The sequence below is a fragment of the Lentzea sp. NPDC054927 genome (assembly GCF_053610285.1).
The window spans coordinates 1-55333 of record NZ_JBSGXZ010000029.1; the positions used below are offsets into that span (position 1 = coordinate 1).

Below are 55333 nucleotides of genomic sequence, written 5' to 3' on the forward strand. Positions count from 1 at the left end.
CCTGGCGCTCTGCGTGTGGGGGTGTGGCGCGCCCGGGGGGGGCCGGTACCGCCACCACCCCCCTCCCCCTAACCCCCAACACCCCCACCCCCCCCCCCCCACCCCCGCCCCCCCCGCCCCCCCCCCACGTCCGGGAAGTGCTCCTCCCACTGCGCGGAGGTCAGGGGCGCCGGGTTCCGCTCGCACAACCGGGCGATCGACCGCTCGGCGCCCACCTCCCACAGCCTGATCGTGGTGTCGTTGCTGCCGGACGCGAGGTAGCTGCCGTCCGGGCTGAACGCGAGCGACGGCACCGGGGCCTCGTGCCCGGAGTACGTCGTTTCCAGCCGTGGCCGCGCCGGGTCGGTCACGTCCCACAGCCGCACCTTGCCGTCACCGTGCGAGGTGGCGAGCCGGGTGCCGTGGAACGCCGCCGAGTAGGCGACGTCGGTGAACCCGCCGAGCCGGGCGACCTCGCGCGATGTCGAGGTGTCGATCAGGCGCACGGCCGAGTCGCCGATCGCGGTGACGAGCAGTCTGCCGTCGCCGCTGAACCCGCCCGCCATCGCGGCGTCGCCGCCGCCGGGGAACGGGATCTCTTTCAACGCGCGCCGATCGGTCGCGTCGAACAGCCGCGCTTCCCCGCGTCCGCCCGCGACGAGCCTGGTGCCGTCGGGGCTGAAGCCCACCGCCCACACGGACGCGTACCAGTCCGAACGGCGGAAGAGCTCCTGCGGTGCGGCGAGATCCGTGACGTCCCACACCGTGAGGGTGTGCGCCGAGCCGACCGCCAGGGCCCTGCCGTCCGGTGTGAACGCGAGCGAGACATTCGCCGTCTGGTGGTCGCGCGGCTGCAGTCTCACCGACAGCACGGGAGCGGCGGGGTTCATGACGTCGTACAGCCGGGTGTAGCCGTCGTCGCTCGCGACCGCGAGCCGCGTGCCGTCCGGGCTGAACGCTAGGAAGCGGACGAACGCGGTGGCGTCGCTGATCCGCGCGATCGGCTCCCGCGTGCGCCGCGCCGTCATCCGCCACAGGAACACCGTGCCGTCCCAGCTGCCGCTCGCGAGCACCTGGCCGCCGGGGTGGAACGCCACCGAGGAGACGATGTTCTCGTGGCCGATCAACGGCAGCTCCCGCATGTCCTGCAGGCGCAAGGTCTTGGGGGCGTCGTCGATCACCAGGGTCGTGCCGTCGCCGGTGAACTGGCCGGTGAAGACGCCGCCGGGGATCGTGCCGAGCAGGCGCGGGCTACCGCTCAGCGCGACCTCGGTGACGCTCCACAGCCGTGTGGTTTCGTCACCTGTGGTCACGAACGTCTTGCCGTCAGGCGAGAACGACACTCCCCACACGATCGCCTTGCTGCCGGTGAGCGTGGCACGGGACCGCGGCGCGGCCAGGTCGCTCACGTCCCACAGCCTCGCGACGTGGTCCCAGCCTCCGGTGCCGAGGGTCCTGCCGTCCGGGCTGAACGCCAGCGACTCGACCGGCTGCGTGTGGCCTGCCAGCTCGCCCTGCCGCGACGGGGTGCCGTCCAGCGACCACAGCGTCACGGTCGCGCCGGTCACGATCGCGACGGCGCGGCTGTCCGGGCGGAACACGGCCCGCGTCACCTGGGTGCCGTTCCCCGCCAGCGTCTGCGTCAGCGCGGGCTTGGCGGGGTCCGTGACGTCCCACAGCCGCGCGGCGCCGTCGTCGTGGGCGGTGAGCAGGAGTGTGCCGTCCTCGTTGAACACCGCCGACCTCAGCACGGTGGTGGAACCGAGTTGCCCGGCGAGCCGCGGGTTGCGCGGGTCGGTGGTGTCGAAGAACTTGACGGCGTTGCGCCCGGTGACAGCGAGCAGGTGGCTTTGCCGGCCGAGAGCGATGCCGCCCGGCTCGTAGTCGAACTCGACGGTGCTCAGGTGCGCGGGCCGGTGGTTGTCCGTGATGTCCCACAGCTTCGCGGTCCGGTCCACGCTGACGGTCGCGAGCGTGGTGCCGTGGATCGCGACGGCCGGGATGTCCGACGAGTGCGCGGCGAGCCGGGTGAAGTAGGGGCCTGAGGGCGTGCTCGCCAGGTTGTCGCTGGTCTCGGTGTTGTCGGCGAGCTGGTGGGCGGACAGGCTGAGCTGGGCCGAGAGCTGGGAGTCGAGTGGTTGCACCGCCTTCGCGTCGGTCACCGCCTTGCGCGCGATGGCGATGTTGCGCTGGGTCGTGGCGTCGCCGGAAGCCCGGATCGCGTACCCGACGGCTGTGACGGCGAGGACGAGCAGCACGGTGAGCAGCGCGACGAGCTGCCGCAACCGGCGGGTGCCGCGCCGGGCGGTCTCCTGTTCGGCCTCCTCTGCCTCGATGCTGGCGTCGAGGAACCGGCGTTCGCGCGCGGACATCTCGTCGGCGTCGCCCGTCGCCCACTCACGGGCCAGTGCGAGCCGTACGCCCCGATAGAGCGCGCCGGAGTCGCGGTTCAGCGACTCCCAGGTCGCGGTCGCCTCGGTGATCTCGTGGTGGACGCGCAGACCGTCGCGGTTCGCCGTGAGCCAGCCGGACAACCGCGGCCACGACCGGATCACCGCCTCGTGCGTGAGGTCGACGCAGGTGTCGTCGAGCGTGATGAGCCGTGCGCGCGCGAGATGGTCCAGTACGAACAACGTGTCGTCGTCGTTGTCGAGGCTCTCGCGGTTCACGCGACGCTTGGTGTCCTCAGTGCCCTCGCCCAGTGCCGTCAGTCGCAGGAAGATCTTGCGCGCGATCGCCTGCTGCTCGGCGTCCAACGCCAGATACGCGGCCTCGGCGCTCTGGGCCAGCGCGTGCCGGACGCCGCCCGTCTCCTCGTAGCCCGCCACGGTCAGACGCGTGCCACGACGACGACGCCACGTCTCCAGCAATGCGTGCGAGACCAGTGGCAACGGCGCGTGTTCGGCCTCCAGCACCGACACCAGCGCGCCCTCGACGGTGTAGCCGGCCCGCAACGCCGGTTCGGTGATCGCCCGCCGCAGCTCCTGCGGGCTCATCGCGCCGACCAGGATCTGCGCGTCGTGCAACGCGTCGACCAGCGCAGGATGGCGGCCGCAGTGGCCGTAGAAGTCGGAACGGACGCCGATGACGACCTTCCGGCCGGCCGCAGCGGTGTTCGCAGTGGTGTTCGCGGTGGTGATCGCGTCGATGAACGCGACCCGCTCGTCCTCGTCGCGGCAGAGGGTGAAGACCTCCTCGAACTGGTCGATCACCACGAGCTCGGCGGTCGTGCCGCGCCACAGCGCCATCGGATGCGGACCGGGGGAGAACACATCAGCGGGCCGCGACGCGACCAGACCGGCGAGCAACAGCGACGACTTACCGGAACCGGAAGCCCCGAAAACGCCCACGAATGGACGGGCACTCACCTTTTCGAGTAGTTGTGCGACGAGCTTTTCCCGGCCGAAGAACCGGCGTGCGTCCTCTGCCTGGAAGGCGCCGAGGCCGAGGTAAGGCGGTTCCCGTTCCGGATCGGCGGGCTTCGCGCCCTCGGCCACCGCGTGCCATCTTCGCCTCCATTGTTCGACGTCACCGCCGCAGGCGTGCACGTATGCCGTGGTCACGGCCAGGCTGGGCAGTTTCCGCCCGCTCGCGGCCTCGGAGAGCACCGTCACCGAATAGTGCGCGGCCTTGCTGAGCTCGCGGTAGGTCGGCTTACCTGCTTTCTCGCGCAACAATCTCAAGTCCGCGGCGAACCTGAGCAGCTCGTCATCGTCGGAATCCAGCGGGCGCTCGGGTCTCGGCACTCGCCGGATTGTTCTCCTGTTGTTTGTTCGGCGTCCAGTCAGCGGAACCGAACAACGCGTTCGCCCTAGAAAGAACGCATGAACGGTGACATTCGCGACCTGCTGGCCGAGCCTCGCAAACCCGACAACCCGCCCCCGGACCCGAAAACCTAGCCGTCGACGTCGAGGTCCACTGGCTCGCCCCTGATCGCGGTGACGGAACCGCCGGTCTGCGCGGCGAGCCAGACTTCGAACGCCTCCGGGTCCTTCGTCAGAACGGTGAAGGTGACGTCACGCCCGTACTCGGCGTCTGCGACGTGGTACCCGGCCGCGCGCAACGCGTTCTCCAGCTTCCCCGCCTGATCGTGGTCCACGGCCAGAAGCACGGTCTCGTGCCGTTCACGGGTCAGCGTGCCGAGCGCGTCAATGGCCTCCGACACGGCCCGTCCGTACGCCCGGACCAGGCCACCGGCGCCCAGTTTGATGCCGCCGTAGTAGCGGGTGACGACGACAGCGGTGTCCACGAGATCCCGCCGTGTCAGCACTTCCAGCATCGGCACACCGGCGGTACCAGCGGGTTCGCCGTCGTCGGACGAGCGCTGGGTGTCAGCGGTGCGGAACGCCGTGCAGTTGTGAGAGGCCTGCCAGTGCTCTTTGCGGATCCGGGAGAAGAACTCGGAAGCTTCCTGGTCGGAGGCGACGCGGGCGACGTGGCACAGGAACCGCGACCGCTGGATCTCGATCTCGTGCGTGCCGTCCCGCTTGATCACCTTCACCGCTCGATTGTCCGCCGCCGCTCAGCTTCGCCGAACAGGGCGTCGAGTTCGGCCGGCGGCACCTCCTCCAGCTGTTCGAAAGTGCAGTCTTCAGCAGCTTTGTCGGAGCGGAACCGCACGAGCCGTGCGGTGTGCCGGAACCGTCCGCCCTGCACGTGCTCGTATCGCACCTCGGCCACACGCGACGGATCGAGCAACACGATCTGAAGCTGCTTCTCGGGGTTCCACCGACTGTTCATGCCAGGACCCTCGTACGTCGCCCACGCGCTCCACGGGTGTTCGGCGGGGTTGAGCAGCGGCTCGAGCTCCTCGACCAGCTCCCGCCGGCGGACCGCGGTGAAGCTGCTCGCCACGCCCACGTTGCGCAGTTCGCCGTCCTGGTAGAGCCCGAGCACCAGCGATCCGACGCTCTCGCCGTCCTTGTGCAGGCGATATCCCGCGACCACGCAGTCGGCCGTCCGCTCGTGCTTGACCTTGAACATCACCCGCTTGTCCGGCTCGTAGACGCCGTCCACGGCCTTGACCATCACCCCGTCGAAGCCCGCGCCCTCGAACCGCGTGAACCAGTCCTGCGCCACGTCCGGGTCCGTCGTGGACGGGGTCAGGTAGACGCCGGGGATCTCGGTGACGACCTCCTCCAGCTTCTTGCGCCGCTCACCCAGCGTCAACCCGGTGACGTCGGCGTCGCCGCACGCCAGCAGGTCGAACGCCACGAAGCTCGCCGGCGTCTCCACGGACAGCTTGCGCACGCGCGACGCCGCCGGGTGCAGGCGCAGCTGGAGCGTGTCGAAGCTCAGCCCGTCCGGCGTGACCAGCACGATCTCGCCGTCGACCACGCACCGCGGCGGCAGTGCCTCCTTGAGCAGCTCCACGACCTCGGGGAAGTACCGGGTGAGCGGCTTGTCGTTGCGCGAGCCCAGCTCGATCTCGTCGCCGTCGCGGAACACGATGCAGCGGAAGCCGTCCCACTTCGGCTCGTACGCGAGACCGTCCGCGCGCGGCAGGCCGGGCACGGACTTCGCGAGCATCGGCTTCACCGGCGGCATCACGGGCAGGTCCACACCCGGACCCTAGGCCGTGTCTGGCTCCTCCGTTCGATGAGAGTCACGTCTGAGCGGGTCTGTGACGGTGCCGCCGCGCCTTCCTCATACCGGGTTGTATTTGGGAGGCGCGGCGGTGCCGTCACAGACCCCCTCAGGCGCGACTATCGCGGACGAGAGGGGCCAGACACGGCCTGCTCAGCGCAACGACACCGCGAGCTTTTCGAGTTCGCGCACGTCAGCGTCCATCCCGTCGTCCTCGGGGATGGCCAGCGCGATCGGCCGCCGCAACGTCACCGAGCCCGTCCGCCGCGTCTCCAGCCCGGCGCGCAGCCGTTCGGCGAGAGGCAGTTCGTCCGGCGTCTCGGCGACGTACGGGCTGATCCGCACCAGCCCGTCCCGGCACTCGATCACCCGCCGGTAGTAGCGCCGGTGCACGCCCCGCAGCGAGAACGCGTCGCGCTTCGACGGCACCCGGTGCAGCGCGTCCTCCGGGAACGACTGGTTCAGCAACGTCCACAGCGGAGCGAGCCGGTGGTAGGTGCGCAGGTGCCGCAGCCACAGCCTCGTCGCCGCGAACCGCATGGCGGCGATCGGGTAGACGACCCCGACCACGATCAGCAGCACGCCGGGCAGCAGGAACCAGACGGCCGTGGTCAGCAGCCAGCGGGGGAGCGGTTCGCCGAAGTAGCGGGAGATGTTCGACGACACGAAGATCGCGTCGGCCGGCACCAGCAGCCCGAGGCCGGTCGAGGTGATCAGCAGGCCCCTGCGCAGCCGCGGGTCGGCGCCGCGGGCGTAGCGGCGGGCCCAGACGAACATCGCGGCGAACCCGTAGAGCAGGTAACCGTTGCCCAGCGCGTAGAAGACCGTGATCGCGAGGACGCCGGTCGGGCCGCCGCCCAGCGAGTTCGGCACGCGCGCCGCCGCCACCCGCAGGTCGTCCGGGATCGCCAGCACCGCCCACGTCATGACGGAGATGCAGAGCACGAGCGGCGCGAGCTGGAACAACGCGTGGCGCTGGGCTTTGGCGTCGTCGAGCGCGGAGAAGATGAAGAAGCAGATCAGGCCGTACACGCCGACCTGCAGCATCGCGTGCTGGATCAGCTGGCAGACCATCGGGTCGAGGCCGAGGAACCACCGCCCGTCGGCCGCCGCCCGCCCGAACGGGTACCCGAGCGCCCAGCCCGCGACGAGACCGGTGACGCTGCGCAGCCGGGGGTCGTGGGGCCGGCGCACCAGCAGGTAGAGCATGACGGCCAGGGCGGAGAACGCGACGATGCCCTGGGTTTCCTTGAGGTACTGCATCTACAGCCACCCGATCCGGTCGGCGAGCGAGGATGCCATCCGGCGGGCGGGGCCCTCGGCGTTGCGCGGCGCGACCTTGTCCAGCACCGATGCCCACTCGAGGATGATCGTCGCGACCGTCTCGGCCTCACGCTCGTGCGCGCTGTCGTAGGAGGTGCGCCTCAACGCCCGTCGCACGGCGTCCGGTTCCAGATCGGGGTACAGACCCGAAAGCAGGTCGTCGTCCTGCTCGTCACTGGTGTGACCAGCCAGAACGTGCCCGAGCTCGTGCAGGATGATGTGGTTCTGGTGCGCCTTCGACGTCTCCTGCTGGTACAGGATGTAGTCGGCCTTGGCGGTGGCGATCCACACGCCGTACGGGCCGGGCACCGGGATCGGGTGGGCGACCAGCCGGATCGGTTTGCCGCGCTGCTCACCGACCCTGCGGCAGAGCTCCTCCACGTCCAGCGGAGGGTGGATGTCCAGCTGGTTCAGCAGGCGGCGGCACCGCTTGCGCAACTCCCGTTCGGCCACGAGTCATCCTTCGCCGCGCTCGGCCTGTTCCTGTCGGTAGACGACGTCCAGCAGTTCCATGACGAGGCGGCGGCGGTCGGGGGACAACTCGCCCGCGCGCATCGCCATGAGTTGCGCGTCGCTGCCCGAAGCGATCTCGTTGAGTCTGCTCTGCTCGTCCTGCAACGACTTCAGCTGCTCGTCGACGCGGTCGGTGACCTCGTCGTCGAAGAAGTAGCTCACGGGCACACCGAAGAAGCCTGCCAGTGCCTGCAAGTGCTTGAAAGTCGGGTTGTCCTTCTTGGCCTTGCGCAACTGCCAGATGTAGCTCTGGGAGATGGTGACGCCGGTGTCCGCGATGGCGGCGGCGACCTGCTCGTTGCTGTACTCCTGGCCGGAACGGGCGGTGTGCCGGGCGAAGAGGTGGTTCAGCTTGTCAGCCAGGGACCGTTCCCCCGCCATCGCCGGCTCCCCCCGTTGCTCGCAGTGAGCGTCTCCACCCATGGAAAGGGCTATCTGGGTGACGGGATTTTCACCAGTTGAAAGCCCGTCAACCGCCAACATAGACTCATCTCCGTGCCTGTCTCAACTGCGGAGGGCGGGAGGAGGCGGCTGTCATGGCGCTTGCCGAACGACAGGGAACCTTTCACCGAACCGTGATCGACGTCGTCTACAAGACCATGGACCAGCTCGCGCAGACGGACTCGCCCAACGAGGTCTTCGAACTGCGTGAACAGCTGCGTGCCGCGCTGCCGTGGTGGCGAGGACTGCTGCGGATGCACGAGCCGAACGAGCGGCACCGGTGCAAGTCGTGCCGCGCCTGGTACGGGCGGCACCGTGCGTGGCCATGCCCCGTGTGGCGAGATGCGGTCTCGGCACTGCACCAGCTCAACGACATGTACGGCTTCCTGGCCTCGTCCCACCCGGTCTCCAGGGAGCGGAGACCGGGGGAACGAGTCACCGTGACCGGGCCTCAGCTCAGCCGGAACGCCTGAGCGGCCGAGCCGTTGCAGGTCGCCTGGATCAGCTGCACACCATCAGCGGTGGTGGCCGGCGCGCTCAGGCACTTGCCGGAGTGGCGGGCGGTCAGCGTCGAGTAGCCGTCGGCGCCGGTGGTGACGCGCCACTGCTGGTTGGTGCCGCCGCCGTAGGTCCAGAGGTGGACGCCCGCGCCGTCCGCGGTGGACACGTTGCTCACGTCCAGCGCCTTCGACGGGTCGTTGCGGTACTCGAGACGGGAGTAGCCGTCGCTGGTCGCCACCGCGCGGAAGTTCTGCGCCGTGGTCGAGTTGCACGCGTACTGCTGGATGACGGTGCCGTTGTCGAGGCCCGCGGCGCGCGCGTCGGTGCACTTGCCGTTGCCCTTGTTGACGACCGTCTTCCAGTCGGGCTGCGGCTGGGGAGTGCCGCCGCCGCCCAGCCAGAGCAGGCTGTCGATGAGGAAGTTGTTCTGCGTGGGCGACGCGAACGTGGACGAGGTCGGGCGGTTGTTCGGGTAGTCCATCGCGTTGTGGCCGAAGTTCGCGTAGACCATCTTGAAGTTCTTGTTCGACCACATGATCGGGTAGTAGCCGCTGCGCCACTGCTGGTTCGGGTCGGTGCCGAGCGGGAAGCTCGACGGGTCCACGCTCGCCAGGATCTGGATGTCCGGGTTCGTGCGCAGGTCACGCGACCAGCTGTACCACTCGCTGACCGCCGAGGTGAACTTCTCCGGCAGACGCACGGTCGACGGGTGCGTGCGGGTCTCGACCTTCAGCACCGCGGTGGTCGGGCCCCAGGTGTTGCTGACGAAGTTCCCCTTGCCCAGGAACGTGTTGTGGTACCAGGACCACTCGTTGGCGTTCTGCGTGAAAGCGCTGACGTGGAAGCCGAAGAAGCCGCCGCCGGCCTCCATGTAGCGCTGGAACCCGGCTCGTGCGGAGGCTCCGGTGGGCGCGTCGTCGAGGAAGACGACGACCTGCGCCTGGGCGGGGGTCAGGTTGTTGAGGCGGTTCCAGTCCTTGGTCGCCTCGTAGGTGAAGCCGTTCTCCTGACCCGTGCGGGTCAGCCACGGGTTCGCCTCGTTGACGAACGCGATGTGGGCGGCGTCCCAGGTGCCGTTGTAGAACGCCAGCACCTTGAACGGGGCGGCCTGGGCCGGTGCCGTGACGGTGACCGGGAACAGTGTCGCGGCGAGAATCGCCAGCAACGCCAGCAGTTTTCGAGCCATGCGGGCACACACCTTCATCTCGCAGGGTTGCGCGCCCGAAGATCATCGTAAAGAAGGTCTAGACCTGTTGGGGACCGGGACGTTCACAGAATTCTTTTGCGCCACAACATGATCCCGCCGAGCACGGCCAGGCCGCCCAGCGCCGCTACCACGGCCGATATGCCGAACCTCGTTGCGCTGGAAGGAGGTTGTTCGGCGCTCGACGCAACGGGAACGGGCCGCGGCGTGCTCGACTGCGTCGCGGAAGGCTTGGCCGAACTGGACGGAACGGACGGCGCGGCCGGTGCGGCCTGCGCCTGCGGTGCCGGTTTTTGTTGCGGTGCAACCGTTGCGGGTGCCCGTGCGGGAGCGGCCGGTGCGATCTCGACGTCCGTGCACGAGTAGTACGTGTCCGGCGTGTCGGTGTTCTGCCAGACCGTGTAGATGAGGTGCCGCCCGGTCCGGTTCGCCGGCAGCTGGACCTTGAACGCGTAGGAGCCGTTCACCAGCGGGGGAGAGGGCACGTTCAGGAACTGGTCCAGGTCCGCCCATCGCAGCGGGCGTGTCGGCGAGTAGCCGTCGCGGGTCACGTAGAACCGGAACGAGCCCTGGTGCGGGATCGTCGCCCGGTAGGTGAAGCCGGTGCTCTTGAGCTTCGTCGCCGGCCACTCCGCGGACGGCAGGTCGAGCCCGGCGTACTTCGCGAGCCCCGCGCTGCACAGCTTTCCGTCAGGGACCTTCGACTCGTCCTGCCCCCGCACGTCCGGCAGCCGGATGTTGTCCCAGTCCTTGGACGGCAACCCCGCCTGAATCGCGCTGCGGCACGGCGAGGATGATGCTGTCTGCTGACCTGGTGAGCACAGAAAAGCCCTGCTCGCGGGGTCAGTGGGCGCGCCATGGGCGTGCGCGGGAACCGCGGAGAGCATCATGAGCAGCGTCAGTACGCCCACAAGGCGAAACACGAGCACCTCCCCTGTCTTTCTAGGGGTACGCGTGCCAGACCCGAGTCGTTCACGGAAGATGTAATGTCATGTCCTTCGCTGATGAGGTGTCCGCGGCCGCAGCCCGGCTCGGTGGAGTCGCGCGCACGACGCCGCTAGAGGTGAACCAGCGGCTGTCGGAGCGCACCGGGGCGCGCGTGTGGTTCAAGCGCGAGGACCTCCAGGTCGGCCGCTCCTACAAGCTGCGCGGCGCCTTCAACCTGCTGTGCCAGACCGAGTTCGCGTTCGGTGGCGCGGTCTGCGCGTCGGCCGGCAACCACGGCCAGGGCATGGCGTACGCGTGCCGCCGCCTCGGCATCGAGGGCCGCGTGCACGTCCCCCGCACCACGCCGCGGCAGAAGCGCGATCGCATCTCCGCCCTCGGCCAGGGCATGGTGCAGCTGATCGTCGACGGCGACACCTACGACGACGCGGCCGCCCTCGCCAAGGAGTACGCGCAGACCACCGGCGCGACCCTGGTCCCGGCCTTCGACGACCGCCGCACGGTCGCCGGTCAGGGCACCGTCGGCCTGGAGATCGTCCAGCAGCTCGGCGGCGCGCCCGACGTGGTCGTGGTGCCGGTCGGCGGCGGCGGGCTGCTGTCCGGTGTCGGCACGTGGTTCAAGGAGCGTTTCCCGCGCACCCGCATCATCGGCGTCGAACCGGCGGGCGCGGCGAGCATGATCGCCGCCATGCAGGCGGGCGGCCCCGTCACGCTGCCCGAGGTCGACTCGTTCGTCGACGGCGCCGCGGTCCGCCGCGCCGGTGAGGTGACGTTCCCGATGGTGCGCGACAGCGGCGCCGAGCTGCTCAGCGTGTCCGAGGGCGCGGTCTGCACGGAGATGCTGGAGCTGTACCAGATCGACGGCATCATTGCGGAACCCGCGGGCGCGCTGGCCTCGGCCGCGCTGCTGGAGGAGATCTCCGTGGCACCGGACTCGACGGTCGTGTGCCTGCTCTCCGGCGGCAACAACGACGTCTCGCGCTACGCCGAGATCGTCGAGCGGTCGATGATCCACCGCGGCCTCAAGCACTACTTCCTGGTCGAGTTCCCGCAGGAGCCGGGCGCGCTGCGGCGGTTCCTCGACGAGGTGCTGGGCAAGGACGACGACATCGTGCTGTTCGAGTACATCAAGCGCGACAACCGGGAGACCGGCGCCGCGCTGGTGTGCATCGAGCTCGGCCGCCGCGAGGACTACGACCTGCTGTGGGGCCGGATGAAGGAGTCCCCGTTGAAGATCCAGCACGTGGCCCCTGGCTCGACCGCGTACCGCTTCCTCATCTGATCCGTTGTCCGGACGGGGAGATACCGGGCACCCCTGTTCGGGGTGCCCGGCACCGGGTGGGGTGTTACGGCTTCGGCGGGCAGACCTTCCAGGCGAAGTGGTAGGTCGTCTCGATGGACCCGTCGGTGGAGTCCATCGCGATGAAGCTGGTGACCTTCTTCGGGTCCGAGGTGCCCTTGTCCACGCGCAACTCGGTGTTGATGTTGAAGTTCCTCTTCTCGCCACACGGGTGGTAGACGATCGAGGCCACGTCGGTCGTGTCGGTCGCCTGCCAGTCGTCGCTGAACGGGCCGCGGTAGTTGTGCTGCCGGAACTCCGTCTGCGACATGCCCTGGAAGTAGTAGTTGGCCTTCTCCAGGGCCGTGGCGCCGCGCTCGAGGTGCGCGAAGCCGCGGTAGTCGGTGGACGCGATGCCGTAGGTGAAGCCGGACGGCACGTTGACGCGGAGGTTCAGCTGGCAGTTCTTGCGGAAGTCGGTCGGCTTCGCCTCCGGCCCGACCTGCGCCATGAACTCGCTGTAGGTGACGGTGAACGCCTTGTTGTCCGGGCTGACGGCGACCGCGGCCGTTCCCGCTTTGCAGCCCGACCCGTTGATGGTCACGACGTCGATGGTGATGATCTCCGGCGGAGGCGTGTCGCCGGGGGCGCCTCCTGGCGGGATGATGATGGTCGACAACGCGAGCGCGGCTGCGGCCACTGTGTTGAGCATGGGGCACCTTTCCGACTGGGGATCAACGATGAACAGGCGGCGGCATGTGGTGCCGGGTGTGTCAGCAGCGCTTCCAGGAGAACTGGTACTTCGTGCTGACACTGCTGTCCGTCGAATCCATCGTCATGAAGCTGTTCGCTTTGGACGACGAACCCGCGTTGACGCGCAGCTCGGTGTTGATGTTCAGGTGCCGGACTTCCCCGCACGGTGCGTAGATGATTTCCGACACCGTGGCGCGGTCGGTGGCCTGCCAGTTGTCGCTCTTCGGGCCGTAGAAGTTGTGGGTGCGGCTCGAGCTCTGCGACATGCCCTGGAAGTAGTAGTTGCCCTTTTCCGTACCCGTCGCCCCTGACTGCAGATTGGCGAATCCGCGGTAGTCCGCCTGGGCGATGCCGAACGTGAAGCCCTGCGGATAGCTCACTCTGATGTTGAGCTGGCAGTTCTTGCGGAAGTCGGTCGGCGACGAGCCCTGGCCGGCCTGGGCGAGGTACTGGCTGTACGTGACCGTGAACGCCGTGCGGTCGTCCGCGGCGGCGACCGCGGCGGTGCCGGCTGGGCAGCCGGATCCGTTCACGGTGACCACGTCGATCGTGACGAAATCAGGAACATCGGAAACCGCGTTCGCCGGCGCGGTGAGGACCGCGGTCAGCGCGAGGGCGGTAGCCGCCACCGATTTCAGCATGGCCAGCCTTTCTTTCCAGAAGTGTGGTACCGGCGGCGGAAGTCAAACGATATCGGAAACCCTGTGTTGCGAAGGGCCACCGAATGGGTGACTGAATTGCTCGGCAATACTTGTGGAAATGCAGGACTAATTGCATGCCCCGAAATTCCGGAGCATGCGCGAACCATGCTCACCCACGGTGAGGCGAATTAACCTGACGATTGCCTGACGATCGTCACGCACTGGTCCGTCCGAGTGATGCAGGCTGACAGGAAACAAACTTTACAGTAGGAACTTCAGGTGTCCGCCGCCCCGGACAAAAGGGATCACATGCACAGGACTGGGCGCACACTCACCATCTCGGCCGCCTTGCTCGCGGGCCTCCTGCTACCGGCGGTGGCATCGGAGGCGCAGGCCGGATGGGCGCATCAACGCAAGATCACCATCGACACCACGGCCGCGGGAGCGAACGTGCCGGGCGACGTCAAGGGCTTCCCGGTGCCGGTGAAGCTCGACGCGTCGAACTTCGACTTCGGCCAGGCCAAGCCGGGCGGCGCGGACGTCAGGTTCGACGACCCGGCGGGCAGGCCGCTGCCGTACGAGATCGAGAAGTGGGACGCGGCCGCCAAGCAGGCCGCGATCTGGGTCCGCACCGACGTCAAGGGCAACGCCACCCAGGCCATCACGCTGAAGTGGGGCAACCCGGAGGCGTCGTCGGAGAGCGACGGCACCAAGGTCTTCCCGAAGGCCGACGGCTGGGTCACCACCCACCACCTCGCCGAGAAGGGCGCGGCGAACGGTTACCGCGACTCCGCCGGCAACCTCAACGGCAAGGGCGTCAACATCACCGGTGACGCGACCGGCACCGGCGTGGTCGGCAACGCGCTGTCGTTGACCAGGGCGAAGAGCGAGTACGTGCTGCTGCCCGGCAGCGAGACGAGCGGCCTGTTCAACCCGTTGCCCTCCAAGGGCACGTTCTCGATCTGGTCGAACGCGAAGACGCACCCGGCCGCGTACATCGCGATGTTCGCCAAGGGCGAGACGGGCTTCCGCATCCACTACTTCGGCGAGGGCGACCAGACCGAGCCGTGCATCGACGTCGCGAACTACGACTGGTGCCCGCTGCCCTCCGGCGCCTACACGAAGGTCAAGAACAACACCTGGTACCACTTCGTCTTCGTCATCGACAAGCCGAACGCCTACTACTACATCAACGGCAAGCTCGAAGTCGGCAAGACCGACACCAACGCCTGGAAGACCACCGGCACCGAGCCGGTGACCATCGGCAACAACGAGAAGACACCGGGCAGCAACAGCCGCAAGCGCTCGTTCGACGGACTGCTCGACGAGGCCAGGATCCTGTCCGTGCCGAAGGACAAGAACTGGGCGAAGCTCGACTTCGAGTCCCAGAAGCCGGGCTCGAAACTGGTCAAGCACCAGAAGTGAGCCATCGCCCGTGATCTGGACCGCCCTGGGAAGAAGCACTCCTCATCGGATGTTGATACTGATGACTTCGTCCAACCCCGATGAGGAGTGCGCCTGATGGCTCCCGACCAGCTGACCGTCTACTCGACCTCGTGGTGCGGCTACTGCCGGATCCTGAAGAGCTCGCTCGACCGCGAAGGCATCGAGTACGCGGAGATCAACATCGAGGAGACGCCCGGCGCGGCCGATTTCGTGATGAGCGTGAACGGCGGCAACCGCACGGTGCCGACCGTCCACTTCCCGAACGGCAAGGCGCTCACCAACCCGTCGCTCGCGCAGGTGAAGGAACAGCTCGCCGTCAACTGAATCCTGGGGCAACTGAACCCTGCGTCAACTGAACAGCTGATCGGTCGTCGACGCACCGTCCAGCGCCTCGCGGATGATGTCCGCGTGCCCGGAGTGCTGTGCGGTCTCGCGCAACACGTGCAGCACGATCCGCCGGACCGACCAGGGTTCGGGATTCGGGTCCCATGGCGCGGAAGGCATCGCGATCAACGCGTCCAGCGAAGCGGCGCGCACGGCCTCGTCGGTCGTGCGCGCCGCTTCGGCGTAGGAGGAGAGCAGTTCCTCGAAGGAACCGCCTTCCCAGACGTACTGATCGGTGTCGAGCATGCCGTCCGGCGTGCCGGGCCGGCCGGTGATGATGTGCGTGTAGGCGCGCTCACCCTGGACGAGGTGCTTGAGCAATCCGCCCAGGGTGAGCTCGCTGACCGTCGTGCGCTTCCGGGCATCGGCCTCGGACAGGTCGCGCATCGCGATGCGGAAGACCCTGCGCTGGTCGTCCAGCATCTGCAGCAGTTCGTCGTGCTCCGTCGTCATGCGGCCAAGCTACGACCGAACTAGGACGGATCGAGTCCTAGTTAGCAGTAGAGGTTCGCACCGGCGGGAACGCCGAGGATCCCGACGAACTGCTGGTACTTCGAGACGCGGCTCTGCACCTGTCCCGGGTTGCCGCCGTTGCACTCGAGCGAACCGTTGATGCTGCGGATCGTCTCGCCGAACCCGTTGCCGTTGACCATGGCGTTGTGCCCGGTGATGGTGCCCGGCCCGGTCTGCGTGTTCCAGTACCAGAGGCCCGTCTTCCACGCGATCGGTGCCTGCTGCTCCACCAGCCACGGGTTGTTCAGCAGGTCGATGCCGAGTGCGTCGCCCGCAATCTTGTAGTTGAAGTTCCACGACAGCTGGATCGGGCCGCGGCCGTAGTAGTTGCCCGCACCGGCGGGACATCCGTACGGACGGCTCCAGTCGCAGTACGTTCCCGGCGAGATCTCCCTGATGTAGACGAGACCGCCGGTCTCGTGCGAGACGTTCGCGAGGAACGCCGCCGCTTCCTGCTTCGACACCGTGTCGCCGCCGGTCTTCGCGAAGGCGGGGTACGCGCTCATGGCCTCGACGAGGCCGCTGTAGGTGTAGAAGCTGTTGCGGGACGGGAACATCTGGTTGAACTGGGCTTCGCTGACGACGAAGTTGCCGCCACCACCACCGCCGCAGTTGTACGGCTCCCAGAACCACGTGGAGATCGTCGGGTCGTAGCCGGGGTTGTCGTGCTCGGCGATGTAGTAGGAACCGTTGTACCGCACGATGTTGCCGGTGACGTACGCCCTGCCCGCGACCCAGTCCGTGGCGGTGGCGCAGGTGCCGCCGCCGCCACCTCCACCGCCGTCACAGCTCGTCGGCTCCCAGAACCAGGTGGAAACCGTTGGGCTGTAACCGGGATTGTCGTGCTCGGCGATGTAGAAGTTGCCTTCGAACTTGACGATGTTGCCGGTGTAGTACTGCCGGCCCTGCACCCAGTCGGTGTACGTGCAGGCCTGTGCGGACACTTCTGCCTGCGCGGATACTTCCGCCTGTGAAGACGCGGTCGGTGCGATGACGGCCATTGCCGCCATCACACCAGCCGCGATAGACGCCAAGATGCGTTTTCTCAGCAAGGTCACCCACTCCTGGAGTCTGTGCGCCCGGAGAATCACGGATGTGAACAACGCTGAGATTGGCACCAGTGGTCCAGACCAGTCAAGGGTCTAGACCTGTCATGTCACATTGGTCAGCAATACAGATTGGCGCCCTGTGCCACGCCGATGATCCCGGTGAACTGGCGGTACTTCGACACGCGGCTCTCGACGGCGCCGGGGTTGCGGCCGCCGCACTCCAGGGATCCGTTGATGCTGCGGATCGTCTGGCCGAAACCGCGCGAGTTGACCATGGCGTTGTGCGGGGTCATGGTGCCGGGACCGTTCTGCGTCATCCAGTACCAGATCGCGGTCCGCCACGAGATGGTCGCGTTGGACGACACCAGGTTCGGGTTGCCCAGCAGGTTCTGGCCGAGGTAGTCGCCGGCCGCCTTGTAGTTGAAGTTCCACGAGAGCTGGATCGGGCCGCGGCCGTAGTACATCTTCGGGCCGGCCGGGCATCCGTAGGGCTGGCTCTCGTCGCAGTAGTCGCCGTTCTGGTTGATCTCCTTGATGTACACGAGCCCACCGGTCTCGTGGGAGACGTTCGCCAGGAACGCCGCCAGCTCCTGCTTCTTCACCGTGTCGTTGCCCTGGTTCGCGAACGAGCCGAACGTGGCCATCGCGGACTTCAGGCCGCTGTAGGTGTAGAAGCTGTTGCGGGACGGGAACATGCTCTTGAACTGCGCTTCACTGATGATGAACTGCGCTGCCGTCGCCGGCTGAACGAACGTGAAGACGCCGATCAGCGCGACGAACAGGGCGGCGGCGCGTGTCCTGAACATGGGACCAACTCCTCGGAGTGTCAGGGCGCCCACTGTGTGTTACCGCTCTCACGGTGGCAGGCGGGGCACTCCGAGCACAAGAGGTGGTCTATACCTTTTAGATACGTGAACCGATTGTCAGGTCAGGACCCGGAACCGTACGGGCGGGTGATGATCTCCAGCGCGTGGCCGTCCGGGTCGTCCCAGTAGACGCCGCGCCCGCCGTCGTTGCGGTTGATCTGCTGGGGCTGGGAGTGGTACGGGTCGGCCCAGTAGTCGAGGCCCTGCTCCTGGATCCGGCCGAAGATCTGGTCGAACTCCTCCTCGGTCACCAGGAACGCGTAGTGCTGGGTGGTGATCGGGCCCTGGCTGGTCAGGTAGTCGAGCGAGACGCCGTTCGCGACCTCCACGACGAGGAACGGGCCGAAGCGGACCGCCTCCGGCAGGCCGAGGAGGTCGGTGAGGAAGCGCGCCGAGCGGGCTTGGTCGGAGGCGTGGACGATGGTGTGGTTGAGCTGTACGGGCATGATTCCTGCTTACCCCCGTGTCAGTGAGTTGTCAGCGCGAATGGTGACGATCACCCGTATGAAGAGAGCGATCATCACCGTCGCGCTGGTGTTGCTGGGTTTCGTCTTCCCCGGTGTCGCCAACGCGGAGACGCCGCCCGGTTGCGGCAGCGCCGCGCAGATCGGCTCGACCGCGTACGTCAAGTGGCAGGGCAACAACATCGCGTCGGTGAAGCAGTTCGCCGGCTGCGGGAAGAACTACGCGTACGTCTACATCTGGGAGAGCTTCCGCGCGACCGGCCGGGACTGGAGCACCCAGACGTCGGTCGCCGTGTACAGCAGCGAGAGCGACCGCACACCGGACCACAAGGGGTGGAACAGCGACCAGTTCGCTCCGGTGGAGCTGTGGAGCAAGGGCACCGACACCCTGACCAAGTGCACGGCCGCTTATGGCCTCGTCAGCGTTCAGCAAGCCGACAACTACACCGCCTACTCCAGCAAGCGCTGCTAGTTCCGGATCGAGAACACCGGCCACTTGCCCGTGTGGTTGGTCTTGCGGGTCTCGTAGTCGATGGTGTTGGCGATCAGGTCACTCGGCCGGTTCTCCACGAAGTTCGCGTAGAACGTCGTGTCCGCTCCGGCCGAGTACGGCACCGCCAGGTCGTGCTTCGACGTCACCGGACCGCCCGGCGTCCACGACTTCACCAGGAGCCGCTTGCGGTCCGCGCTGGCGTAGGAGAAGTCGACGCCGTCGCCGGTCGCGACGAGGTCCTTGAACAACGACGTCGAGGTGTCCGCGGTCGTCGAAGTCCAAGTGCCACCGGCGAAGCGTGACAGCACGATCTTCGCGCTGGTCTTGGTGTGCACGCCGTAACCCAGTACCAGCGAGCCGTCGTTCAGTGGCACGGTCACCGGGTTCTCCTCCGGCAGGTCCTTGCCGGTGGGCAGGTCCAGCGGGTTCGTCGTGACGACACGGGTCTTGTCGAGGTCAGCCCCGTCGACGACGGTGGCGAGCGAGGTGCCGCCCACGGTGAACAGGTTGCCCGACACCGTGTCGAAGTAGGCGACGTAGATGTTCTTGCCGCCGCCGTTGTGGCCCTTCGGCCCGCCGTGCATCGACCAGGTCAGGTAGACGCGGCCGTTGCGTTGCGTCACGCCGAACGCGTAGACCTCGGCGTACCTGTCCGCGGTGCGGCCGGAGTCGATGATCATGCGGGGCGCGGACCAGGTTTTGCCGTTGTCCGTCGACTTGATCATCTTGAACGTGCGGTACGGGTGCGACAGGTCCGTGTTGTGGCTGTAGAACAGGTGGATCGTGTTCCCGATGACGACCGGCTCGGGGTAGGTGTTCTTGTCGGTGGAGATCGTGCGGGCGGTCCACGTGCCGGTGATCGAACGCGGCGCCGGCGCGGTGTAGAACTGCATGGAGCTCGTGTGGGTGGCGCGGAAGATCGCGAGCCTGCCGTCGCCGAGCTGCGTGAGCACCGGGTAGTCGTGGTAGGCGTTGTCGTGCGTCAGGTTCAGCGCGGCGACCCTGACCGCGGCGGACCACGTGTTCGCGGCGTGGTCGAACGCCTTGACGTAGATGTCGTGTTTCGTGCCCGAGTACGTCACGAACGTCTTGTTGGCCGTCGCGTCGTACACGCCGGCGCCGTTGGTGCGCAGGCATCCGTAGACCGACGTTGTCGTGACGGTGTCGAGAGTGGCTGCGGCGTGTGCCGGTTGACAAAATGCGACAGAAAGCAGCAACGCCACGGCTAATGCGTGCATCGCCGACCTCCGATGGGTGTCGGGGCGGCGACGTTCCGACAATACTGCCCCCTATGCGGACACTGGTTGTAGTCGGACTGTTACTGGGGTTAACAGTCCCTGCGCAAGCGGCTCGAGCGGACGAGGATCCTTCGTCACTGGTGAACCCCTTCGTGGGTACGCAGAACTTCGGCAACACCTTCCCCGGCGCCTCGGTGCCGTTCGGGATGGTGCAGGTCAGCCCTGATACGGGAGGACAGGGCGGGTACGACTACAAGGCCACCTCCATCTACGGCTTCTCGCAGACACACCTCTCGGGCGTGGGCTGCGGCGTCATGGGCGAACTGCCGGTGATGCCGACAGTCGGGTCCGTTGACAACGTTGACATCAACGCCTACAAGTCGGAGTTCAGCCATTCGGACGAGACCGCGCAACCCGGCTACTACCGGGTGGGGCTGTCCCGTTACGGGGTGAACGCCGAGGTCACGGCCACTCCGAGAACCGGTTGGCAGCGCTACACCTTCCCGTCGTCGGCCGCGGCCAACGTCCTGTTCAACACGGGACGGTCCAACCAGACGGTGCTCGACTCGGAGATCCACGTCGTCGGCGACCGGACCATCGAGGGCCGGGTGCGCAACGGCAGGTTCTGCGCGGGCAAGGACGAGCACACCGTCTACTTCACGGCGACGTTCGACCGGCCGTTCGCTTCCTTCGGCGCGTGGCGGGGGAGCGTTCCCACGGCGGGTGCCAGGGACGCGGCCGGAACCGGCGGGAACGGCGCGTGGGTCACGTTCGACGCGACCGCCGACCGTGATGTCGTGCTGAAGGTCGGCCTGTCCTACACCGGGATCGAGGGCGCGCGGAAGAACCTCGCGGCGGAGGCTCCCTCCCACGACTTCGACGCCGTGACGGCCGCGGCGAAGGACACCTGGCGCAAGCAGTTGGACGCCGTGAAGGTGTCCGGTGGGCCGCGGGACCGGCAGGTCGCCTTCTACACCGCGCTCTACCACTCGGTGCTGCACCCGAACCTCGCCGGTGACGTCGACGGCAAGTACATGGGCTTCGACGGGAAGGTGCGGACCGCTTCGGGCTACACGCCGTACCAGAACTTCTCGTTGTGGGACACGTACAGACCACAGAACCAGCTGTTGCAGATGCTCGAACCGAAGGTCGCCCGTGACGTCGCACTGTCCGTCGTGGCCAGTGGGCGTGACGGAGGATGGTTGCCGCGCTGGGCTTTGGCGTCGTCCGAGACCAACATCATGACCGGTGACCCGGTGACGCCGTTCCTGGTCGAGGCCTGGTCGAAGGGACTGCTGAAGGGCTTCGAGGAGGAGACGTACAAGCTGTTGCGCACCAACGCCTTGTCGCTCCCGCCCGCCGAGTCGCCGTACAACGGGCGTTCGGGCGTGCAGTACTACTCGGATCGCGGATACATCCCGTCCGGTCTGAAGCTCGGCACGGACTGCGCGCACAAGGGCGGCGACAACGACTGCGTGCACCCGGCTTCGGCCACGCTGGAGTACTCGGCGGCGGACGCCTCGCTCGCGTTGATGGCCAAGGGACTGGGCAAACGCGCCGACGCGCGGCTGTTCAGCGATCGCGGGCAGTGGTACCGCAACCTGTGGGACTCGTCGATCGGCCAGTTCCGGCCGCGCACGGTCGCCGGCACCTGGCTGACGCCGTACAACCCGGTGGACGCGTCGCACCAGTTCCACGAGGGCGGCGCCTACCAGTACCAGTGGCTCGTGCCGCAGGATCCGGCCGGCCTGGTGTCGCTGATGGGCGGGCGCAAGGAGACCGAGAAGCGCCTCGACTCGTTCTTCGCCTACGACAAGCTCCTGGTGGATCCCGCCGGCACTGCACGGCGGGACTGGATCACCGAACCGTATGACTACTACGGCAAACCGACCTACAACCCGAACAACGAGCCCGACCTGCTCGCGCCGTACATGTACCTGTGGACGGGCACGCCGTCGAAGGCCGCGACGGTCGTGCGGGCGGCCATGACGTTGTTCACGACCGGCCCCGACGGCATGACGGGCAACGACGACCTGGGCACGATGTCGGCCTGGTACGTCTTCTCGTCGCTGGGCATGTACCCGACGTTCAGCGGCGGCGACTTCCTCGCCCTGTCGTCACCGCAGTTCCCGTCCGCGACCGTCCGAATCGGACAGTACGGATCGCAGGGCGGCACGCTGACCGTGGCCGCGCCGAACGTCTCCGACTCGGTGCGGTACGTGCGCAGTGCCTCGTTGAACGGGCGTGACGTCCGCAAGACGTGGCTGGACTGGGATTCGGTGCGCCGTGGCGGCAAGCTCTCCTACGAGGTGTCCTCGAAGCCTTCTTCCTGGGGCACCGGTCGTTCGGACGAGCCGCCGTCGTTGAACGACGGCAACACCGACTCGCGCCGGGCGTTGTCCGCGTCGCTGCGCAACACCGAGATCGTCATGCCGACCTCGGATTCCGCGCAGTCGCTGACCTTGCAGCTCGACGTGCTGGCGCAGTCGCCGTCCGGCATGACCGTCCGGCCAGAGGTCACCGCACCGGCGGGCTGGAAGGTGAGCGGTGCCAAGCCGTTCGTCATCGTGTCGCGACATCTGCCGACGCAGAAGACCGTGCCGCTGACGGTGTCGGTACCCGCGGGGACGCCGGCGGGTTCCTACGAAGTCTCGGTGAAGGTCGAGTCCGTGACGGTGAAGGCCACGATCGAGGTGAAGCCGGCCGCGTTGTGCGCGTTCTCGACGTGTTCGGTGGACGTCGGTCCGGAGCGCAACCACGACGGCACCGCCACCGTGGCGGACTCCGCCGCGGGCAACTTCGACGGTGGTGGCTGGAGCTACGACGCCGCGCTGCTGCCGCCCGCCGGTCCCGTGACCTGGGGTGGCATCACCTACCAGGCACCGGATCCGTCCGGAACCGCGCCGAACTTCGTCGAGGCACGGGGTCAGGGCATGCTGCTGCCCACCGGCCAGTTCTCCTGGCTGCACGTCGTGGGGTCGTCGCACAACGGGCCGGTCTCGACCGCCTTCACCGTCTGGTACACCGACGGGACCTCGGCCGAGGTCGCCGCCACGGTGCCGGACTGGGCGGCGGGTGGCCCTGTCGTGCTGGAGATGCCGCACCGGATCAAGGCGGGTCAGGGCGTGGACGGGCCGCCAGTCCGGTTGTTCGGTCAGTCGCTGCGGCTGGACGCGGCCAAGACGGTCCGGTCGGTGACGCTGCCGAACGATCCGCGGGTGGAGCTGTACGCGCTCACACTCGCCTGAGGATGATCTCGGCGATCTCCTGTGCGCGCGGAATGTGCGGGCAGTGATCGCCGTCGATCTCGATCGCGGGGGTGCCGAGCCGCTCGAGGGCGGTTCGGCACATCCACTCCGGCCTGATGGTCCGGTCCTGCCGGGGCACGATCACGGTGCTGTCCGGCAGGTCGTCGTGCCGGTGCCGCTGGGTGAACGCGCCCTGCGGCTGGAAGAGCCGCAACGTGCTCAGCGCGAACTTCAGCTGTTCGAGGTCGCAGTCGTGGAACAGGAAGTAGGCGCTCACGGCCGGCTCGCTCAGCAGGTCGGCGCCCGACCACCCGAACCACTCCGGCGGGAACATCTCCTCGCCGTGGTCCTGCAGTTCCTCCATGACGCTCATGCCGCCGGTGAGGTCCGCGATCAGCGCGCCGACCCACACCAGGTGCCGCGCGCCGAGCCGCTTCGCCGTGGCGGGCAGCAGCAGGCCGCCGCCGGAGTGGCCGATCACGACCGGGTTCTCGGTGCCGGGGAACTGACGGGCGACCTCGTCCGCGTAGTCCTCGGCCAGCCAGTCCTCGCGGTCGGTGAGATCGGCCGCGAAGGTGCGGTGGCCGCGCTGCTCCAGCAGGGTTCGCAGCGGCTGCCAGCAGACCGGCGTCTGGGTGGTGCCGTGCAGCATGACGAAGTCCATGACACTGAATACTGGCAGGGTGGAGCTCCTCGGCAGCAGTCAGCGGTCCCACGTCTGGGCGGACGGCGACCGGATCATCAAGCAGGTCATCGGCGACCCCGTGGCGTTCGAGCGCGAGATCACCGCGCTGCGCCTGGCCGAGCACACGGGTGTCGTCCCGCGCATCCTCGACGTCGACCCGGACAACCGGACCGTGGTGCTGGAACGCCTGCGTTCCGAGCCGCCCGCCGAGGACTGGGTGGTCGACTACGCCCGCGGCCTGGCCAGGCTGCACGTCGCCACGGGACCTGAGCAGGCCGGGCTCCTGCCGCGTCAGCGGATCCCGGACCCTGAGCCTTTCCTGCGGTTCGTGCGGGCGCTGGACGTCGAGATCGGCGGCGCGGAGAGCGAGCTGGCGTTCGAGGACACCGGCAAGTTCGACCTGCTGCACGGCGACCCGTGTCCCGGCAACGACATGTACACCGAGGCGGGCGCGCGGTTCGTCGACCTCGAAGGTGCTGCGCTGGGCGACGGCGTGACCGAGCTCGTCTACCTCCGCATCGGGTTCCCGACCTGCGCGACCGTCACGGAGACGCCCCGGGAACTGCGCGAGGCCGCCGAGCGGGCCTACTTCGAGGAACGCGGCTTCAGCGGGGGCGTGGAGGACGCGTGCGTGCGGTGGCTCGTGGAGGGTGACGCGCTGGTGCAGCGGTTCGACCGGGACGGCACCGACCACCTCGCCAGGGTCGTCGACGAGGACTGGTTCTGGTACAGCACGACCGCGCGTGGCCGGCTGATGTTCCGGTCGCGGGTCGTGGCCGGGTTCACCGAGACGCATCCCGAGATGAGCGCGCTCGCCCGGCGGTTGCACGAGCGGATGAGCCGGATCTGGGAGCCGCAGCCGATCGGAACCGTCCGCACGCACGTCTCATGACCAGGCGGACAGCCTCAGCCCCGAGGTGAACGCATGGTCCCGGCCGGACACCGGATCCACAAAGGACAACGTGCGGGCCAGCAGCTGCAGTGGTGAGGAGAAGTCGTCCAGCGGACGCTCCCGCAGCACCGGGTAGAAGTCGTCGTTCACGATCGGCACGCCGAGACCGGACATGTGCAGGCGCAGCTGGTGAGTGCGGCCGGTCAGCGGCTTGAGGTGGTAGCGGCCCAGGCCGGCGCGATGCTCCACAAGGGACACGTGCGTCTCGGCGTTCGGTTCGCCGTCGACCTCGAACGCGGTGATGATGCCGCGCTCCTTCATGATCCGCGATCGCACGACCAGCGGCAGTTCCAGCGCGGGGTCGTAGCCGGCGATCGCCTCGTATTCCTTCTGCACCAACCGATCGCGGAACATCGTCTGGTACTTGCCGCGCAGGTCGCGGCGCACCACGAACAGCACGAGCCCGGCCGTGACGCGGTCCAGCCGGTGCGCGGGGGAGAGGTCGGGCAGGCCCAGCGAGTCGCGCAGCTTCACCAGCGCGGTCTGCATGATGTGCTGACCGCGCGGGATCGTGGCCAGGAAGTGCGGTTTGTCCGCCACCACGATGTTCTCGTCCTGGTAGACCACGCCCACCTCGAACGGCACGGGCACCTCGACGGGCAGGTCGCGGTGGAACCAGATGTAGCTGTCCGGGACGAACGGCGTGTCGATGCCCAACGGTCCGGCGACGCCCCAGATCCGTTCCTCGCGCAGCATCTCGTCGATGCGTTCGGAGGCGACCCGCGGCAGGCGTTCCACGAGGTGGTCGCGCAGCAGCGGCCACGAGCCTTCAGGCGGCAGCTTCAACCGCGCCGCGTCCAGGCCGTTGCGCTGGGGGAGAGGGGAGGAGGGTTTGCGTCTCATCGCACCGGTCAGTCTAAACGTTCGGGAAAACCGAACGATATCGCTCGAAAACATTCGCTGTACCGAAAGGACCTGCTCAACGAGGCTGTAGGCCATGGCGGTCTTCCTGGTCCTCGGTTCGGTCATCTCACTGCAGTTCGGCGCGGCCTTCGCCAGTCAGCTCTTCGGCCAGATCGGCGCGCCGGGAGCGACGGCGCTGCGGCTCGGCATCGCGGCGCTGATGCTGGCCGTCCTGGTGCGGCCGAAGTTCCGCCAGGAGGCGCTCGTGCTCGGGATGACCATGGCCGGCATGAACGGCACGTTCTACCTCGCGCTCGACCGGATCCCGCTCGGCGTGGCCGTCACGATCGAGTTCCTGGGGCCGCTGGGGCTCGCCGCGGCGCTGAGCAGGCGGGCCAGGGACTTCGTGTGGGTGGGGCTGGCGCTGGCCGGTGTCGTGATCTTGGGCGTGCGGGAGTACACCGGCGCGAAGCTCGACCTGATCGGCGTCGCGCTCGCGTTGCTCGCGGCCGTGTTCTGGGCCTGCTACGTGCTGGCGGGGCGGAAGCTCGCGACGGCAGGGCTCGGCACCGGCGGCCTCGCGGGGGCCAGCCTGATCGCGGCGGCGCTCACGTTGCCGTACGGGATCTCGACGGCCGGTGCCACGTTGTTCGAACCGAAGATCCTGCTGCTGGGCACGCTGGTGGCGCTGCTGGCGTCCGCGATCCCGTACACGCTGGAGATCCGGGCGCTCAAGACGTTGCAGGCCAGCACGTTCGGCGTCGCGCTCGCGCTCGAACCGGCGGCGGCCGCGCTGGCCGGTGCGGTCCTGCTGGGCCAGCACCTGAGCGTGGTCTCGCTGGGCGCCATCGCCCTGGTGATCACGGCAGGGGTTGGAGCGGCACTACGGAAACCGCCAGCGCCTCGCGAAACGCCTGAACAGCCGGATGCTGACCTCGTCCTGCCCGTGCCGCGGTGAACAGCAGCCGGGACTGGGGGACCGGCAGCTCGTGCAGGTCGACGGTGATCTCGCGGTCGTACCAGATCAGGTCCGGCAGCAGCGCGACCGCGAGACCCCGCTCCACGAACCGCAGCTTCACCAGCACGTCGACCGAGGCGAACCGCACGTCCGGCTCGTAACCCTGGTGGCGGCACCAGTTCGTGTTGAAGAGCCGCTGCGGCATGCCGACGGTTTCCATGATCCACGGGAACGTGCCGACCTCGGCGACCGGTAGTCCACGTGGGACGGCCAGCCGGATGGGGTCCCGGAACAACTCCCGGTACTCGAGGCCGGGGAACCGCGGCTCCGGCTGGTCCGGCCACTCCTCCAGGAAGACGAGGTCGAAGTCGCGGGCGTTCAGGCCGGAAAGCGCTTCCGCGGGATCCAGCACCTGGAACTCGATCCGAAGCGACGGATGCTCGTCTCTCATGCGCGCCAGCGTGGCCGGGATCAGCGCCAGTGCCGCGGTCTGGAAGGTCGCGACCCGCAGCGTCCCGGTGATCTCGTGCAGCGACGCGGCGACCTCCGACTCGGCCTGCTCCAGCCGGGCGAGCACCTCTTCGGTGTGCCGCACCAGGATTTCGGCCTGCGGGGTGAGCTTCACCCGCCGCCCGACGGGTTCGAGCAGCGGCACGCCGACCTCGGTCTCCAGCAACGACAGCTGCTGCGACACCGACGAGGGGCTGTAGTTCAGCGCCTGTGCGACGGCCGCGAGCGTGCCCCTTTGGGAAAGTTCTCGTAGCAATCGCAGACGATGGAGGTCGAACATCGGATCATTATCCGATAGAGTGCCGTCACCGCCCCCTGAGAAAACGTGCTGTTCTCAGCACGTCTTGAGGAGGTATCGGTATGTCCAAACGACTCCGCACCGTCGCGGGGATCGCTCTGGCGACCGGTCTGCTCGTGGCGGGTTCTCCCGCACTGGCGCAGGTGGAAACCGGGCCGTGGACCAGTGAATCGCCGTCGTTCAGCGTTCAGCAACGCGGCTGCGGCACGGTCAGCGGTCTCACGTTCCAGCTCACCTGTTCCACCGCGAGCGGTGATCAGCGTGCCGAGCGCCGGTACGCCACTTACACCGGCGGCACGCGTCAGTTCGAAGGGAGCTTCCGGATCACGAGTCTCGGAGGCACCCGCATCAGTCTCAAGCAGACGTTCCGGGACGGCTCGAACGCGGGCCCGTTCTGGATGCTCGCCGTGGAACGCGGCGGCCGGCTGTACGCAGTGCACGGTGGCGCCACCATCGCCACCGGGGCAACGGTAGGCACGACCGTGCGCGTCAACACCGTGCACAGCGTGGGCAATGAACACCGCACGTACATCAACGGTTCGTCGAAGCACAAGTACGCGAGCTCGGGTACGAGCTTCTACGACAAGTTCGGCGCGTACCGGACCGCGAGCGGCCAGGGACCTGCCACGGTTGTCTGGAGCAACATCCGGTTCTGGCGCAAGTGATCGCTCGCTGGTGATCAAACGCCTTTCCTTGGCGGGACTGCTGTTCTTGGCTGCCTGTGGCCAAGAACAGCAGGACCCGGCGCTGACGTCCGAGCTGACCTCACCTACCGACGTGACGCTGCACTGGCGTCCGGAGGTGGGGTCGGCCGGGCAGGTCGTCGAGTACGCGAACGCCGCCGACGGCGAGTACACGGTCCTGGAGTTCGCTCCACCGGCCAGGAACTCCTACCAGCATCCGGACCTGATCCCGGAAACCCAGTTCTACTACCGGGTCCGGCCGTTCACGGGGCCGGCTTCCGCCACTGTGGACGTCACGCTGCCTCCGGGCGACGAGGTGCCGGAGATCGAGGGGCCGGACTGGACCGCGCCGCGCAGGGACGGCAAGGGCACGCAGCCGGTGTCGTCACCCGAGGCGGCGGCGCGGAACCTGAAGGCGGAGGTCAAGCACGCCAACGGGGTCCTGTTCACGTGGGAGGACCACGCCTCCGACGAGGAGGGGTACCTGATCGAGGTCAAGCCGGCCGGCGCGGCGGACTACCGCGTCGCCGTGCAGCTCGATCCGGACACCACGTCGTACGGGGTGATCACACTCCCAGACGAGAAAACCGCGACCTATCGGGTGCGGCCGTTCCGGTTCGGAGCGCCCTCGAACCTGACACATCAGAAGACGGGGAAGGCTTGAGGGCGTGTCTGGCACTCCACGCGCTCGCGGCGACGAGCAACGCCGCGAGCGCGTAGGGCCAGTTGGTTCTCTCGGTCAGGGCGAGTCCGACGTTGATAGCGGCCATCAGCCCGAACACGCTGGTCAGGAGCCACCAGGTGAGTTGATCTTCGTTTGCGTCGGCGGTCATGCGGGTGGGCTACCCGTTCTCGACCTCCTTCACACCTTCTTCCTCTTCTTTTTTCTCGCCGCGGCGGCGCATGAACCCGAAGCCGGGGATGCCGAGGATCGCCTGGCGCATGTCGCTGGTGACCTCGAGCAGCTGGTGCACCTCGGGGCCGACCTTGTCGAGGGTGGCCAGGATCGGCAGGATGTCGCTGGTCAGGTGCTCTGTCAGCACCGGCAGTTCGTCGACCAGCCTGATCGCGGCCTCGACCTCGTGCGGCGAGAGTTCGTCCACGAACCGCTGCGCGAGCGGCTGGGCCTTCTTGGCGAGTGGCTCGTAGATGGCGATCAGTTCGTTCGCGGTGTGCGCGGTGTGGCCCGCTGTCGTGACGACCAGCCCGGCCCGTTCGGCGACGTCACTGGCGCTCGCCGTGATCGCGCGGACCTCGTCGACGGCCTTCTCGGCGTCCGCCACGACGTTCGCCGTGCGGTCGACCAGCACGCCGGCCTTCGCCACGATGCCGTCGACGGCGTCGATGGTGCCGTTGACCTTGCGGACCAGCTGTTCGACCTCGCCGATCAGGTCCAGCACGCGGCCGGGGACCGCGGCGACAGCGGTCGTCGTGTCGATGGCCGTGTTGAGCGCCTGCTTGGCCAGTCCCATCCCGGGGATCTCCATACACCCACTCTGCCCTATGTGTTGATCAGTTCGGCGTAGCGCCATTCGGTTTTCAAAACTGTCGGACCCCGTCATTACTTTCACTGATGTCGGCCAGTCGGCTGACCGGGCGAACCGGGAACCGTGCACCGTCCGAAGTTGTCAGAGCCGGGGGTTAGCATCCCCGGCGGGCGAGGGAGGGCGCGTCATGGCTTGGTGGCACCGGATCAAACGCATTATCTCCGGTGGAGGGCGGGAATCGGCGAGTTTCGTCGCGGCACTGCTGGGTGTTCTGGTGCTCGCGGGCGCCGCGCTGGGGCAGGGCATCTCGCGCACGTCGGTGGCGGTGTCGGACGGGCTCACCTGGCTGGGGGACGACCAGCGCGGTGAGGTCGTGCAGATCAACCCGGTGTCCGGCAAGCCGCAGACGCGTCTGCAGATCAGCGGACCCGACTCGCAGCTGGAGATCGCGCAGGAGGACGGCCGGCTGATCGTGCTGAACCGGCGCACCGGCGAGATCACGGTCATCGACCTGGCGACCCTCCTGGCTTCCGGCCGCCGGCAGGCGCCGCCCGGTGCGTCGAGCAAGGTGCTGGTGTCGAACGGGATGGTGTTCGTCGTCGACCGGGCGGCCGGCACCGTGCACACCGCGGACCCGTTGACGCTGGCCGACGTCGGGCAGACGTGGGAGGCCGGTCAGCCGCTCGCCGACGCCGTCGTGGACGAGCGCGGTGTGCTGTGGGTGGTCGATCACGGCGGCACGTTGCGGTCGCTGGACTGGTCCGACGACGAGGAGCGGTTCCAGGAGCGGTCGGAGCGCCAGGTCTCCGGTGCCGGGCCGCGCACTGTTCTCGTGCCGCACGACCAGGGCGTCACGCTGATCGGGCTCGACGGCGGTGTCGTGGTGCGCGACGGCACGGGTGAGGACGTGTCGTCGTCGACCGACCGCTCGGACGCCGAGGTGATCGCCGCGCAGTCGTCGCCGCTGGACCTGGTGCCCGCGTCGCTGCCGTCGTCCTCGACCGTCGTGCTGGTGGTCGGGCGCGAGGTCCTGCGCGTCGACGTCGGTGCGCTGGGGTGTCCCAAGCCGGGGCGTCCCGCTGTCTTCCGCGACAAGGTCTACGTGCCGTGCAAGGGATCCGGCAAGGTCATCATCCTGGACCGCGGTGGTAGCCGCGGTGGCGACGACGTGCGCACGTCCGGCGGGTCCGACCCCGAGCTCGTGTTCGACGACGGCCGGTTGTTCGTGAACGTGCCGGGCTCGTCGACGGGCGTGCTGGTCGACGCCGACGGCGGGACGCGGTCGCTGACGATCCGCAGCCCCGAGCTGCCGGTGAAGGACCCGGACCGCTCGCCGCCGCCGTCCGTGCCGCCGCCCCCGCCACCGAACCCGAACGAGCCGGTGAAGCCGCCGCGCAACCCCGGCAACACCCCGCCGGCCCCGGATGTGCCCGCGCCTCCGTCGTCGTCCACGCTGCCTTCTTCTTCTGGCGGAACGGCTCCGGCCGCGCCCGCGGGGGTGACGGTGCGGGAGAAGTCGCGCACCGCCTCGGCGGTCGTCGTGACGGTGAGCTGGAGCCCGGCCGCGTCCACGGACCCGGTCGTGGGCTACACGGTGACGGGTTCCGGCTCGTTCAGCGGTGGTTCGGTGTCGGCCCAGTCGGCCGGTACGTCCACCGACTTGTCGGTGCCGTGCACGGGTTCCACGTTCTGCACGAGCGGCAGGCTGGACGTGACGGTGCGCGCCTCGACGGCGACGCAGGCCGGTGCGTCGGGCATGGCGGCGTTCACGGTGACGGCGCCGAACACGCCGCCCCCGAACACCCCGCCGCCCAACACGCCCCCGCCGAACACCCCGCCTCCGAACACGCCTCCGCCCAACACTCCGCCGCCCAACACCCCACCGCCGACCACGACCACGCCGCCACCTCCGCCGTCGTTGCCGACCGCGGGTGCCGCGGTGATCACCGGGATCACCGGTGGGCGGATGGTCCCGAGGCGCACCGTGAACATGGCGCCGCCGGCGGACTGGGCGAGTCACAACGGCCGTTGTGAGGTCGTGAACAAGACGCAGGGCTACTCGGTCGGCATCGCCTGCTCCGCCACCAGTGCCGTGATCGACCTGGAAGAGGGCGCCAACTCGATCGTGGTGCGCGCCTACGCGGCGTCCGGTGCCGGCCAGGTCGATTCGGCTGCGAGGAACGCGAACTACATCGCGGACGAGTGCGCCGGGAAGCCGACCTGCGTCCCGCGGATGGCGCCCGCCGGAGCGGACACCGCGCCGATGGGTGCGGGTGGGCTGGGCCTGTTGGCGTGCGCGTTCCTGTTGCGCATCGGTGTTCGCAGAGATGAGGAAAAGTGATCGACACCGGTGAGGTTTCCGCCTTCCGCGACCTGCACACCCGGCTCGGTGACTCGGTCGAGAGCGCGGTGCGCGGCAAGCGCGACGTGATCGACCTGGTGCTGGTGGCCATGTTCGCGGGCGGCCACGTGCTGCTCGAAGACGTGCCGGGCACGGGAAAGACGACGCTGGCACGGGCCGTGGCCGGTGCGCTGGGCGGCCTGTCGCGGCGCGTGCAGTTCACCCCGGACCTGCTGCCGTCCGACGTCACCGGCACCTCGGTCTACGACCCGCAGACGGGCCAGATCCGGTTCCGCCCCGGCCCGGTGTTCGCGAACATCGTGCTGGCGGACGAGATCAACCGCGCGGCGGCCAAGACGCAGTCCGCGCTGCTGGAGGTCATGGAGGAGCGCACCGTCACGATCGACGGCGTCGGGCACGCGGTGCCGGACCCGTTCCTCGTGGTGGCGACGCAGAACCCGATCGACCTCGACGGCACCTACCGCCTGCCCGAGGCGCAGCTGGACCGCTTCATGCTGCGCACCTCCATCGGCTACCCGTCGGTGGAGGACGAACTGGACGTGCTGCGTCCCGGCAGCGGCGCCGGCCGGATCGCCGACGTGCGCACGGTGTCGTCCCCGCGCGAGGTGAGCGCGTTCAGCGGACGTCTGCAGCTGCTGCACGTGGCCGACCCGATCCTGCACTACATCTCCGGCCTGGGCGTCGGCACCCGCACCGACGAGCGCCTGCGCCTGGGCACCTCGACGCGTGGTCTGCGCACCCTGGTCCGATGCGCGCAGGTGTACGCGGCGTCGAAGGGCCGGCATTTCGTCGTGCCACAAGACGTCCAGGACATCGCGGACCCGGTGCTGGCCCACCGCCTGGTGCTGACGCGGGAGAGCGTGCTGGCGGGCGTGACGACGTCCGAGGTGCTGGCCGACGTGCTCGCGCGCGTGCCGGTCCCCAAGCCCGCGACGCAATGAGACTCACCGTCCGCGGCACCGGAACGGTGGTGCTCGGCCTGCTGATGCTCGGCGTCGGCCTGTGGTGGCGCTACCCGGGCATGACCGCGTTCGGCCTGGCACTGGTCGCCCTGGTGATCGCGTCCATGGTGTCAGTGCTGGTCGCGTCACCGCTCTCGGTGACACGAACCGTCCGTCCCCGCACCGTGCCACGCCTGGCCCGCTGCAACGGCCGCCTGGAACTCTCCGCCACCGGCCGCTGGCCAGTGGCGCTGGACGCCGTGGACATGGTCGCGGGCGCCCCCTCCGCCGTCGACGTGCCACTGCTCAAGCCCGGAGTGGTGGAGTCCGTCGACTACGCCATCCCGACCGAACGCCGCGGCGTGTTCGACGTGGGCCCGCTGACGTTGCGCCGCAAGGGCTTGGCCGGCCTCGCCCAGGCCCGCACCGTCCTGGGTGAGGTGGTCCAGGTCCGGGTGGTCCCCCGCGTCCTACCGGTACGCGGCCTGCCGTCCGGCGCCCGCCGGGGCCAGGTGGGCGCCGACGAACGCGTGGAACGCGGCGGCACCGACCTGGTCGGCCTGCGCGAGTACGTGCCGGGCGACGACCTGCGCCGCCTGCACTGGGCCACCTCCGCGCGCACCGGCACCCTGATGATCCGCGAGGACGCCGACCCGGCCCGCCCACACCTGGCCGTGCTGCTGGACGACAACGCCGCTTCCTACGCGGAACCCCAACGCTTCGAAGAGGCCGTGGAGGTCGCGGCCTCACTGGTCACCTCGGCCCTGGAACAAGGACACCCGGTGCGCCTGCTGACGTCGTCCGGCGGCACCTCCCTGGAGGAAACGCAGGACTCGGCCCCGATCCTGGCCGCCCTGGCCGACCTGGAACTGCGGGACACCGACGGCCGCCCGACCGTGCCGGTGCGCGACCTCGACGTCGTGGCCGTGATCAGCGGAACGACCGTGCCCGCCCTGGTCCTGGAGGCGGGGCGGGCCGCGTTCGGCACCGTGCTCGTGGTGGGGGAGAAGCGCCCGGTGGGGGCTGCCGGGTCGGTACTGGTGATCAGCGGAGCGAAGGCGGAGGACCTGGTCGACTCGTGGAACGCGGTGGTGGCCCGATGAAGTGCGAACGGGTGACTGCGGACCTGTGGAGTCGGCTGGGCGCGCGGGCGGGTTGTGGTTGCAGGGTCGGCGTCAGTGGTTGGCGGTGTCGCGGACGCGGTCGGTCCGTGGAACCCGGCGTGGCACAGGCGGGTGACTCCGGTGGTCGGCGAGTCGGTTCGACTGGCGCGGGCGACGGATGCGGTGGTGGCCCGGTGAAGTGCGAATGGGTTGTCATGGCAGAGCTGGCGCCGGTGGGCGTTGGTGCTCGGAGCGTGGTGGCTGCTGATCTTGCGTCGGCGGTTGGCGGCGAGTGGAGTTGGGTGGTGGCCCGATGAAGTTCGCGTGGGTTGCCGCGGTCCTCCTCGTCGGCTCGCTCCAGCTCGCCCAGGCCTGGGACGGCGCGTACGTCTACTTCGGACTGGCGGCGTTCGCGGGATTCCTCGCGTTGGTGCTGAAGCGGCTGGTGCCGGCCGGGCTGGCGGCGCTGGCGGTCATGGTGCTGGCGATGGTGGGCGGGTTCTTCGCGGCGCGGGGTGCTTCGCCTGACCGGGATCCGACGTGGGTGTTGCTGGACACCGTGCCCCGCCTCCTGACCGCGGCGCGGCCGGCTCCGGCCACGCCCGAGTTGTTGGTGCCGGGGCTGTTGCTGATCATCGGGGTCTCCACGGTGACGGTGTTGTCGGTCACCAGGCAAAAGACGGCGTTGTTCGTGCCCGCCCTCGGCTCTGCGGCGCTGTACGTGTCGGCGGCGTTGCTCACCACTGGGCGCGCGGACCGGTACGGGTTGGTCGCGCTGGTGCTGGTGGTGTTGCTGGCGCTGGGGTGGCTGATCATCGATCGGCGCGGGCCGGTGGTGCCGCCCGCGGTCGTCGCGACCGGGTTGGCCGCGTTGACGTTGCTGGCGTTCGTGTTGCCCGCCAACGGGTTCGAGCCGCGCAAGCTGGTCACGCCGCCGGTGACGAACGTGGCCATCGCCAATCCGTTGCCGCAGTTGGCTGCCTGGGCGGCGCAGGGGGACGCCGAGTTGTTCCGCATGCGCGGGCCTGAGGTGCCGGTGCGGCTGGTGACGTTGAGCCGGTACTCGGGGGCTTCGTGGGAGGCGGCCGCCACGTACGGGCCGCTGGGTGTGGTGGACGCGCCGGACCTGCCCGCGGGCGGGAAGGTTCAGGACGCCAGCGTTGATCTGCGGATCACCGGGTTGCAGGGCGAGTGGTTGCCCGGCGTGGGGAAGCCGCAGGCGGTGTCGTTGAGCAACGCCATGGTGGATCCGGACACCGGGTCGCTGGTGGTGGCCGAGGGGCTGACGACTGGGCTCAGCTACACGGTGCGAGGCACCGTGGAGACGCCGTCCGACACGGATCTGGCTGAGGCGAAGGTGCCCGACGTCACCAGGTACACGGCGTTGCCGCGGCTGCCGTTCACGCTGGCGGAGTACGCGCGGCAGGCTACGGCGAACGCGCGCACCCCGTATGAGAAGGCTGTTGCGCTGGAACAGGTTGTGCGGCTCAACCGCAGGCCGGACGCCGAGGCGCCGGTCGGGTCGTCTTATGCGCGGCTCGAGACGTTCCTGTTCGGACAGACCGGGGAGGCCGGTGCGGGGGCGGGGACGGCCGAGCAGTTCGCGTCGGCTTACGCGGTGCTGGCGCGGGCCGTCGGGTTGCCGACGCGGGTCGTGGTCGGCTTCCAGCCGGTGCCGGAGCAGGACGGCGAACGGATCGTGCGGGCCGCGGACGCCACCGCGTGGCCCGAGGTGTACTTCAGCGGGTGGGGCTGGGTGGCGTTCGATCCGGTGTCGGGCAACGGAAGCGGGCCCAGTGCCGCGTCGAAGCGCGAGGTGCTGAACCGGCTCGCGTCCACCACGGCCAAGCCGACGCCCACGTCGTTGGCCTCGGTGCCGCCGTTGGTGCAGCCGACCGCGGTGCCGGCCGAGAACACCGCAGCGCCTCAGGCACCGAAGGGTTTTCCGTTCTGGGTGTTCGCGCCGGTGCTGCTGCTCATCGCGCTGTTCGCGGCACGGACGTCGCGCCGGCTGCGGCTCAGGGCGGCGGGGCCGGTGGGAGCGTGGAACGAGGTGCTGGATTCGTTGCAGCTGGCCGGGTTCCGGCCGAAACCGAGCCGCACGGTGCCGGACGTGGCGCGAGAGTGGGGCGAAGCCGGGACCCAGCTCGCCACCATGGTCGACCAGGCCGCCTTCGCGCCGGAACCGGCCAGGGCCGAACACAGCTGGCTGCTCGCGCGGCAGGTCAGGAAAGCGGTGCGGCGCAAGGCTTCCTGGTGGCGCAAGGCGGTGTGGGCGATCGACCCGCGGCCGCTGTTCCGCCGCTGAACTACCGCACCACCTGGGCTGGAATGCAGTTCTTCCACGTCACCTTGAGCAACGCTTCGCACAGCGAGGGCGCCACGTCCGACGGGAACGGGCCGATCCACACGAACTGGGTGAACCGCGAGTCCTCGGGGACGATGGCGTCGCAGACGTCGTCCCGTCTGGTCAGCAGCGCGGTCTGGCCGCTCAGCGCCGGGTTCGCGCTCTCACGATGCTTCACCCACATCGTTTCGTAGTCCAGCAACACTTTCACGTCCGACGTCTGCATCGAGCCCTCCAGCGAGTGCAGCACGAGGACGGACGAGCCGGGGTCGCAGGGCATGTCGGTGTATTCGAGCTGAGCGGGCTCGTTCGGAGAGGTGGGGAAAGTGCCGGTGCTGACCGACGACGACGGCCGGAACTTGCCACCGATCAGCACGCCGATCACGATGCCGACGACGAGCGGGATGGCTGCCCACAGCACGAGTGTGCGGCGGTTATGTCCACGAGCGAACAACGGCGGGCCAGCATAGCGAGCGCTTTGCACCGGGGGACCGTACGCCACTCCGTGCGGCTGCAACAACGTGGCCTCGCAACGTTTAGTTCTTGTTCGCGCACACCTTGGCAGAACTACCGCGTTCGCCGTTGTAGCCGAACGCCGCGATTTGGTAGCAACGACGCTGTCCGCCGCCGTCTTCGACGACGTACGTGGTGCTGCCCCCGGTCACCCTGGTCACGGCGACCGGTTTCGCACCGGTCACGTCGATCACCACGAACTCGGCCTGGCCGTCGCTCGGGTCGGTCCACTCGAGCTCGATCGCCTTGCCCTGGTACTCCGCGCGTTTGAGGACCGGGACGAATTTCGGGTCGGTGTTGGGGAGCGGGCCCGCGTCGGCGGAATCCGACGTCGGCGCCGGCAGCGTCGTGGTGGCCTCCGGTGACGTCGTGGTCACCGGCTGCCGCGACTGCTGATCGTTGGGGCGGTTGAGCACCATGCCCGCGACGATGCCGCCCGTCACCGCGACCACGGCCAGCAACGCGAGCACCCCGCCGCGCTTGCTCTTGCGCACCGGCGCGGTCATCGGTTCGGCAGGCGGGTGCTCGACGATCGGCAGGTCGACGATCGGCAGCACGGCCACCGGCTGCGGCCGAGGTGATGGCGGCACCAGATCGTGCTGCCGGTAGGTCAGATCCGCGAGCTGTCCCCGCCAGGAATCATCCGGTTCCTCCTGCGGTGCGGGTTCCGGTTCCGGCTCGGGAACGAAACCACGCGGGCCGAACCCGGGAGCCTCGGTCGGGCCGTCCGGGATCTCGTAGACGCGCTCACCCAGCATCGCCGTCGCGTCCGGGTCCACAGAGGACAACGAGTTGCCGGAATTGGCCGCCATCAACGCGTCGCGCAACTCCAGCGCCGAACCGAACCGCTCCGCGCGGTCCTTGCGCAGACAGCGGTTGATCACGGTGGCGAGCCACGGCGGCACGTCGAACCGGGTGAGCGGGCGGGGTTCGCCGGAACTGACCCGGCCGACGTACGAGAGCAGCGTGTCCTCGTCCGGGTTGTCCGAGGCGAACGGCGGCTTGCCCTCCAGCAACGTGAACAGCGTCGAGCCGAGCGACCAGATGTCGTCGGCGAACGACGGCGGGGCGCCCTCCAGCATCTGCGGGGCCGCGTGCCGGTAGCTGACCATCTGCAACGACGCCGAGTGGCCCGCGTCGGCACCGCGGGCGATGCCGAAATCGGCCAGCACGTAGGAAGTGGGCAGCACGAGCACGTTCTGCGGCTTCACGTCGCGATGCAGGATGCCCTGGCCGTGCGCGAACGCCAGCGCGTCCGCCACCGCGATGCCCGCCGCCACCACGTCCGGCACGGGCAACGGGCCCATGGCGCGCAAACGGTCGTGCAGCGAGCCGCGTTCGTAGAACTCCATGACGATGCACGGACGGCCGTCCGGGAGCGTTCCCGTGTCCAGGACCGTGACGATGTGCGGGTGCTGACGGCCGAGCTCGACGGTGATCGCGAGCTCGCGGCGGAACCGGGTCAGCGTCGCCGGGTCGGTCACCTGCAGCACCTTGACCGCGACGTCACGGCCCAGACCGTCCTGCCGGGCGCGGTAGATCGTGCCCTCGCCGCCCTGCGCGATCACGCGGAATCCGCTGTAGCCGGGCAGCGCGATCTCCGGTGCCGAAGCTGCACCGGTAGCGGGCGCCCACGCCATCAGATCGTCTTCCACCAACGAATCCTATCCCGGTGAAGTTGGATCACCGCTGGACATTCGCAGCAGAAGCCGACGAGGTTCGATTCCCGGCGGCCGGACTCAGTCGCCGGCCACCTTCACCTGGAATCCCAACGATTGCAGCATTCCGGTGAGCATCACCCGCGTGTTGTCCTCCGCGCGCTTGAGCAGCTCGGACTGCTTCGCCGCCTCCGTGAGCTTGGCCTCGGCGGCGACGTAGAACCGTTGCTGGTCAGGAGGTCCCGCGAGCGCCTGCAGGTCGTTGATCAGGCCGCGTTGCTGGCTGAAGACGTACGAACGGTCGTGGTGCAGGTTCGGCTTGTCCAGCTGCGGTTTCGGCAGCTTCAGCTCGACCGTCTTGCCGTCCGGTGACAGGATCAGACCGTCGTCCTTCAACGAACCCAGATCCACGAACGCGTTGACGGATCCGGCGGCGACGAACAACGTGCGTTCACCGGCCAGCGCGGCCGGCACCCACTTCACGTCGTTCTCGATGTCCAGCACGACCTGGAACTCACCGGCCGCGGCGTGGTACTGGCTGAGGTCCCGCACCGATTTGAGCATCGCGGGCTGGCTGCGGTCGATGGATTCATCACCGAACGGACTGAACGGGGCGAAGACGAACACCGCCGCGCCGAGGAGAATGAGAACGGCTGCGACCAAGGCTCCACGGGTGACCCAGCGCCTATACACCGCGTTGGAGTACCCGTGAGGTGATGCGCACACACGGTCCGTATGGGCTAATCGACCCGTGCGGAATCAGTCCCGTGTCCACGTGGTTGGCTTTGGACGAGACGCGAATCGATGTTCAGGAGGCGTGCGGTGGACCCGGAGAACCTGTACGAGGTGGACTCGGAGGTGCCGGACCTGACGGGTGCGGTGCTGCTGCACCACTTCGAGGGCTTCATGGACGCCGGCGCCGCGGGCCGACTGCTCGCCGAGCACCTGCTGGAGACCCTGGAGAGCCGCGTCGTCGCGCGGTTCGACATCGACGGCCTGATCGACTACCGCTCGCGCCGCCCGCTGATGACCTACGCGACCGACCACTGGGAGGACTACGCCGCCCCGGAACTGGTCGTGCACCTGCTGTGGGACAGCGCCGGGCACCCGTTCCTGCTGCTCAACGGCCCCGAGCCGGACCGCGGCTGGGAGGCGTTCATCCTCGCCGTGCGTTCGCTCATCGACCGCTGGGGCGTGCGCCTGACCCTCGGCTTCCACGGCATCCCGATGGGTGTGCCGCACACACGGCCGTTGAACGTCATCGGCCACGCCACCCGGCCCGAGCTCGTGTCCGAGTACCAGCCGTTCTTCAACCGCGTGCAGGTGCCGGGCAACGTGTCGGGGCTGCTCGAGTTCCGTCTCGGCCAGGCGGGCCACGACGCGATGGGCTTCGCCGCCCAGGTGCCGCACTACCTGGCGCAGTCCCAGTACCCGACCGCCGCGGTCACGCTGCTCGACGCCGTCGCGCGGGCGACGGGTCTGGCGTTGCCGATCGGGTCGCTCTCCGAGGCCGCGCAGGCCGCGGACGCCGAGATCCACCGGCAGGTCGCGGAGTCGGAGGAGGTCGCCCAGGTGGTCGAAGCGCTCGAGCGGCAGTACGACGCCTTCATCCAGACTGTGGGCAACACCGACCTCCCCAGCGCGGACGAACTGGGCGCCGAGTTCGAACGGTTCCTGGCCGAGCAGCAGCGTCCGCCAGACCTGTAGGAGCGCGTGATGGCCACCTGGGACGACGTGCACAGGATCGCCACCTCCATGCCCGACGTGACGGAGCGGGTGCGGGAGGGCGTCGTCGACTGGCGGGTCAAGGAGAAGCTCTTCGTCTGGGAACGGCCGCTGCGCAAGTCCGACCTGGCCGCGCTGGGTGCCGCCGCGCCCTCGGGACCGATCCTGGCCGCGCGGGTGCCGGACCTGGGCGCCAAGGAGGCGTTGCTGGCCTCCGACGGTTCCGTCTACTTCACCACGCCGCACTTCACCGGGTATCCCGCGATCCTGGTGCGGCTGGAGCACATCGAGGTGGGCGAACTGGAAGAGTTGATCGTCGAGGCCTGGCACGCGCGGGCCCGTCGTCGGTAGAACTGAGGCGCTGGTGCTGGTTTCGTGGATTCTCGAAGTGGCAGAAGGACCGTTGCTGCTCAACGGCGACATGTCCGAGGAGGCCGCGGAGAACACCTGGAGCCTCGGCGTGGGCGTGGACGACTCGCTGGTGGCCGCGGACGTCGTGGCCGCGTTCGAGAAGACCGCCCGGCTGCTGGGCGAGCGGGTGGCCGCGACGGGGAAGACCGCGACGTTCTACGTGTGGCACGACCAGCAGGCAGGGCAGCTGAGGTGCTCGACCACGTCGTTGCCGCTCGACGGTCTGCCGTTCGGGGCGAAGGTGGATCCCGCGGTGCCGCTGACTTCCATCGTGGAGGGGTTCCTCACCGATCCGGGCGGATCGGGCGCCTGGGACGAACTGCACGAGGTGGACGAGATGCCCGAGTTCGTGCTGCCGGTCTGGGCTGTGAAGATCGGCTGATGGAGTTCTTCTGCTACCACCGGGATCGGCCCGGTTCGCTGCCGTTGCGCGAGAAGCTGGGCGAGGAGCACTGGGCCTACATGGACCGGTTCGAGCTGATCGCCCGCGGCCCGACGTTCGCCGGCGAGGTGCTCACCGGCAGCGTGCACGTCGTTGAACTGCCCTCCGTGGCGGACGCACGGGCGTTCGTGTTCGACGAGCCGAACTACCAGGCGGGCGCCTATCGGGACGTGGTGCTGCGCAGGTGGCGCAACGTGCTCGGACGCACGATGTGGGACTTCCCGGGAGGCAGGGAGGGCGGCGGCCACCTGGTGCTCGGGTTCGGGTCCGGGGAGCCGGTGGACCTCGTGCCCGAACGTCTCGACGAGCTGATCGCGTACGGGCCGTTGCTCTCCGACGACGGCACCGCCTGGCTGGGGACGGCCGCGCTGGTCAGGTCCGCGGACCCGCTGTCGGTGCTGACCACCGGCCGGTACGACGCCGTCGAGGTGCACGAGTGGGAGTTCGGCGGCCGGCGTTAGCCGATCTTGGGCTGACTACGCGTAGGTGACGAACCGGTAGTGCAGCCCTGAACTGGACTCCTGCCACTCACCGACGGTGGTCGGTTCCCGCTCGATCGGAGGCGCGTAAGTGTCGCCCTCGAACGTCTCGCGGATCTCGGTCACCTCGACGCGGTCCGCGAACGGCAGCGTGGCCGCGTACACCGCCGAGCCACCCATCACCCACAGGTCGCCGGTGACGTCCGCGAGCGCCTTCTCCAGGCTGTCGAACGTCTCGGCGCCCTCCTGCGGGGTGCGGCTGAGCACCAGGTTGCGGCGGCCCGGCAGCGGGCGGAAGCGGGGCGGCAACGACTCCCAGGTGCGGCGGCCCATCAGGACCGCGGAGCCCGCGGTGATCTCCCGGAAGTGCTTCATGTCCTCCGGGATGCGCCACGGGATGGCGTTGTCGCGGCCGATGACGCGGTTGGCCGCCTGCGCCCAGATCAGGCCGATCACACCGCCACCGGCGCCTTGATGCCGGGATGCGGGTCGTAGCCCTCGATCGTGAAGTCCTCGTAGGAGTAGTCGAACAACGACGCGGCGGGAGCCATCTTCAGCGTGGGGAACTCGCGGGCATCCCGGCTGAGCTGCAACTCCACCTGCTCGACGTGGTTGTCGTAGATGTGGCAGTCGCCGCCGGTCCAGATGAAGTCGCCGACGCCGAGCCCGGTCTGCGCGGCGATCATGTGCGTCAGCAGGGCGTAGGAGGCGATGTTGAACGGCACACCGAGGAACAGGTCCGCGCTGCGCTGGTAGAGCTGGCAGGAGAGCTTGCCGTCGGCCACGTAGAACTGGAAGAACGCGTGGCACGGCGGCAGGGCCATGTTCGCGATCTCGCCGACGTTCCAGGCGGACACGATGATGCGGCGCGAGTCCGGGTTCGTCGTCAACGTCTTGAGGACGTCCGCGATCTGGTCGACGTGACCGCCGTCCGGGGTCGGCCACGAGCGCCACTGCACGCCGTAGACCGGGCCGAGCTCACCTTCGGGAGAGGCCCACTCGTCCCAGATGGACACCCCGTGTTCCCGCAGCCACTTCACGTTGCTGTCGCCGCGCAGGAACCACAGCAGCTCGTAGGCGATCGACTTGAAGTGCACCCGCTTGGTCGTGATCAGCGGGAAACCCGCGGCGAGCGGGTAGCGCAGCTGGTGGCCGAAGATCGACCGCGTGCCGGTGCCGGTGCGGTCCTCCTTGCGCACGCCCTCTTTGAGGACGTGGCGGAGCAGGTCTTCGTACTGCGTGTCGGGCATGAACGCACCCTAACTCCAGCGGTTGAACGAAGTCAGCTCCGCCACGTCGCGTCGCACGGCCACGGAGAACTTCCCGGCGGGGTGGCCGAGCGGCACCATCGCGGCGATCTCCCACCTGTCCGGCACGCCGAGCAGCTCCAGCGTCTCGGCCTGATGCACCCTGATGACCGTGGTCAGCGTGGTGCCCAGGCCCAGCGCGCGGGCCGCCACGCAGAAGTTCTGCACGGCCGGGTAGACCGAGGCGTGCACCGGTCCGATGTCGATGCCCTGCACCAGCGACGGCAGGCGCGGCATGAGGAAGAACACGATCACCGGCACGGACGCCAGGTGGTCGGCGAGGTGGTTCGCGGAACGTCCGATGCGCACGCCGACCGCGTCGGTGCGTTCGGGCGCTACCTCGGTGTAGCGGGTGAACGCGCTGCGGTACAGCCTCCCCACCTCGGCGCGCAGGCCGGGATCGGTGACGACCAGGTAGCGCGTCGGCTGGACGTTGCCGCCGGACGGGGCCTGCTGGGCCGCGCGCAGACACGTCCACAGGTCGTCGTCCGCGACGGGCTCGCCGGTGAACCGGCGGATCGCCCGCGTGGTCATGATCGCTTCGAGCGCGTCCATCAGAATCTCGTCATGTCCGGGCCGAGCCCCAGCTTGAGCATCGAGTAAGTCTCCAGCATCCGCCGCGACACCACGGTGTGCTGAGCCGCCACGTGCACATCGCGCAGGCAGCGCTGCAACGGCGAAGACTCGAAGACCGAGCTGCCGCCACCCGCCGCGAACGCCTTCTGGCTCACCTCGGTGGCCTCACCCGCGGCGAACGAACAGGCCAGCCGCAGCCGCGCCTTCACCGGATCCGGTGAAGGTTCGCCGTTCACCGCGTGGTCCCAGGCCGTGCTCAGCGCCTCGTGCAGGAACGCGGCCGCCCCCGACAGCCTCGCCTCCATCAGCGCGATCTCGATCTGCACGCCGGTCTGCTCGGCGAGGCGGGTCGTGGCGTACTGCGGGGTCTTCTCGGCCGCCAGCGCCTCGATCTCGTCGATCGCGCGGCGGGCCACGCCCAGGCACACGGACGCGACGCCCACGGCCAGGAAGCTGAAGTACGGGAAGACGGTGATCGGGCCCTCGATGCCGGGAGTGGTTCCGATGGGCCACACCGCGCGGCGGGCCGGCAGGAACGCGTCGGCGACGGAGAACTCATGTGAGCTGGTCGCGCGCAGGCCGGCGGCGTGCCAGGTGTCGTGGATCGTCACGTCCTCACGCGGGTACACGGCCAGACGCGGGCCTTCTGGCGTGAAGGCGCCGCCGATGACCCACGATGCGTGCGTGACAGCGCTGCCCCAGCCCCAACGGCCGGTCACGCGGTAACCGCCGTCGGTCGCGACCGCCTTCCCCATCGGTGCCGCGGTACCCGCGATCAACGCGCGCGGGTCGCCGAATACCTCGTCGGCGGCTTCCTGCGGCAGGTACCAGGCCAGCGACGACGAGATGGTGGTCGTCATCGCGGTCCAGCCGGTCGAGGCGTCGGACCGCGACAGCTCCTGGACCTCGCGGCTCCACTCGGGCAGGCCGAGCTCGGCCCCGCCGTAGCGCTTCGGGGCGATCAGGCGGTGCACGCCGTTGTCGACGAGCGCGGTCACCACCGGTTCGGTGAGAGCGCGCTGTCGCTCGGCCAACGGCGCCTCGGCGCGGATCAGGGCGTGGAGATCCATGCGCGGGATCTTGCTGGACCCGCTACAGCTTGGCGAGCGCCTCAACGAGTGGCTTGAGCTCCGGAACGCCCTCGGCCTCCGCCAGCGACGCGGTGAGCACCTCGTCGTGGGTCGGGCGGGCGAGCGCGAGCAGGTCGTGGCCCTTGTCGGTGACCTCGGTGTAGATGCCGCGGCGGTCCGTCGGGCACAGGTAGCGCGCCAGCAGACCGCGGTCCTCGAGCCGCGTGACCAGGCGTGTTGTGGCCGACTGACTGAGCACCACGGCGTTGGACAGCTGGTTCATCCGAAGGTGGAACCCGTCCTGGCGATTGAGGACGTCCAGAACGGTGTACTCGCTGACGGAGAGTTCGTGCGCCTTCTGCAGAGCTCTCTCGAGGCGGTCCTCGATGCGCGCGTGCAACGCCGCGAGCGTGCGCCAGCCCTGCGCGCGCGCCTGGACGGCGTCGTCGTCCAGTGACATAGGTCAATCCCTCTCGAATAGACAGCGTCTGCAACTATTGCGTACGCTTGTAATCGTCTTCAACAAGTCTAGCGGGGAGAGACATGGATCTGTCGGGACGCACGGCACTTGTGACGGGCTCCACCGCGGGCATCGGCTTCGCCACGGCGGAAGGCCTGCTCAAGGCGGGTGCCGCGGTCGTGGTCAGCGGCCGCGGCGAGGAGCGCGTGGCCGAGGCGGTCGGCAAGCTGAGTGCCCACGGTGACGTGCGCGGTGTCGCGGCGGACATCTCGACCGCCGAGGGCGCCGCCTCGCTGATCAGCCAGGTGCCCGACGTGGACGTGCTGGTCAACAACCTGGGCATCTACGGCGCGCAGCCGGTGTTCGAGATCGACGACGCCGAGTGGCAGCGCTACTTCGACACCAACGTCATGTCCGGCGTACGGCTCTCGCGGCACTACACGCCGCGCATGGTCGAGCGCGGCTGGGGCCGGGTGATCTTCGTGAGCAGCGAGTCGTCCGTCTTCACGCCGACCGAGATGGTCCATTACGGCATGACGAAGACCGCGCAGCTCGCCATCGCGCGCGGCATGGCCCAGTCCGTGAAGGGCACCGGCGTCACGGTGAACTCCGTGCTGCCGGGCCCGACGCTCACGCCGGGCGTGGAGGAGTTCATCCGCGACCGCGTCGGCGAGGGCGGCGAGGCGGAGTTCGTCCGCACCGAACGCCCCACCTTGTTGCTGGGCCGCCTGATCCGCCCCCACGAGGTCGCGAACCTCATCACCTACGTCGCGTCGGACCTGTCGTCCGCGACGACCGGAGCCGCGTTGCGCGTCGACGACGGCACCGCTCCGACGCTGATCCCTTAAGTACTACTGGTAAGGATCTGTTTTGAACATCGTGCAGCTCAACAACGGCGTTTCCATGCCCCAGCTCGGTTTCGGCGTCTGGCAGGTGCCGGACGCGGAGGCCACGCCCGCCGTCGCGGAGGCGTTGAAGGCGGGCTACCGCAGCATCGACACCGCCGCTGCCTACGGCAACGAGGCCGGCACGGGTGCGGCGATCGCGCAGTCCGGTGTGGACCGTGACGACGTCTTCGTCACCACCAAGCTGTGGAACGACGACCACGGCTACGACAACACGTTGCGCGCGTTCGACGCGTCGCTGAAGAAGCTCGCGCTCGACACACTCGACCTGTACCTGATCCACTGGCCGACGCCTGCCCGCGACAACTACGTCGACACCTGGAAGGCGTTCGTGGAGCTGCAGAAGGAGGGGCGCGTCCGTGCGATCGGCGTCTCCAACTTCCAGCCCGCGCACCTTCAGCGGCTGATCGACGAGACCGGCGTCGTGCCGGCGGTCAACCAGATCGAGCTGCACCCGTACCTGCAGCAGGGCGAGGTGCGCGCGTTCCACGCCGAGCACGGCATCCAGACCGAGGCCTGGTCCCCGCTCGGCCAGGGCGGCGAGCTGCTCTCCGACCCGGTGGTCACGAAGATCGCGCTGGCCCACGGCAAGTCCCCGGCCCAGGTCGTGCTGCGCTGGCACCTGCAGATCGGCAACGTCGTGATCCCGAAGTCCGTGACGCCGTCCCGGATCAAGGAGAACATCGACGTGTTCGACTTCTCGCTCGCGTCCGACGAGATCGAGGCGCTGTCCACGCTGGACCGCGGCGGCCGCATCGGCCCGAACCCGGACGAGCTCAACTAGGCGCGTCGCATGCGGAGGTAGGCCCAGCCGGTGAGCGCGGCCGACATCGCGGTCAGGACCAGACCGCCCAGCGCGACAGCTGTCTCGAACTGGGCGGTCTGAGCCGCGCTCCAGTCCGGTTGCGCGATGCCGCCGGAGAACAACACCGCGAGCACCGTGCCGCTGACGGCGACACCCGCGGCAGCGGTGACCTGGGAAGCGGTGTCGACGAGGGCCGCGCCGATCGAGGTGCGGTTCTCCGGCAGGCCTTTGAGCACGTTGACGCCCGCGACGACACCGACGACGCGAATGCCTGCCGCGACCAGCACCAGGGCGAGCGCGACAGGTGCGTAACCGAGGCGGCCCAGCACGGCGTACACCGCGAGTCCGGCGACGACGGCGGCCGCACCGAGTGCCACGGCGCGGTTGAGGCCGGCCCAGCGCACGAACCGGTTGGCCAGTGGACCTCCGGCGATCAGCACGACGACCTGCGGCAGCATCCCGGCCGCGGCGAGCGCGGGGGACCAGCCCCAGTCGAGCTGCAGCTGGAGCGTCACCAGGTAGGTGAGGCCGGCGGCGGCCAGTCCGGTCGCGGCCTTGTACGCGAGACCGCTCGCGACCAGCGGACGGGCGACGAGGCCGAGGTCGAGCAACGGATGGCTGGCCGTGCGTGCGCGGACCACGTAAAGAACCGCGGCCACGACCGTGAGCGCGCCGGCAGCCCACGGCAGCCATGAACGCGGGCCCTGCTCGACGAACAACGTCGGCACGACCAGGGCCAGCACGATCGTCGCGGTGCCGAGGAACCCGCCGAGGAAGTCCGCCGGGTCGCGGTGCGGTTCGGTGTCGGCACCGATGCCGCGGGCGATGCCGAGGAACGCGAGCGCCGCGATCGGGACGTTCACGAGCAGCAACACCTGCCACGGCGCGAACGTCAGCACGAAACCACCGAGCGGCGGCCCGATCGCCAGGCCGACCAGGCCCACGGTGGAGATGAGCGTCATCGCGCGGACGCGCAGGTCGTCGTTCTGGAACAGCCGGAACGCCAGTGCGATCGAACCGGGAGTGGTCATCGCCGCCGCGACGCCCATCGCCGAACGGACCACGATCAGCCCGTCCACGCTGGTCACGAACGCGGTCGCCAGGCTCGCGAGACCGAGTAGGACCAGCCCGGCGAGCATGACGCGCCGGCGGCCGACCCGGTCGGCCACGGCGCCGAACACCAGCATCAGGCCGCCGAACACGACCGCGTAGGAGTTCGACACCCACTGCAGGGCGGTCGTGGAGGCGTGCAGGTCGCGGCCGATCGTGGGCAGCGCGACGCTGAGGATCGAGTTGTCGAGCATCTCGAACAGGAACACCGCGGAGAGCCCGGTCAGGGCCACCCACGCTGCTCGGAGCGAGCCAGGGGCCCGGATGAGTGGGGAAGTAGTCACGAACACTGTTCTACTCGCGAACACCGTTCGAGTCAACTGGTAGGATGAGGGCATGAAGCGGAAGAGCTCACGCGACGAGTGGGCGTCCCAGATCGCGGCGCTGGAGCAGGACGCACCGGCGGCACGCAAGGAACCGATCACGGTCGACCGCATCCTCGGCACGGCGTTGCGCCTGGTCGAGACCGAGGGCTTCGACGCGCTGACCATGCGCCGCGTCGCCGCCGCGCTGGACACCGGCCCCGCCTCGCTCTACGCGCACGTGCGCAACAAGGCCGAACTGGACGACCTGCTGATCGGCACCCTCAGCCGGGGCGTGACGCTGCCCGCACCCGACGCCGCACGGTGGCGCGAGCAGACCCTCGACGTCTGTGCCCAGCTGCGGGACCAGTTCCTGCGCTATCCGGGCATCGCCCGCGCCGCGCTGTCCGCCGCGCCTGCCAACCTCGACACGCTGCGGATCACCGAGGGCATGCTCGCGATCCTGCTGACGGGTGGCGTGTCACCGCAGGAGGCGGCATGGGCGATCGACGCGATGTTGTTGTACGTCAGCGCGTACACGTACGAGGCGTCGCTGCGCCGGCATCCGGACCACGACGAGGACGCCCGCGTCGTCGACCGCGAGGAGATGCTCGCGCGGCTGCGCATGCTGCCGGTGAGCCGTTTCCCGCACACCGTCGAGCACGCCGACAAGCTGAACGCGGGGGAGAAGCACGAACGGTTCGACTTCGCGCTGCGCTTGTTGCTGAACGGCCTCCCCGCCTGAACAAGCACGGACCGTGAAATACGAAGCCCCGGCCCGCTCGATGCGGTCCGGGGCTTCGCCGGCGACGGGCCTCGCCTCTCTAGGCCCGCATGACTGTGGCGATCGGGATCCTCGCCGCGCGGATGGCCGGGATGAGGCCACCCAGCACACCGGCGATCAGACCCGCGATCACACCCGCGACACCGGCCTCCCACGGGAAAGTGGTGCCCTGCAACGACGGGAAGCGGCCGCCGAACATCATCAGCGCGACCTGCAGGCCCGCCGCGCCCGCGCCGATCGCCAGTGCGGCGGTCAGCAGGCCGGTCAGCAGCGTCTCGGCGAGCACGATGCCCGCGAGCAGCAGGCGGGACATGCCCACCGCGCGCCGCAGCGCGAACTCCTCGACGCGTTCGCCGACGGTGGCGAGGCCGACGTTCAGGATGCCCGCGACACCGATCAGCAGCACCATGAACGCCATGCCGAGGAAGATCAGGCGCATGATCCGCAGCTCGGACTCCATGCGCTCCTTGGACTTCACCGTCTGGAAGTGCAGCTGGTCCTGCGGGATGCCGGCACCGACGAGCTTGGCCTTGAGCAGCTGCTGCAGTTCGTCGGAACCCGGCTGCAGGTAGAGCTCGAGCTGGGTGCCGCCGCGGAACTTGTTGGCGTCGCTGGTCCCCGTCGCCGACGGCATCCACGTGCGCAGCTCGTCGAGGCGCATGTAGATCCGCGGCTGCATGTTGCCGTCCTGCACCACGCCGATGATCTGCGGCGACACGTGGTGGGTGGCGCCGTCGATCATCATCTCGCCGGGGACGCGGTACTGCCGCAGGCCCTTGGCTGCTTCCTCGTTCAGCACGATCCGGGGCGCGAGCGACGGCGCGGAGCCGAAGTCGAGCCAGGTGCCAGAGACCGGGCGGAACGGCTTGAACGGACGGATGTCACCGGTCAGCGCGACCATGCTGACCTCGATCGCCTGGCCGTCCGGCTTCTTCTCCGGCGCCTTCTGCTCCTGGCAGACGCCGCTGGAGTCGCAGTACATCATCGGGCCGTTGTAGCCGCCCTGACCCGCGTACTCGAACGGCATGCCGCCCTCGTTGATCGGCCGCACGCCCGGCTCGCCGATGATCGCCTGCGAGCTGATCATCGCGACCGCGTCGGAGCGGCCCTTCAGCGAAGCCTCGACGATGCCCGGCGCGCCCTTCTCGCCGGGGATGTAGCCCATGATCGTGCCGTCCTTGCCGGACTGCAGCTCCACGTCGGTGAGCATCGCGCGTTCGGCGATCTCGGACCCCGCCTGCACCGCCACGACCGCGAGCACGCCGAGGAACAGCGACACCATCGACAGGAACGTGCGCAGTTTGCGGGCGCGGATGCCCTGTCCGCCGATGACCAGGGCGGACCGCAACTTGCCGGAGAACATCAGTTGAACCGCCCGTCGCGGAGCTCCAGCACGCGGCCCATCTTGCGCGCGTGGTCGTGGTCGTGCGTGACCAGCACGAGGCCGCAGCCCTGCATGGTCGTGTTGAGCAGCACCTCGACGACGAGGTTGCCGGTCTCGGTGTCGAGCGCGCCGGTCGGTTCGTCGGCGAGGATGATCCGCGGCTGCCGGACGAGCGCGCGGGCGATCGCAACGCGCTGCTGCTCACCGCCGGAAAGCCTGGTGGGCTTGGACTTCGCGAGGTGCGCGATGCCGACCTGGTCCAGTGCCTCCATGACCTGCTGCTTGCGCTTGCGGCGCGCTGACCAGCCCTGGCCGTTCACCAGCGCCATCGCCACGTTCTGCGCCGCGGTGAGGTGCTTGAGCAGGAAGAAGCGCTGGAACACGAACCCGAACTCCGCGCTGCGCAGCGCCGCCGCCCTGCGCTCGGGGAGCTTGGTGATGTCGTTGCCGTGCAGGAGGTACTGGCCCTCGTCCGCGCGGTCGAAGAGCCCGATCAGGCTCAGCAGCGTCGACTTGCCGGAACCGGAGCGGCCGAGGATCGCCACGCTCTGTCCAGGAAGGACGGTGAAGTCCACACCGGACAGGATCGTGCGCGGTTCTCCTTGTCCCTTCAGTACTTTGGTGAGGCCGTTGAGCTGGATCAGCGGCTGCTGCACCTGGACCTGCTGCACCTGGGGCTGGGTCACGTCCGGGGTCATCACGGTCCCGTCGGCTTCTGCTGCGGGTCGCCGCCCTGCTGCTGGCCCTCTGGCAGGTTCGGGCCCGGCACTGCCAGTTCCTCGTCACCGGTGAGACCCGACTTGATCTCGACGACCTTGCCGTCGGTGAGACCCAAAGTCACGTCGATCGTCCGGCGCGAGCCGTCCGGCTGGATCACGTCGACCTTGCCCTTGCCCTGCGTGCCTGCCACGGCCTCGACCGGAACGACCAGCGCCTGCGCGGCCTTGCCGGTGGTGACCTCGATCGACGCGGTGGCGCCGTTGATCATCTGCACGTCCGCGCCGCCGGTGCACACGATGCGCAGTCCGGTCGACGCACTGGGCTGCTGCGGCTGGTCGGGCTGCTTGGGCTGTTGCTGCTGGCCCGTGGTCTCGGTCTTGGGGTCCGGCGTGTCCTTGGGCTTCTCCGGGATGGTGGCCTGCGGCAGCGCGGCGATGGTGCCGAGCACGGTGCACGGGAACGGGCCGGGGCCGTTCTTGATCTGCGCCGTCACGTCCGTGAGCGCACCGCTGATCTTGTACGCCTGCGCGCCGTCGATGTCGCCGACCAGCGCGTATCCGACGTGCTTGGCCGAGGCGAGCGGCATGCCCGCGGTCACCGTGGCCTTGTCGTCGACGAGCCTGCCGCCGAACGTGGCACCGGCCGGGATCTCGACGTAGTTCGGCGCCCCGTCCTTCCACACCGTCGCGACCCGGACGGGCTTGGTCGGCGTGCCGTTGGGCGGCGAGATCTCGAAGAACCGCACCTGACCCGCGACCGGCGCGACGAGCCCGAACGTCGGGTTCATCTCGACCTTGCCGTTGATGCTCAGCTTGGTCGTCAGGTCCTGCTTGGTCGGCTTGACCTTCGTCATCGTCGTACCGCGCGGTGCCAGCTCCGGATTGGTCTGGTCCGGACCTGACGGACTGCACGCCGCCACGGCTACCGTGACCAGCGCGCACAGCGGCGCGAGAAGAATTTTGCGCACGAATGTCCCCCATGTCGTTTCGACCAACCTACCGATAAGGACACCTGATGGGCCGGGGAGGTTGCATCGGACTTTCGGCCGATGTGGCATCGACCTGGTGGCCACGGGTTTCCGGGCGTTGACCGGAAGGGGGCCACGTGTGAATGCGCTTACCGCGGTGACCGAGCCGGATTCAGCCGATTCCTGACGGGTACTCGCGCCCCATGAGCCAATCGAATCCCATCCAGATCCAGAAGTACCTCTCCGTCGTCAGCGCGGAGGTTTCGCACGCATGAGGCGGATCTGGAAGGCGTACGGCGAGGACAGGCCGTTGCCGGGCTACCTCCTGGCGATCGGCAGCTACGCGGTTCTCGCCGGCGCCGTCACGGTGGCCGGGCGCCTGACCGGTGTCCAGCTGCCCGAACGGTTCTCGCTCGCCGACACCGCGCTGGTCGGCGTGGCGACGCACAAAGCGAGCCGGTTGCTCACCAAGGAGGCCGTGACGAGCCCGCTGAGAGCTCCGTTCACCCGCTATGAGGAACCGGAAGGGCACGCGGAGCTCAAGGAGTCCGTCCGCTCGGACCATCCGGCGCGGCACGCGATCGGCGAACTGCTCACGTGCCCGTTCTGCGCGGGCGTGTGGATCGCGAGCGGGCTCACCGCGGGCTTGGTGTTCGCGCCGCGGCTGACCCGCCTGGTGTCGACGGTGCTCACCGCCGTCGCGGCGTCGGACGCGCTGAACCTCCTGTACGGCAACCAGAAGTCATGACTCCGGCGCGCCGGAGCGGTGTCCGCCCGCAACGGACTGCGGCCGGACACCGTACCGAGAGCAACGAATTCTTCTTCTACGCCAACGGTGTCAGCGCACGGCGGCACGCCGGCCGAGCGCCACGCCCAGTCCGATCATGCCGATGCCGAGGACGAAGTGCAGCCAGTCGTCCGCGGTGTCGAGCGGCACGAAGTTGGCAGTGCTCATCTTGTCGATCACCAGGCCGTACGGCCACAGCACCAGGTAGATCGCGCCGCCGCCGATCAGGAACGCCCGCGAGCCGGCGGCCGCGCGTGCGGCCAGGAAGAACACCGCCGCGACGACGAGCGCCGCCTGCTGGACCAGGGTGCGTGTCCTGACGTCGACCACGGGAGTCACCTCGTTCTGTGATGGACACGGTCGGCGATCGGCTACCCGGCGCGGGTAGGCACGAACGCGGGCGGGGTATCCGGACCGGTATGGACGACCAGACGATCGAAGCTCTCGGCAAGCTCAGCAAAGCACTGGAGACCGTGGAACAGGCGCGCGGCCACCTCTACTCGTTCCACCAGCTCACCGGCAGTGCGGATTTCATGCTCGACGAGGCGATCGCCGCGTTGCGCGCGGCGGGCCACCACGACCACGCGGACCGCGTGCAGCGGGACCTGGTCGGCAGGAACGTGTTGCCGGGGAAGTGGACGTTCGAGATCGTCGACCTGTACGACGACACCTACTACGACGTGTTCCGCGATGTGGAGCGCGCCACCAGGAACGACTTGGGCGGCGGCAGGCGCCACGAGCACGAGGCACGGCTCAAGCGCGAGCGTCAGCGGCTCAGTGCCGCCGCGTACGCCGACAGGGACTCCCGGTCCGGCTGACCCGTCTTCGCGATCAGCGACGCCACGTGCTTCTCGACCGTGCGCGGCGAGATGTGCAGCCTGGTCCCGATGGCCTTGTTGCCCATTCGGTCAGCCAGCAACACGAACACCTCGAACTCGCGCACCGTCACGCCGTGCCCGCGCAACTGCCGCGGCACCTGCTCGGTACCGCTGCGGCGTTGCTGCACCGGCGCTCCGGCCTGCCTGAGCAGTCCCCGGCACGCCGAGGCCACCGCCGGGATCCCCTTCTGGTGGAAGTACTCCTCGGCCGACCGCAGCCAGCCCACCGGATCACCCCACCCGGTGACTGCCGGGGCGACCAGGCGCAGGCCCAGGTGGCGGGCCAGCGGGTACAGCGCGGCGGCGTCCTGGGCGCGGGCGAAAGCGGCCAGGGCCTCCTCGCACCTGCCGTCACGGCCGAGGAGAACGGCGTGCGCCAGATCCGCGAACTGCCGGTTCCAGCGCATGGTGGCGGCACTCGAGTCCACCTGTGCCCGGAAGTCGGACCAGCCGAAGCGGCCGTCGAGCACGCCGAGCAGCACGCGCATGCCGTGCGTGCCGGACAGGTGGAACGTGGTGGGGTTCTGCGACTCCAGCGCAAGAGCGCGGTCGAGCTCCTGCGTCGCCAGTGCGTGGTTCTCCTCGAGCAGGGCGCAGAACGCGCGGGCGAGCCCGATGCAGAGCGGGTACTCCTGGGCGCTGCTCTTCCCGACGGACTCGAACTTCGCGACGGCGTCGTCGGTTCCGGCGCGGTCGGCGCGGTGTGCGGCCAGTGTCGCCTTCGCCATCAACAGATAACGGGTCAGCGCGTGGAACCGCAGGCGCTCGGTGATCTCCAGGCACCTGTCGATCTCCTCCGCCGCCACCGCGTAGTCGCCGACGAGCACGGACTGCAGCGCCAGGATGGCGTCCACGTTGTGCGCCACCGTGATCGCGCCCGTCCGGAACGCCTCCGAGTGTGAGCGGCTGAGCGCCTCGGTGCTGCCGTGTTCGAGCCAGTCGTTGCCCGCCCGCCGCACCAGCGCGGTGGCGTGCTGGATCGGCATCTGATGTGCGTCAGCGAGTGCCAGGGCTTTGCCGAAGCACGCGTTGGCCTCGGCCAGGTCCTGCTCGCGGGCGATGATCCCGAGCAGTTGCCACGCCTCGCACGCCACCGCCGGCAGCTGTGCCCGTGCGGCGGCATGAGCGGCCTGCCTGGCCAGCGCCGCAGCCGAGGAGATCCGGTCCGCGCTCGGGATGTTCAGCGTGAGGTAGGCAGAGTTGACGTCCAGCTGCGCGGTCAGCTCGTCGGGCGCGCCGGGGCCCAGCAGCGTGCGGGCGACGCGCACCTGTTCCACGCCTTCGGTGAACCACCCGGCGGTGTGGGCGACGCGGGCGAGCCGGGTGTGCAGCTTCGCGCGGCGGGTGCTGTCCAGGCCGGGCAGGGTGATGTCCAAGGCGAAGGCGCGGTCGAAGTCGCCCTGCACGGCCAGCGCGGGGAGAAGGGTGTCGAGGACGTCGGCGCGGGCGGTGACCTCGTTGTCCAGCAAGTGTTGTGCGCGATCCAGCAACGCGACCGCCGACTCCGCGCCACCGCTCGCCAGCGCCCTCCTGCCCGCCTCCGCGAACAGCAGACCTGCCCGCGTGGCGGAACCGGCGTCGAACCGCAGTTTCGCGACGAGCGGGCACCAGTCGCCGGGCAGCCCGGGATGCAGGTCCTCGATCGCGTCGGCGGTGCGCTGGGACAGTTCCGTGCGTTCGGCCGGGGTCAGCTGCGTGAGCAACGCGTCCGCGGTCAGGGGATGCCGGAACGCGTACCAGTCGGGGGCGGGCTCGTCGGGCGTCACGAGCTGTGCGGCGACCCCGGCGTGCAGGTGGCTCAGCAACCCGCGGTCGTCGGTGCCGCTCACCCGCTGCACCACGGAGAGCGGGAACCGGTGGCCGAGCACGGCCGCGATGGACAGCACCTCGCGGCCCTGCGGTCCCAGCCGGTCCGTGCGGTGCGCGACGCTGCGCACGAACGCCGCCGGTACCGGCAGCTTGAGCTCGCCGAGCACCTGCCAGCCCTGGGCACCGGCGACGAGCAGGCCGCCGCT

56 protein-coding genes (1 of these 56 cut by a window edge) are annotated in these 55333 nt (G+C 68.9%); 23 read left to right on the plus strand and 33 right to left on the minus strand.

What is annotated here, in order from left to right:
• Positions 1–68 precede the first annotated feature (68 nt).
• The 6 genes from ACWGE0_RS30250 to ACWGE0_RS30275 all read right to left on the minus strand — a co-directional run bounded on the left by ACWGE0_RS30250 (position 69) and on the right by ACWGE0_RS30275 (position 7782).
• Positions 69–3725 carry an nSTAND1 domain-containing NTPase gene (locus ACWGE0_RS30250; RefSeq protein WP_452264299.1) on the minus strand — a complete coding sequence of 1219 codons (3657 nt, stop codon included), beginning with the start codon at positions 3723–3725 and terminating at the stop codon, positions 69–71.
• 149 nt (positions 3726–3874) lie between these two features.
• Positions 3875–4480 (minus strand): YigZ family protein, encoded by a 606-nt coding sequence (locus tag ACWGE0_RS30255; RefSeq protein WP_452264300.1) that lies wholly within the window; start codon positions 4478–4480, stop codon positions 3875–3877.
• A complete protein-coding gene (locus ACWGE0_RS30260; protein ID WP_452264301.1) occupies positions 4477–5541 on the minus strand; it encodes an ATP-dependent DNA ligase in 1065 nt (354 codons plus the stop codon). The genes ACWGE0_RS30255 and ACWGE0_RS30260 overlap by 4 nt, the downstream gene beginning before the upstream one ends.
• A 177-nt stretch (positions 5542–5718) precedes the next feature.
• A complete protein-coding gene (locus tag ACWGE0_RS30265) occupies positions 5719–6828 on the minus strand; it encodes an MAB_1171c family putative transporter (RefSeq protein ID WP_452264302.1) in 1110 nt (369 codons plus the stop codon).
• On the minus strand, positions 6829–7341 hold the full coding sequence (locus ACWGE0_RS30270) for a hypothetical protein (RefSeq protein ID WP_452264303.1): 513 nt from the start codon (positions 7339–7341) through the stop codon (positions 6829–6831).
• A gap of 3 nt (positions 7342–7344) precedes the next feature.
• Positions 7345–7782 carry a helix-turn-helix domain-containing protein gene (locus ACWGE0_RS30275; RefSeq protein ID WP_030475574.1) on the minus strand — a complete coding sequence of 146 codons (438 nt, stop codon included), beginning with the start codon at positions 7780–7782 and terminating at the stop codon, positions 7345–7347.
• A 194-nt stretch (positions 7783–7976) separates the two neighbouring features.
• Here ACWGE0_RS30275 and ACWGE0_RS30280 point away from each other — a divergent pair, with 194 nt between their 5' ends.
• The gene (locus ACWGE0_RS30280; protein WP_452264304.1) at positions 7977–8315 is read left to right on the plus strand and encodes a hypothetical protein; all 339 of its coding nucleotides are present in this window, start codon (positions 7977–7979) and stop codon (positions 8313–8315) included.
• Here ACWGE0_RS30280 and ACWGE0_RS30285 read toward each other — a convergent pair.
• Both ACWGE0_RS30285 and ACWGE0_RS30290 read right to left on the minus strand, forming a co-directional pair.
• Positions 8294–9529: a ThuA domain-containing protein gene (locus ACWGE0_RS30285; RefSeq protein ID WP_452264305.1), complete on the minus strand. Its 1236-nt coding sequence runs from the start codon at positions 9527–9529 to the stop codon at positions 8294–8296. The two genes, ACWGE0_RS30280 and ACWGE0_RS30285, sit on opposite strands and share 22 nt — an antisense overlap.
• 83 nt (positions 9530–9612) lie before the next feature.
• Positions 9613–10470 carry a lytic polysaccharide monooxygenase auxiliary activity family 9 protein gene (locus ACWGE0_RS30290; protein ID WP_452264306.1) on the minus strand — a complete coding sequence of 286 codons (858 nt, stop codon included), beginning with the start codon at positions 10468–10470 and terminating at the stop codon, positions 9613–9615.
• A gap of 68 nt (positions 10471–10538) precedes the next feature.
• On the opposite strand from ACWGE0_RS30290, the gene ilvA reads away from it, so the two are divergent.
• Entirely contained in the window at positions 10539–11774 is a 1236-nt protein-coding gene (gene ilvA, locus ACWGE0_RS30295) for a threonine ammonia-lyase IlvA (protein WP_452264307.1), read from the plus strand.
• A 64-nt stretch (positions 11775–11838) separates the two neighbouring features.
• On the opposite strand, the gene ACWGE0_RS30300 is transcribed toward ilvA, so the two are convergent.
• Both ACWGE0_RS30300 and ACWGE0_RS30305 read right to left on the minus strand, forming a co-directional pair.
• A complete protein-coding gene (locus tag ACWGE0_RS30300) occupies positions 11839–12483 on the minus strand; it encodes a DUF4360 domain-containing protein (RefSeq protein WP_452264308.1) in 645 nt (214 codons plus the stop codon).
• A 61-nt stretch (positions 12484–12544) separates the two neighbouring features.
• Entirely contained in the window at positions 12545–13165 is a 621-nt protein-coding gene (locus ACWGE0_RS30305) for a DUF4360 domain-containing protein (protein WP_452264309.1), read from the minus strand.
• Positions 13166–13474: 309 nt separating this feature from the next.
• Here ACWGE0_RS30305 and ACWGE0_RS30310 point away from each other — a divergent pair, with 309 nt between their 5' ends.
• Together ACWGE0_RS30310 and ACWGE0_RS30315 are read left to right on the plus strand one after the other, a co-directional pair.
• Positions 13475–14590 carry a DUF2341 domain-containing protein gene (locus tag ACWGE0_RS30310; protein WP_452264310.1) on the plus strand — a complete coding sequence of 372 codons (1116 nt, stop codon included), beginning with the start codon at positions 13475–13477 and terminating at the stop codon, positions 14588–14590.
• 96 nt (positions 14591–14686) lie between these two features.
• Entirely contained in the window at positions 14687–14935 is a 249-nt protein-coding gene (locus tag ACWGE0_RS30315; protein WP_452264311.1) for a mycoredoxin, read from the plus strand.
• A 24-nt stretch (positions 14936–14959) separates the two neighbouring features.
• Here the strand turns inward: ACWGE0_RS30315 and ACWGE0_RS30320 are convergent, their stop codons facing one another.
• From ACWGE0_RS30320 to ACWGE0_RS30335, 4 genes are all read right to left on the minus strand, one after another.
• Positions 14960–15448: a DinB family protein gene (locus ACWGE0_RS30320; RefSeq protein WP_452264312.1), complete on the minus strand. Its 489-nt coding sequence runs from the start codon at positions 15446–15448 to the stop codon at positions 14960–14962.
• Positions 15449–15489: 41 nt separating this feature from the next.
• Positions 15490–16509, minus strand: coding sequence for a glycoside hydrolase family 19 protein (locus ACWGE0_RS30325; RefSeq protein WP_452264313.1), 1020 nt, complete (start codon positions 16507–16509; stop codon positions 15490–15492).
• 164 nt (positions 16510–16673) lie between these two features.
• Positions 16674–17363 (minus strand): chitinase, encoded by a 690-nt coding sequence (locus ACWGE0_RS30330; RefSeq protein ID WP_452264314.1) that lies wholly within the window; start codon positions 17361–17363, stop codon positions 16674–16676.
• 122 nt (positions 17364–17485) lie between these two features.
• Entirely contained in the window at positions 17486–17869 is a 384-nt protein-coding gene (locus ACWGE0_RS30335) for a VOC family protein (RefSeq protein ID WP_452264315.1), read from the minus strand.
• Between the two features lie 58 nt (positions 17870–17927).
• Between ACWGE0_RS30335 and ACWGE0_RS30340 the strand changes: the two genes are divergently transcribed.
• The gene (locus ACWGE0_RS30340) at positions 17928–18359 is read left to right on the plus strand and encodes a hypothetical protein (protein ID WP_452264316.1); all 432 of its coding nucleotides are present in this window, start codon (positions 17928–17930) and stop codon (positions 18357–18359) included.
• On the opposite strand, the gene ACWGE0_RS30345 is transcribed toward ACWGE0_RS30340, so the two are convergent.
• A complete protein-coding gene (locus ACWGE0_RS30345; RefSeq protein WP_452264317.1) occupies positions 18356–19618 on the minus strand; it encodes a BNR-4 repeat-containing protein in 1263 nt (420 codons plus the stop codon). The genes ACWGE0_RS30340 and ACWGE0_RS30345 overlap by 4 nt on opposite strands.
• A gap of 53 nt (positions 19619–19671) precedes the next feature.
• Here ACWGE0_RS30345 and ACWGE0_RS30350 point away from each other — a divergent pair, with 53 nt between their 5' ends.
• Entirely contained in the window at positions 19672–22866 is a 3195-nt protein-coding gene (locus tag ACWGE0_RS30350) for a GH92 family glycosyl hydrolase (RefSeq protein ID WP_452264318.1), read from the plus strand.
• Here the strand turns inward: ACWGE0_RS30350 and ACWGE0_RS30355 are convergent.
• On the minus strand, positions 22853–23530 hold the full coding sequence (locus ACWGE0_RS30355; protein ID WP_452264319.1) for an alpha/beta hydrolase: 678 nt from the start codon (positions 23528–23530) through the stop codon (positions 22853–22855). The two genes, ACWGE0_RS30350 and ACWGE0_RS30355, sit on opposite strands and share 14 nt — an antisense overlap.
• Here ACWGE0_RS30355 and ACWGE0_RS30360 point away from each other — a divergent pair.
• On the plus strand, positions 23529–24443 hold the full coding sequence (locus tag ACWGE0_RS30360; protein ID WP_452264320.1) for a phosphotransferase: 915 nt from the start codon (positions 23529–23531) through the stop codon (positions 24441–24443). The two genes, ACWGE0_RS30355 and ACWGE0_RS30360, sit on opposite strands and share 2 nt — an antisense overlap.
• Here the strand turns inward: ACWGE0_RS30360 and ACWGE0_RS30365 are convergent.
• Entirely contained in the window at positions 24438–25346 is a 909-nt protein-coding gene (locus ACWGE0_RS30365) for an RluA family pseudouridine synthase (RefSeq protein ID WP_452264321.1), read from the minus strand. The genes ACWGE0_RS30360 and ACWGE0_RS30365 overlap by 6 nt on opposite strands.
• A gap of 94 nt (positions 25347–25440) precedes the next feature.
• Here ACWGE0_RS30365 and ACWGE0_RS30370 point away from each other — a divergent pair, with 94 nt between their 5' ends.
• On the plus strand, positions 25441–26304 hold the full coding sequence (locus ACWGE0_RS30370; protein WP_452264322.1) for an EamA family transporter: 864 nt from the start codon (positions 25441–25443) through the stop codon (positions 26302–26304).
• Here ACWGE0_RS30370 and ACWGE0_RS30375 read toward each other — a convergent pair.
• Entirely contained in the window at positions 26207–27094 is an 888-nt protein-coding gene (locus ACWGE0_RS30375) for a LysR family transcriptional regulator (protein WP_452264323.1), read from the minus strand. The two genes, ACWGE0_RS30370 and ACWGE0_RS30375, sit on opposite strands and share 98 nt — an antisense overlap.
• An 80-nt stretch (positions 27095–27174) precedes the next feature.
• On the opposite strand from ACWGE0_RS30375, the gene ACWGE0_RS30380 reads away from it, so the two are divergent.
• A complete protein-coding gene (locus tag ACWGE0_RS30380) occupies positions 27175–27777 on the plus strand; it encodes a hypothetical protein (RefSeq protein ID WP_452264324.1) in 603 nt (200 codons plus the stop codon).
• A 10-nt stretch (positions 27778–27787) separates the two neighbouring features.
• A complete protein-coding gene (locus ACWGE0_RS30385) occupies positions 27788–28459 on the plus strand; it encodes a fibronectin type III domain-containing protein (protein WP_452264325.1) in 672 nt (223 codons plus the stop codon).
• A 178-nt stretch (positions 28460–28637) separates the two neighbouring features.
• On the opposite strand, the gene ACWGE0_RS30390 is transcribed toward ACWGE0_RS30385, so the two are convergent.
• The gene (locus ACWGE0_RS30390; protein WP_452264326.1) at positions 28638–29282 is read right to left on the minus strand and encodes a hypothetical protein; all 645 of its coding nucleotides are present in this window, start codon (positions 29280–29282) and stop codon (positions 28638–28640) included.
• Positions 29283–29469: 187 nt separating this feature from the next.
• On the opposite strand from ACWGE0_RS30390, the gene ACWGE0_RS30395 reads away from it, so the two are divergent.
• The 4 genes from ACWGE0_RS30395 to ACWGE0_RS30410 all read left to right on the plus strand — a co-directional run bounded on the left by ACWGE0_RS30395 (position 29470) and on the right by ACWGE0_RS30410 (position 35996).
• Positions 29470–31623 carry a hypothetical protein gene (locus tag ACWGE0_RS30395; RefSeq protein ID WP_452264327.1) on the plus strand — a complete coding sequence of 718 codons (2154 nt, stop codon included), beginning with the start codon at positions 29470–29472 and terminating at the stop codon, positions 31621–31623.
• Complete coding sequence (locus ACWGE0_RS30400; protein WP_452264328.1) at positions 31620–32585, plus strand: AAA family ATPase; 966 nt, start codon at positions 31620–31622, stop codon at positions 32583–32585. The genes ACWGE0_RS30395 and ACWGE0_RS30400 overlap by 4 nt, the downstream gene beginning before the upstream one ends.
• Positions 32582–33688 carry a DUF58 domain-containing protein gene (locus tag ACWGE0_RS30405; protein ID WP_452264329.1) on the plus strand — a complete coding sequence of 369 codons (1107 nt, stop codon included), beginning with the start codon at positions 32582–32584 and terminating at the stop codon, positions 33686–33688. The genes ACWGE0_RS30400 and ACWGE0_RS30405 overlap by 4 nt, the downstream gene beginning before the upstream one ends.
• A 313-nt stretch (positions 33689–34001) precedes the next feature.
• Positions 34002–35996: a DUF3488 and transglutaminase-like domain-containing protein gene (locus ACWGE0_RS30410; RefSeq protein ID WP_452264330.1), complete on the plus strand. Its 1995-nt coding sequence runs from the start codon at positions 34002–34004 to the stop codon at positions 35994–35996.
• 1 nt (position 35997) lies between these two features.
• Here ACWGE0_RS30410 and ACWGE0_RS30415 read toward each other — a convergent pair whose 3' ends face one another.
• From ACWGE0_RS30415 to ACWGE0_RS30425, 3 genes are all read right to left on the minus strand, one after another.
• Complete coding sequence (locus ACWGE0_RS30415; protein ID WP_452264331.1) at positions 35998–36519, minus strand: hypothetical protein; 522 nt, start codon at positions 36517–36519, stop codon at positions 35998–36000.
• A gap of 52 nt (positions 36520–36571) precedes the next feature.
• On the minus strand, positions 36572–38203 hold the full coding sequence (locus tag ACWGE0_RS30420; protein WP_452264332.1) for a serine/threonine-protein kinase: 1632 nt from the start codon (positions 38201–38203) through the stop codon (positions 36572–36574).
• A gap of 84 nt (positions 38204–38287) precedes the next feature.
• Positions 38288–38869 carry a DUF4230 domain-containing protein gene (locus ACWGE0_RS30425; RefSeq protein ID WP_452264333.1) on the minus strand — a complete coding sequence of 194 codons (582 nt, stop codon included), beginning with the start codon at positions 38867–38869 and terminating at the stop codon, positions 38288–38290.
• Positions 38870–39010: 141 nt separating this feature from the next.
• Here ACWGE0_RS30425 and ACWGE0_RS30430 point away from each other — a divergent pair, with 141 nt between their 5' ends.
• From ACWGE0_RS30430 to ACWGE0_RS30445, 4 genes are read left to right on the plus strand one after another with little or no spacing between them, the layout of a single operon-like run.
• Positions 39011–39913: a proteasome assembly chaperone family protein gene (locus tag ACWGE0_RS30430; protein ID WP_452264334.1), complete on the plus strand. Its 903-nt coding sequence runs from the start codon at positions 39011–39013 to the stop codon at positions 39911–39913.
• Between the two features lie 9 nt (positions 39914–39922).
• Positions 39923–40282, plus strand: a complete 360-nt coding sequence (locus ACWGE0_RS30435) for an MmcQ/YjbR family DNA-binding protein (protein ID WP_319965727.1) — start codon at positions 39923–39925, stop codon at positions 40280–40282.
• A gap of 37 nt (positions 40283–40319) precedes the next feature.
• Positions 40320–40724 (plus strand): hypothetical protein, encoded by a 405-nt coding sequence (locus tag ACWGE0_RS30440; protein WP_452264335.1) that lies wholly within the window; start codon positions 40320–40322, stop codon positions 40722–40724.
• Complete coding sequence (locus ACWGE0_RS30445) at positions 40724–41245, plus strand: YciI family protein (protein ID WP_452264336.1); 522 nt, start codon at positions 40724–40726, stop codon at positions 41243–41245. Before ACWGE0_RS30440 ends, ACWGE0_RS30445 begins: the two co-directional genes overlap by 1 nt.
• A gap of 15 nt (positions 41246–41260) precedes the next feature.
• On the opposite strand, the gene ACWGE0_RS30450 is transcribed toward ACWGE0_RS30445, so the two are convergent.
• From ACWGE0_RS30450 to ACWGE0_RS30470, 5 genes are read right to left on the minus strand one after another with little or no spacing between them, the layout of a single operon-like run.
• Positions 41261–41719: a dihydrofolate reductase gene (locus ACWGE0_RS30450; protein WP_452264337.1), complete on the minus strand. Its 459-nt coding sequence runs from the start codon at positions 41717–41719 to the stop codon at positions 41261–41263.
• Complete coding sequence (locus ACWGE0_RS30455) at positions 41716–42513, minus strand: thymidylate synthase (protein ID WP_452264338.1); 798 nt, start codon at positions 42511–42513, stop codon at positions 41716–41718. The genes ACWGE0_RS30450 and ACWGE0_RS30455 overlap by 4 nt, the downstream gene beginning before the upstream one ends.
• A gap of 9 nt (positions 42514–42522) precedes the next feature.
• The gene (locus tag ACWGE0_RS30460; protein ID WP_452264339.1) at positions 42523–43125 is read right to left on the minus strand and encodes a nitroreductase family protein; all 603 of its coding nucleotides are present in this window, start codon (positions 43123–43125) and stop codon (positions 42523–42525) included.
• Positions 43125–44216 (minus strand): acyl-CoA dehydrogenase family protein, encoded by a 1092-nt coding sequence (locus ACWGE0_RS30465; protein WP_452264340.1) that lies wholly within the window; start codon positions 44214–44216, stop codon positions 43125–43127. Before ACWGE0_RS30465 ends, ACWGE0_RS30460 begins: the two co-directional genes overlap by 1 nt.
• A gap of 22 nt (positions 44217–44238) precedes the next feature.
• The gene (locus tag ACWGE0_RS30470; protein ID WP_452264341.1) at positions 44239–44676 is read right to left on the minus strand and encodes a MarR family winged helix-turn-helix transcriptional regulator; all 438 of its coding nucleotides are present in this window, start codon (positions 44674–44676) and stop codon (positions 44239–44241) included.
• Positions 44677–44759: 83 nt separating this feature from the next.
• Between ACWGE0_RS30470 and ACWGE0_RS30475 the strand changes: the two genes are divergently transcribed.
• Together ACWGE0_RS30475 and ACWGE0_RS30480 are read left to right on the plus strand one after the other, a co-directional pair.
• The gene (locus ACWGE0_RS30475) at positions 44760–45524 is read left to right on the plus strand and encodes an SDR family NAD(P)-dependent oxidoreductase (RefSeq protein ID WP_452264342.1); all 765 of its coding nucleotides are present in this window, start codon (positions 44760–44762) and stop codon (positions 45522–45524) included.
• A gap of 55 nt (positions 45525–45579) precedes the next feature.
• Positions 45580–46365: an aldo/keto reductase gene (locus tag ACWGE0_RS30480; RefSeq protein ID WP_452264401.1), complete on the plus strand. Its 786-nt coding sequence runs from the start codon at positions 45580–45582 to the stop codon at positions 46363–46365.
• Here the strand turns inward: ACWGE0_RS30480 and ACWGE0_RS30485 are convergent.
• Complete coding sequence (locus tag ACWGE0_RS30485; protein WP_452264343.1) at positions 46362–47729, minus strand: MFS transporter; 1368 nt, start codon at positions 47727–47729, stop codon at positions 46362–46364. The genes ACWGE0_RS30480 and ACWGE0_RS30485 overlap by 4 nt on opposite strands.
• A 103-nt stretch (positions 47730–47832) precedes the next feature.
• Here ACWGE0_RS30485 and ACWGE0_RS30490 point away from each other — a divergent pair, with 103 nt between their 5' ends.
• Complete coding sequence (locus tag ACWGE0_RS30490) at positions 47833–48543, plus strand: TetR/AcrR family transcriptional regulator (RefSeq protein WP_452264344.1); 711 nt, start codon at positions 47833–47835, stop codon at positions 48541–48543.
• A 79-nt stretch (positions 48544–48622) separates the two neighbouring features.
• On the opposite strand, the gene ACWGE0_RS30495 is transcribed toward ACWGE0_RS30490, so the two are convergent.
• Genes ACWGE0_RS30495 through ACWGE0_RS30505 form a run of 3 tightly spaced genes read right to left on the minus strand, consistent with a single transcriptional unit; the run spans position 48623 to position 51653 of the window.
• Complete coding sequence (locus ACWGE0_RS30495) at positions 48623–49945, minus strand: ABC transporter permease (protein WP_452264345.1); 1323 nt, start codon at positions 49943–49945, stop codon at positions 48623–48625.
• On the minus strand, positions 49945–50664 hold the full coding sequence (locus tag ACWGE0_RS30500; RefSeq protein ID WP_452264346.1) for an ABC transporter ATP-binding protein: 720 nt from the start codon (positions 50662–50664) through the stop codon (positions 49945–49947). Before ACWGE0_RS30500 ends, ACWGE0_RS30495 begins: the two co-directional genes overlap by 1 nt.
• Entirely contained in the window at positions 50664–51653 is a 990-nt protein-coding gene (locus tag ACWGE0_RS30505) for an efflux RND transporter periplasmic adaptor subunit (RefSeq protein ID WP_452264347.1), read from the minus strand. The genes ACWGE0_RS30500 and ACWGE0_RS30505 overlap by 1 nt, the downstream gene beginning before the upstream one ends.
• A gap of 271 nt (positions 51654–51924) precedes the next feature.
• On the opposite strand from ACWGE0_RS30505, the gene ACWGE0_RS30510 reads away from it, so the two are divergent.
• A complete protein-coding gene (locus ACWGE0_RS30510) occupies positions 51925–52401 on the plus strand; it encodes a DUF1360 domain-containing protein (RefSeq protein WP_452264348.1) in 477 nt (158 codons plus the stop codon).
• 90 nt (positions 52402–52491) lie between these two features.
• On the opposite strand, the gene ACWGE0_RS30515 is transcribed toward ACWGE0_RS30510, so the two are convergent.
• Positions 52492–52746 (minus strand): DUF4383 domain-containing protein, encoded by a 255-nt coding sequence (locus ACWGE0_RS30515; protein ID WP_452264402.1) that lies wholly within the window; start codon positions 52744–52746, stop codon positions 52492–52494.
• A 113-nt stretch (positions 52747–52859) separates the two neighbouring features.
• On the opposite strand from ACWGE0_RS30515, the gene ACWGE0_RS30520 reads away from it, so the two are divergent.
• Entirely contained in the window at positions 52860–53258 is a 399-nt protein-coding gene (locus ACWGE0_RS30520) for a hypothetical protein (protein ID WP_452264349.1), read from the plus strand.
• Here the strand turns inward: ACWGE0_RS30520 and ACWGE0_RS30525 are convergent.
• Positions 53207–55333: the 3' portion of an AAA family ATPase gene (locus ACWGE0_RS30525; protein ID WP_452264350.1), read on the minus strand. Its footprint extends 747 nt past the window's final position; the window shows 2127 of its 2874 coding nt (coding positions 748–2874); its start codon lies beyond the right edge, outside the window; the stop codon is at positions 53207–53209. The genes ACWGE0_RS30520 and ACWGE0_RS30525 overlap by 52 nt on opposite strands.

Coding starts and splice junctions, on each gene's coding strand:
- ACWGE0_RS30380 (WP_452264324.1), top strand. CDS start 27,175: ATGTCCAAACGACTCCGCACCGTCGCGGGGATCGCTCTGGCGACCGGT.
- ACWGE0_RS30345 (WP_452264317.1), bottom strand. CDS start 19,618: ATGCACGCATTAGCCGTGGCGTTGCTGCTTTCTGTCGCATTTTGTCAA.
- ACWGE0_RS30310 (WP_452264310.1), top strand. CDS start 13,475: ATGCACAGGACTGGGCGCACACTCACCATCTCGGCCGCCTTGCTCGCG.
- ACWGE0_RS30500 (WP_452264346.1), bottom strand. CDS start 50,664: ATGACCCCGGACGTGACCCAGCCCCAGGTGCAGCAGGTCCAGGTGCAG.
- ACWGE0_RS30300 (WP_452264308.1), bottom strand. CDS start 12,483: ATGCTCAACACAGTGGCCGCAGCCGCGCTCGCGTTGTCGACCATCATC.
- ACWGE0_RS30455 (WP_452264338.1), bottom strand. CDS start 42,513: ATGCCCGACACGCAGTACGAAGACCTGCTCCGCCACGTCCTCAAAGAG.
- ACWGE0_RS30395 (WP_452264327.1), top strand. CDS start 29,470: ATGGCTTGGTGGCACCGGATCAAACGCATTATCTCCGGTGGAGGGCGG.
- ACWGE0_RS30285 (WP_452264305.1), bottom strand. CDS start 9,529: ATGGCTCGAAAACTGCTGGCGTTGCTGGCGATTCTCGCCGCGACACTG.
- ACWGE0_RS30365 (WP_452264321.1), bottom strand. CDS start 25,346: ATGAGACGCAAACCCTCCTCCCCTCTCCCCCAGCGCAACGGCCTGGAC.
- ACWGE0_RS30320 (WP_452264312.1), bottom strand. CDS start 15,448: ATGACGACGGAGCACGACGAACTGCTGCAGATGCTGGACGACCAGCGC.
- ACWGE0_RS30325 (WP_452264313.1), bottom strand. CDS start 16,509: ATGGCCGTCATCGCACCGACCGCGTCTTCACAGGCGGAAGTATCCGCG.
- ACWGE0_RS30490 (WP_452264344.1), top strand. CDS start 47,833: ATGAAGCGGAAGAGCTCACGCGACGAGTGGGCGTCCCAGATCGCGGCG.
- ACWGE0_RS30520 (WP_452264349.1), top strand. CDS start 52,860: ATGGACGACCAGACGATCGAAGCTCTCGGCAAGCTCAGCAAAGCACTG.
- ACWGE0_RS30350 (WP_452264318.1), top strand. CDS start 19,672: ATGCGGACACTGGTTGTAGTCGGACTGTTACTGGGGTTAACAGTCCCT.
- ACWGE0_RS30340 (WP_452264316.1), top strand. CDS start 17,928: ATGAAGAGAGCGATCATCACCGTCGCGCTGGTGTTGCTGGGTTTCGTC.
- ACWGE0_RS30475 (WP_452264342.1), top strand. CDS start 44,760: ATGGATCTGTCGGGACGCACGGCACTTGTGACGGGCTCCACCGCGGGC.
- ACWGE0_RS30355 (WP_452264319.1), bottom strand. CDS start 23,530: ATGGACTTCGTCATGCTGCACGGCACCACCCAGACGCCGGTCTGCTGG.
- ACWGE0_RS30335 (WP_452264315.1), bottom strand. CDS start 17,869: ATGCCCGTACAGCTCAACCACACCATCGTCCACGCCTCCGACCAAGCC.
- ACWGE0_RS30315 (WP_452264311.1), top strand. CDS start 14,687: ATGGCTCCCGACCAGCTGACCGTCTACTCGACCTCGTGGTGCGGCTAC.
- ACWGE0_RS30495 (WP_452264345.1), bottom strand. CDS start 49,945: ATGTTCTCCGGCAAGTTGCGGTCCGCCCTGGTCATCGGCGGACAGGGC.
- ACWGE0_RS30405 (WP_452264329.1), top strand. CDS start 32,582: ATGAGACTCACCGTCCGCGGCACCGGAACGGTGGTGCTCGGCCTGCTG.
- ACWGE0_RS30375 (WP_452264323.1), bottom strand. CDS start 27,094: ATGTTCGACCTCCATCGTCTGCGATTGCTACGAGAACTTTCCCAAAGG.
- ACWGE0_RS30460 (WP_452264339.1), bottom strand. CDS start 43,125: ATGGACGCGCTCGAAGCGATCATGACCACGCGGGCGATCCGCCGGTTC.
- ACWGE0_RS30305 (WP_452264309.1), bottom strand. CDS start 13,165: ATGCTGAAATCGGTGGCGGCTACCGCCCTCGCGCTGACCGCGGTCCTC.
- ACWGE0_RS30410 (WP_452264330.1), top strand. CDS start 34,002: ATGAAGTTCGCGTGGGTTGCCGCGGTCCTCCTCGTCGGCTCGCTCCAG.
- ACWGE0_RS30435 (WP_319965727.1), top strand. CDS start 39,923: ATGGCCACCTGGGACGACGTGCACAGGATCGCCACCTCCATGCCCGAC.
- ACWGE0_RS30360 (WP_452264320.1), top strand. CDS start 23,529: ATGACACTGAATACTGGCAGGGTGGAGCTCCTCGGCAGCAGTCAGCGG.
- ACWGE0_RS30275 (WP_030475574.1), bottom strand. CDS start 7,782: ATGGCGGGGGAACGGTCCCTGGCTGACAAGCTGAACCACCTCTTCGCC.
- ACWGE0_RS30330 (WP_452264314.1), bottom strand. CDS start 17,363: ATGTTCAGGACACGCGCCGCCGCCCTGTTCGTCGCGCTGATCGGCGTC.
- ACWGE0_RS30470 (WP_452264341.1), bottom strand. CDS start 44,676: ATGTCACTGGACGACGACGCCGTCCAGGCGCGCGCGCAGGGCTGGCGC.
- ACWGE0_RS30510 (WP_452264348.1), top strand. CDS start 51,925: ATGAGGCGGATCTGGAAGGCGTACGGCGAGGACAGGCCGTTGCCGGGC.
- ACWGE0_RS30390 (WP_452264326.1), bottom strand. CDS start 29,282: ATGGAGATCCCCGGGATGGGACTGGCCAAGCAGGCGCTCAACACGGCC.
- ACWGE0_RS30370 (WP_452264322.1), top strand. CDS start 25,441: ATGGCGGTCTTCCTGGTCCTCGGTTCGGTCATCTCACTGCAGTTCGGC.
- ACWGE0_RS30465 (WP_452264340.1), bottom strand. CDS start 44,216: ATGGATCTCCACGCCCTGATCCGCGCCGAGGCGCCGTTGGCCGAGCGA.
- ACWGE0_RS30265 (WP_452264302.1), bottom strand. CDS start 6,828: ATGCAGTACCTCAAGGAAACCCAGGGCATCGTCGCGTTCTCCGCCCTG.
- ACWGE0_RS30430 (WP_452264334.1), top strand. CDS start 39,011: ATGTTCAGGAGGCGTGCGGTGGACCCGGAGAACCTGTACGAGGTGGAC.
- ilvA (WP_452264307.1), top strand. CDS start 10,539: ATGTCCTTCGCTGATGAGGTGTCCGCGGCCGCAGCCCGGCTCGGTGGA.
- ACWGE0_RS30445 (WP_452264336.1), top strand. CDS start 40,724: ATGGAGTTCTTCTGCTACCACCGGGATCGGCCCGGTTCGCTGCCGTTG.
- ACWGE0_RS30480 (WP_452264401.1), top strand. CDS start 45,580: ATGCCCCAGCTCGGTTTCGGCGTCTGGCAGGTGCCGGACGCGGAGGCC.